This is a genomic window from Aquimarina callyspongiae, from assembly GCF_034322225.1.
Classification (GTDB): domain Bacteria; phylum Bacteroidota; class Bacteroidia; order Flavobacteriales; family Flavobacteriaceae; genus Aquimarina.
Window position 1 is genome coordinate 403701 of record NZ_JAXLPA010000004.1, and the last position, 57671, is coordinate 461371.

A 57671-nucleotide genomic window follows, 5' to 3' on the forward strand; every position below is an offset into this window, starting at 1 on the left:
TAGAAATTTTTGTATATCATCAAACCCATCATTAATTGCTAATTGATCACATTCTTCAATTCCAAGTACTCTACCATCTATTTTTATTACTGGCTCTATACAATGTTGTTCACATAGTTCTTCATCGGAATAGACTATTTCAATTTGTTGAACGGAAATACATTTTATAGTTGGTGCAAATTGAAATCTGTCCTTTGTTCTATTATTAATTACTGGATGTATAAGTTTACCTGGTTGCCACCGATTTTTTGAATCTTGACGGATAGTGTGTAATTTAGGTGATATCTCTTCAATTTCAGCAGGAGTTGTATACGTATATATATCCTCACGATAGTCCGATTTTAAAGCAAAATCATTCATTTCTTTACTCTGATATTTCCACATACAGTTTGTGATTTTATCAACAAAACAAGTTTTTAACCCTGCTAAACTTCTCATTTTCTTACTCCAATGTGTACTGAATGCTAGCGTCATATTAATCTATATTTTTTTGGTTTTAAATCCGCTTTTAGATATAAAGGGTGCTTAGGGGTTCCATTCTTTGATAATTCCAGATAATGAAGTTTTGATAACTCCTTAAAATATTCTGGAGGTCGCTCATTATTACCCCAGGCACAAACCACAACTTGACATTTATCAAGCATTGAAACTATATGAACTACATTATTTTTACCATAAGTATTCATTACCTTTTTTAGTTTTCTTGGATCAGTAGATCGATAAGGGTGAATATTACCAACATATATCCCACCAAATCCCCAAGAAATTGCAAAATTAATGCAACGTCTTATAGTTGGATCATCCCGTTCCGCATCAGCTAATGAAGGGTTAAGCATTATAAACATTACCTTTGGTTTACTTTCATCCCAAATACGCCACAACCTATATCTATATTTCCCGCACTCTGAAATTATTGCGCCTTTTTTCATTTTATTTCTTCTTTTACCGAGTGATTTTCTAAAACTTTATCCACTATGCTAAATAGCATTAGTTGATTATCTGGAGCTGGTGGCGGTGGTGCTTTAGGATTATCTGAATCGTCTGGATCACCATCGTTATCCCAATCCCATTTTACCCGAGCAGTGCATTTTGGTTCATCATCAATATATACCCATTCTTTTGGGTATTCTTTATCATTTATATGAAATACCAATGCATTACAAAGTATTTGACATTGTTTATGGTGACACGGATCAGGATGGCAGTTAATACAATTCATACAATATTTTTCCGTGAATATCATTCCTTCAGTTCCGTTACTTGGTTGATATGGTCTATTCATAGTTAATTATTTAAATTCGTTTTTATTGTCTCCAATCAATAAAGGGTAAAGGGCAGTGCCGTCCTGTAGATTCTGGTTCATTATCTAGTATTTGAGGGCATTTATTGTGACAACATTCACCATCCCTACCAGCCATACATTGTGTAAGTTTTTTCTGTTTATCACCTATTTCTTTTACAGCCATTACAACAGGATCGTTAGGATTATCATCCACATACTTTTTAGCTGCATATCTTAATAAATCGTTTAACTCTTTTTCGCTTTTAAAACGTTTCTGATACTTATCTTTTAGAAATATTACTTCAGGTATTGAACCGTTAACCAATACCTTGATATCTCTTAAGAGTCTTTTATTTTCCTCTACTACCTTCTGATATGTTGACCTGTTAACTTTACTCATTAGTTAATTCTTTATCTTGCCAATCTTCCAAACAGTTAGCACATATTCTTAATGTCTTTTCCTGGGCATTTAAACCGTGAGAACAATTTGGACAATATTCGTAGTTTACCATAATTGTATTAATTACTATAAATTAATGTTCGTTGTTTAGTTGTATTGTTTGTCTTATACAATCTAAGCAAGGTTTTACCATATCCGTGCATAGCTGTTTCGTTCCACTCTTCAATTAGTAACTTAACTTCTGCAATAAAATCTTCATTACTTCCTAAGTTATTGTTACCATAACTTTCTAGGATTATTTTGCCTTTTTCTAAAATAACATCTCCTTCTAGGATGTATGTCACTCTGTATTCTTTATTATTACTCATAATTGCATTATTTAGTTATTGGTTTCTAGTGATTCAACCTATCTATTTCAGCTGCAATTAAAGCTCCTGCAATTATTAATCTCTCTTTATATGGTTTATCAAGCATATTGTGCCACGATTGTAAACCCCATCCTGTTGGGGGTCTATAACGACAATCTAAAAGGAAATTGTCTATTTCTGTCCAAACTAAACAACATCCAGCATAAGACAATTGATAATCAGTATTGAATTTCTTATCATCCTCAATTGTTCTATTATGAATTTCTATTTGTTCCTTTCTCTCTTTTGTAATTAATTCTATTCCTGTTGTTTTCATAACTATATAGTGTTTTGTTTAGTGGTTAATCCCTGATTGTTCAATTCTCCAATTCAAATACTTAATTTGGTCATCTGGATCATCTCCTACAACTTCTCCAGCTTCTTGACATAATACTGTTGCAAAATGTTTAGCCATATCTGATAAGTATTTATACATTTCTAAATCTGATACACTACCAGTATCAATACTAACCTTAGATTCAGGAATCTTTGCATCAGGTTTTATGGTTACCACTGCTTTCCTTTGTACTTTTGGTTGTGGTTTTAAAAACTTATCTCTTTGCTGCTCTCTCTTTTTTCTATTTCCTTTTTCCATCATTTTAGTTTTTAAATGCGTAATTAAGAAGTCTGCAAGTTCTATTCAGATCACTATCTATATATGCCATCCCTCCACGTTTTTTTACTAAGTCTACAACGGCTTTCAACGACTTCAATTGGTGCTTTTTAATCCGTTTGGCATAACATGAAGTAAAGTCTTCTTTGATTTATTATGAACGCTGTCAATAACTTCAGCAATGGAAAACACTCCTTGCATTTCACTCGTTATAACATACAAATGAACATCACATCTGTTTTCTTTTTCGTCAATTTCTATCTCTTGGCATTCAGGTGTCCAATCATCTACAACTGGATTAAATGTTGGTATTTGAACAATTTTTTCTATTTCATCTCTCCATTTAGTCCCTGCACATGTTCCTCCTAAAAAAATTCTACTATTCATCTCTATAAATTTGTTTAATTTTACCTACTCTGTTTTAAGGTTTTTGGCTTCCCCTTTTTATTTATACTAGCTCTATATCTTCTTTAAATAGTTCGTGTATATATTGTACATGCATTTCAATTGAGTCGTCATTCTCTAGGCAATGAAATAGTAAATGAATCAACCCTCTATCACCTAAAGTATCCCTGTATTCGAACTGTTCTTTATTCTTTACCCAAAGGATAAAACAACATAGATGACCTATCTCTCCAAGCTTCTGACGATCCTTTAAACATTCCTTAAATTCATCCAAAGGCATACGTGCATACTCGTTATACTTTCTTTTACAAAAATTGTAATCAAACGTATGCTTAAAAGAGTTTAGCTTTCGATCCTGTATTTCGTAGGGAATACCATCCATATTAATCGCAAATCGTTGTTACTGTATTAGGAATTAAAGACCACGCCCATAATACGTGAGGGTTATTGAATGCAACAGCTATTGAAGCTACAACTGCAAATCCCGTTGCTGCAATTATGGCTCTAGTCATTGTCTTGTCTTTTTCTAAGTAGTTTTTCTTTTTCATTGGTTTTTAGTTTTAAGAGTTACTATTTTATTGTGGTTTTACTTCTTCTGAAATAACAGGTATATCTTCTATCTTACACTTGTGGGCGTTCTTAGCATTTTTACTTCCAAATACTTGTTGACATTTTGAACAGGTTCTCGTTTGCTCCTCCTCAAGTAGATGCGCTTTTCTTTGTTCTAATTCGCTCTCCTGTTGCTTTAATTCGTTAAGTCTTTGTTCCGTATCGCTAATACCTTCCTCCAAATCGCTAAGAGTTAGTTTACATCCCTCTTTTTCTTTGTGGTATAGTTCCTTCCATTTGTTGACTGTAGCGAATTCGAGCGTGGGGATTAGAAGACTTAGAAAAATGAATTCAACATAAAAGGTTACAGGTTTCCAGACGAATTCTACATTCCTAGGATCTGCACTTTCAAATACATTTAGGATTAAAGCCGTTAGGATAATGTTTGCTATATAGAATACCCAAGCGTTGAAAGTTTTATTCTTCTCACTCTTATGGAAACTCATTAGTGATACAATTACTCCCGTAGCTATTCCAAAAAATATTGCTGCTACTGCCCTTGCTTCTGGAATCTCTATGGTGAACTTCTGAAAGTAATACCAGCTGGATTTTGCTATGATTGATATGACAACTGCTATAACAGTGACACTTACTATTCTTAGGTGTACAAACCAGTCTTCTAGAGTGAGTGTTTTTTTCATAATCTATAATTATTCTTGTGTTTTTCTAATAAACATTCAAATGCATAAGCTGCTTGTTGACTAACTACTCCGTTACCATATTGGCGAAGAAGTTCTGTTCTAAAGTTGTACCCATTAATTGTGCAACCCAAGCCGGGTTTAGTCGTTCTTGGCTCCTCCCATTGAAACTGTGATTGCCCTTGTCTAGCTGGCCATTGATCGCCATTCGTGATAAACTCTCCTGTTTGGTATTCTTTGCTGCTTTTTCTGTTTCGCTTGCTTGAGGAGTTGGATAGTTCATTACTATTGTTGCAAGGCTCATCGAATTTCTGTTCTCTGGATGATGATCCTGATATAACCCGTCCATCGCAGCAACTGGAGTTGCCCAATTCTTGACTTGATCTTTTAGGTCTCCCCTCCAATTCCCAATTTTCTCTGGATCCCTGTTTCCTGTTTTCATTCTTAGTTTTCTTCCGTCTCCATTCGAACCCACCGTTTGTGGAGTCATCCAATGCGAGTATGAAGAGCCTTTTTCTTTCATGTGGCGCACCAACCTCTGACGCAGTAAACAATCCCGCTTCAACGTTGTAACCCATTGATCGTAGGCTGTCAAGAACATAGGGGAAAGACCCGGATAAGTGTCCTGAGACATTTTCGAAGAAACACCAAAGAGGTCTAGAGGCATTGATGCATTTCTCAATATATGGGTAAATAAATCGAGAGTCGTTCCAGAGTTGTCTTTTTCCTGCATAACTTTCTCCTTGACAGGGATAACCTCCAATGATGCCGTGTATTCTGTTACGAAATGGTTTTGCATCGAAGGTTTTAATATCCGTGTAAATAGGTGCCGGATCCACCAAACCCGCTTCCATCGACGCAACCAAGTTGAAGTCTTGAAATGCTTCGATCTCCACGTAAGCGACTGACTTAATTGGGATAACTGAATTGACTCCTCTTTCAAGTCCTCCATATCCGTAGCAAAAAGATAATATTCGCTGTTCTTCGTTAATAGGTTTTTTGGTACAATCCACATTTGCTATTTTTTTATAATGATATTTTCAATTGAGGATCAGTATAGTTAGTAACCAATACCTCAATTCTTCTATTTTTAATATTTACACGTTCTTTAAGTGGAATAACATTCATTTTATAATCACTGGCGAAATCCATTACCTTTTCGTGATTGAATTCAGACATAGCGCATTTTATCCCGCATTCCGACATCAATCGAAAACAATCTTCTGTATCTTTTACCTTCCAATTAGGTACATTGTAATAGTGTTCTGTGTCGAGATACACTGGATCTAGATATACGAATGCTCTTTCTTTAGGCATCACAGTTTTTGAGAAGGATATTTTATCCAGTACATTTCTAAAATCCAGATTGGTAATTTTGGCATTCTGTAGTTTCTGGAATGTTGGTTCTATACTATTTATTAAATTATATTTCGTGTTATCTAATCCTAACCTTATAGTATCTCCTTTACCTAAGTACGTAAAGTTGGAGAGTAATAAGAATCGTAGTGCCTTCTTCATTGGATCAGTTTCCGAATTACTCTTCCAATATTTTATTAAGCTTTGGGAAATCGGCATTATTTTTATTTCATCAATTAACTCTGCCTTATTATTTAATAGAACCTTATATAAGTTGGTAACATCATCATCAAAATCATTAAGGATTGCATATTGACTTGGTGGTGTATAAAAAAAAGAGCCTCCAGCACCAAAAAATAATTCGATACGCATCTTATGTTTTGGAAAATACTCCCAAAGGTTATTCGCTAGTTTTCTTTTATTTCCAAGTCTTGTCAAAATCATACTTAATAATTATTGATTAGTTATCCCCTTTTGATATCCCTGTATACTCCACCCTTTAGCCTTAAATACTTTTATCTTTTCCTTGTATTGACCTACTGTCATTTCCTTGCGTAGGACTACTTCTATGACTTCGTAGTCTGGTAATTGATGGAGTTTGTTTTTCATTTATTAGATTGTTTATTTTTAAGCCCTTCTCTAATGGAATTTTTAGTTTGTCTTTCTGGTTCAATGACTGGAGGATTAATTCTATACTCTAATTCCTTTTCCACCATCTCATAAATATCCTGGTCATAATCTTCGTTGGAAACATCAAAAGAGAGGAAGTAGTTTTTCAAATCTTCATTATTCATTTTTTTAGTTTCCAAGAACATTTGATTTAAATAATCCGTGCGATTTGTGACAACCTTGGCTTTTTCATATTTCACTTTTGTTCTAGTTCCAATGCCGTTACTTTTGTGATTGTGGATTACTTCCTCCTCTCCTATCCCTTTAAACATTTCTTTTGCTATCCCAGGATCTATCTTATCCTTAGTCAGAGATATTTTTTCGTGTGCATCTCCAGAATACATAGCTGCGGTTTCACATCTTAGATCAAAATACTGTCGTAACCACTCCATTATTTTTTCCTGTGAAAGATTCTCGTAATATGGACCGTAAACACCTTCTTTGATATTTCTGAAAAACAATGTGAGATCAGTAACTTTTAGACTATATGTTTCAAATATTCTCTCAGCGGTAAAATCCATCTGAGCATCACCCATTTTGGTTTTGACATTTGAGTTATCATTTAGGTTTATAAGCCACATTGAGATATATCCTATCACCCATTCTTTACCGTAATCTCTTTTAAAATCAGCTAAAGATTTACTTGGTAATTGTAAAACATCTTTGATAGTACGAAGCTTATGAGAATACTTTTCACAATTGCTCGGGCTGTATAATACCAAGTCTTTCTGCCGTTTTTCTTCGATAGTCATCACTTGGCCCTTGCCCTGATTGATTATTTTGTTTTGCATCTTTTCTTGAATTATTTAATCTTTCCCTTTCTAGTTTTCTAACCCAATCTTCACGGTCCCATTCGGTTTGGTAACTTAACCAGTTATGTATTTTCTCTCCTGTTAGTTCTTTGTACTCGGCGTAAGCCTTAGTTTGTATTTTGAAGTTTTCTATTTGTGGACGGATTCTATCGGATTTTAAAAATCCATTGACTTTCATTTTTTGAGCTTCGGTAGTCTGTAAGAAATAATCAGAAATCGAATCAGTAAATTCTTCTTCAAAAATTTCGGACGAAAAACTATTTTCAATTTCATCTTCAATTACATTTTCTTTTTCTATTTCCTTTTCATCTTCTTTTTCTAAAGGCTTTTTTTGGGTTTGATTTGGGTTTTGTTTGGGTTTTGAGTTATTTCCTTTTTTAGCTGGCCTCCCTCCTTTTTTGCCATTATCAGATTGCTTCTTAAGGAAACTAGATTTTTTCTGTCTTTCCTCTTCAAGCCTAGTATTTATAAGGTATTCTCCTTTATCCTCAAACTTCTCTTTTAATTCTTCAGAGAGGTTATCCCAATCTAAACCCACCAAAAACCCAAGCCTTTTTTTGGGTATTTTACCATCTGTCCATTGTTTACACAACATCTTAATATAAATGCCTATTTCTTCATTGGTGAGATACATTACACCAGTAAGAAAATCCTGAGCATATAATGAAAATGAAGGAGCTTTATTCATATGACTAACTGTATATCGCTAAAGGATTGCTGTTTCTTTAGTATGCTTTCCTGAATGTATTTTCTTTCATTTGGTCTTAACCATCTTTCAGAAAACACTTTGTTATGTTTAATTTTAAACTTGACTTCTATACCATTCTCCCTGAATAGAAAAAATGTCATAGGTTCAATAAATGAAGGAGCTATATGTATTCCTTCATAGATCATTAATCAAACTTAAATTTGATCCCTTCTATCTCTCCTAATGCCTCACAATAATCAATCAATGATCTTATTTCTGACATTGTAGTCTGGTTGTTTTTAATAGTGTTTCTGCTTACTTCTTTGCCGTTTAGGAAGAGAACACGATTATTAAGTTCTAGTTTGTTAGACATCTCTATGTGATTTAAATTCAGTAACATTTAGTTTGAGTTTGTTGTTAGGATTAAGTGGGTGTTTAATATTGTTATGAGAATTCTGGTGATCTAATTCGCAGAGTGTAGCAATCCATTCTAAGTACTCTAACTCATTCCCTATTATACTTTTTCCATCTATGGAATATGCTATATGATGAGTTTCGAGTTTAGTTTTACAACCACAAATAATACATTGGAAATTATCTCTAATCCTTACTTTCCTTTTGACTTTTTCCCAATATTTATTCTTTTGTAGTGATTTTCTATAGTTAGAAGGACGCCCCCGTTTACGCCTTAGTCTACTCATTCACAACTTTCAATTTCTCTATAAAGAATTCTTCGTTTTTATCACTGCTACTAATTAAATCTTCCATCTCATAACTAGGAATATCCCTAATTGCTGCTAGCTTAATTTCTTTATCTATATAAGTGTAATAGAATCTTTTACCGTTATAAACTACCTCCCACGTAAATGCAGGATCCAATTCTATTTCGGTGGTTCTATCATTTACTTCATTAGCTAACTGTTGAATCTTATTTAAACTGGAGTTAACCATTTCTTTGGCGTCCTTTTCATTTTGCTTGGCTCTCTCCAGTTCTTCTATTTTCTTGAAATGCTCAGCTTTTATTGAAGGAAGGTTGTTTTCTAACTCATCAGAATATTGATCTCTCAAACCCTCTATTTCACATTGATCCATAAATCTTTCTGTAGTGATCTTACTTTGTACAGTTAGTAAGTTCTCTGACATAAAAACTCTGGCCTCTTTATCCGTTTTAAACTTTCCAAGTGAACTTGGTACCTGACTGGTTTCGACAGTGAATTCTACTTCATCTGGACGATAAGTGTTTTCTACTTTGTGCATCTTAATTGTTTTTTAAGTTTTGGATTTATAAACTCTTTGAATTGGGTCAATCCCTTTTTCACCCAATAGTCATATTTTTCTTTCTTCCTTTTTGAAGCATTGCATTCTTGTTTCTGATAATCCGGTTGAAATTTGAAATAAGAATATGTCCCATTGGAAGTTTTCTTCTCTCCCTTCTCTTCTATCAACCCCAAATCCAATAAGTCACTTATTCTTGCGGATGCGGTTTGATGAGCTAGACATAATTTTTTCTTTATTTCAGGAAGTGTTGTAAATGGATGCGTTTTAATATGATCCAATACTCTTGAGATATCAGTTTCTAATCGTCCTGATTGAATTTGATTTAGTAAAGTTTTAATTCTTGCTTTCATATCTAAAATTTTGTGAATTGAAGATTTAACTGATCGTATTCTTGATGACAGGATCTACATCTTATTACAATGATTCCAGGATCCCAGCATAATTCTGTTTTACCACTTTCTTTGGCCTTTTTAACTGATATATCGTGACTGCAGTCAAGACGGGTACCGTTCCCATTACTCCCACATTGTTCACAAAAGTTATATCCATAGTCTAAGAACTGCATCTCCAACGCCGTGGCTTTCGCCTCCCTTATCTTTCGATCTATAGTTTTTTGTGTCACTCTGGTCCCGTCACTGCAGCTATATGTATTTGCCATTAATATTTTGATTTAAAAAACTCGCGAGTTTCTGAAACATACACTCCCCCCCATTCCTCGCGAGTTACCCAACCTCACAACTACCATTGTTTATTTTATTTAAGGAGAGAGGTGAATTAAAAAACTAAAAAAATCAACCTGCCAACTGTAATTATGGAACCTCTCTCCTTTTATTTTCTATGCTGTATTTTGGAATTTTAAAATTCCTTCACCTAATTGTTCTATTAAGCTATTCATATAATCCCTTGCTAACTTTGCCATAGTTTTTAGTTGTTGGTTTCTTTTTGTACAGTAGTTATGACTAAAAACCTTTATTCGTATTTCTTCTGGAATCTCTTTGAATACTCCAATGAACCATTCGAGTCTTACACTTTCACTTTGTTCGCAAAACTCTTCAAGTCCTTTTTCTGTAAATATTAAATTGCAAACGGTTTCTACAACCAAATCAATACTATCGTTACGTACATTGCCTTCTGAATTGAAAATATTGTACTTCCAATCCATCCGCCTTAGCTCATCACTGATCAGTTTATAAGGAGTATCAACAAGACAATAAATTAATTCCGACTCTTTAAAATCCCATAAGTCCATGTATACATCTAATTGCCAACCATAAATCTTACTAGGAATTTCCCTTTCTCTTATGGGAAAGGTTTCATACTCCCAACTAGATTTTATATCTCTGATCTTCTCTTCAGCATTATCGCATTCACCAGAGAAGTATTCATTTTCTTTACGCTCTTGATTTTTAAGAAACAATTGACCTGTAACCTCAGAATAAAGAGTAATAGATTTTTCTTCCACTTGAATCCCTTTATCAAGGTATTTTGCAGTAATATCTTTTTTCCTTCCTGTTATTTCTTGAAATACAAGTTTCTCTAGATAGGTTTTAGCACCATCCGTTAGAAAAGGTTTCCTGTTTTTTCTTTTAGAGTAATCACCTAGTTTTTCGATTTGCTTAAGAGTTAAAGCTTTCCCTTCCCCTTTATGCCTCAGAAGTAATACATTATACTCTTCTTCCTGGTTAGTTGTTAACGGTTTTGGAATACCAGACATAATATGTCCTATACTATGTGCTCTAAATTTGTAATCATTGAAATTAGTTACTACCGGCCAACTAGATTTTTCAATTCTTTTATATCCCTCTTTGAACTTCTTAATTCTTAAACCCTCTTCTAAGTTATTAGCTTCTTCCAGTGAAAGATCTTCAGGTTTAGTCTTAAAGAGTTCTTTATCAGAAACACCTGCCGAATGTAAATCCGGCAAAGTGTTTTTTAAACCCTCCATACCCATAACCTACAGTATTATAGGTTTCACACTCCATCTATCAGACTTAAAAGAGTTTGTTTTGTTTTTCGATTTTCCTACATACGTAACTCTTACTGGTGTCTGATTAAATATCAATTCTCCACTGTTAATTGCGTCTTCAATAGTGCCTACTAATCGCTTTGAGCCATTTCGGATAGTATTAAAATCACCAGAAGAATCTTGTGCAAGCATTATAATGCACGGCAAGTTTATTTCTTCTCCAGTTTCCTCGCTGATGTATGTTTCTTCCTTGATCTCAACAATAATCCCAACCTTATATTCCCCTTGCTCCTCCGGTGTCCAGTAATCTGACGAAAGCTCTCTTGGTGATAATTTTGCATCATGCAAGTTTGGTAATTGATCTAGATTTGTTAATGCAGTTTGTGAATTTTCCATAATTTTGAATTGAATTAAATATTAAACTTAGGTTTAGTGATCCACTGTTGGCGCAGTGGGTTATTTTTATCTTAAAAACAGAGTTTTATTTCGTTTTCTCCATCTCTTAATTTTCTGATAATCTTTTTCCTGTAGGTAGCTGAATACTATTAATGTCATAATAGCTCCTGTTAGAAAAAATATTATACACATTAGCCAATAAGCTTCTGGATTTGTAAGTATTGTTTTCATAGTTATTTAGGTTTTAAATTTTATGTTATTGAACTGTATAAAAACACTCCAGCAATTACACAGAATAGGATTAAAAGAGATACTCCAAATGCGCATAACCCATATAGAATTCCAACTCTATATCTATTTGCTATTCTTATTATAATTTGCTGTAATGTTTTCATCATCTTATTCTGTCAAGTCTCTCTAATTCTCTATCCAAGCTTTCAGTAATGAACTTTCCATTAACTGAAGATTTTCTAATCTTACATTTTGGATCCTTAAGCATTTTGTATAAAGTAGTTTTACTACATCCTAGAATCTCAAGAGCTTCCTTTAAATTAGATATCTTCTTTCTTTTACTTTCTCTCATATTAGAAGCCATTTTGTAAACTAAATCCTGAAACATAGACTTATCAACTACTACTACCTCTTGTCCATCTAAATTTATGCTTGGTGTTTTCATTATTCTACTTTATCTGATTCAGTATTAACCAATTCTTGTTGCTCCTTGATTTGTTTTCTAATAGTGTTCTGTAAAAGTTCAACTACTCTTTCCTGATGTTTAACTGGAACTGAGAAAAATCTAGAAAACCAATGGTTAGCAAGTGTTCTAGGGTCTTTATTGAATTCTGCAGCACATAACTCTATAAAGGCGCTCTTATCCTCAATCCTAGCGTATAACTTTTTTATGTTTTCAATCATCCCTTTATTCTTTGATTACTTTTATGCTGTTTTAAGTAATTCCATTTCCTCTTTAAGAAGTTTTATTCCCCACTTTTTAAAAGCATCTTTTAATATCAATCTTCTCTTTTCTTCGAAATTCTTCTGATTGTAATTCACAACTATATTTGAATCATAATAGAAATTGTGCTTACCAAATGGTCTTACATATAAATCAAGTACCATTGAATCATTTAATATTTCCCATTCAATTCTGTATTGAACATCGTCATTAAGCATTCCTGAAAAATTATTAACTAGCATTTCCATATTAAGAGAAGATTAAATTATTAGCGTGTTGTTTGTCTTGAAAAGAAAAACCACTATCTGCATTTGCCAATTCATTTGTAGCATACTCATAAAGACAATTAGCTACGTTCTCTATAGTGGTTTGATCTGTTATTTGTATTTCACCGTAGTAAATGGTGATGTCCTGATATTCGGTGTCTAATTCCAGTCTTTCACATAAAATATGAAACCCTCCATGATTAAGTTCTGCGAATACATATCTACTATCCTCATAGATAATTATATCAGCATCTTTTAAAAGATCTGCTACTACATCTTGTGTTAAACTTGTTGGGCAGTTTGTGGTTACTTTTTGTAGCGTTTTCATATATTTGTGCGTAAATGTTGTTGTATTACACCACAAATATACAACACTTTCGCATATAAATTCAACTTATTTGCATATTTTTATGTTAAAGTGTTATAAATCCCAGTTTTTAAATGGACACAAGTGAAAGAATAAAGAACATAATATCTGCCTTAAACCTCAATAACAATAGCTTTTCAAAGAAACTTGGTATAGCTAACACTACTGTAGAAGGTTATGTTAAGGGAAGAAAAAATTCTAATGGTGAAATAATACTTTCTCAACCAAACTACGATGTAATAAAAAAAATGGTTGAAATATTCAACATAAACGCATACTATATATTAGGACTTAGTGATGATATGTTTTCAAATCAACAAGGAGGAACTACAGTAAATTTTAATAGTTTATCGGAAGTCTCAGTTTTTGTTGCAGAAAATATAGAAGAATTAAAGAATGTTCCTGTTTTTAAAAACCTTTTGGACATTGAAGCTTTAAGATTAGTATTAAAAGCTAAAGAAGGAGATAATATTAATGTCTCTGAACTATATAAGTTAATGAAGTAATTTATTTATTCTAACAATGATCTAATCTATACAAATAACCTTTTTGTGCAAAAGTCATTGAATCAAAAAACTTTTTACTATCTACCTTTACATTTTCATTACCAATTTCGTTTATTAATTTTTGTTTTTCTTGTTCTTGATGTTCTATAAGGATATCAAGATCATCTGAGAAATCCTCTAAATACTCTTCTGGAAAATATTTAGATTTCTTAACCTTCGAAATTTCCTTATCTCTATTCATGTTCGACGGCTTTTTTAGTCAATTCAGTTCTAAAAATTCTGAATTCAGTTTCCTTTTCTGGATTAACTAAATCACCTTGAGGTAAATCTCGATATAACGCTTTATAGAATAACTTGATTATTAATCCAACTTTTTCTTCTATTGTTTTGAAGCTATTAATCAAAAAATAAGCACTGAAGAAGAAAACACCTGGCAAAATGTAAAGCGCTATATTATAATACAATCTAGGAAAATCACCAGGTCTAGTTGGATCTTGTGTATGATTCAAGTTGCTCCAACTAACCCAATACCCCCAAGTAGCAATAAAGGCAAATGATATAAAAAGATAAAAATATCTCTTCCAAGTTCCTTTCACATTTTTAACTACAATAAAAAGGAAGAATAAAGATGATACAAAACCAAAAATCGGTAATCCTATTCCTAATAAATAGTTTTTATAGGACGTATATCCTAAAACAGAGTCTTCTTTCTTGATCTCATTTTTGATACTATGATAATTTTGCAATTCACATTTCGATATTTCAGTAGTGCTTATGTAAGATGCAATATATTGTTCCTTAGTAATCTTGTTGTTTTGTAACTTAAGTAAAAGAGATTCATAAGAAGTATCTCTTTTACTTATAATTTTTTTATAATCTTTTTTTATTTGAGTATACTTTTTTGAACTTGATGGTTCATACTCATGTAAAAAAGTTACGGCAATAGAAGAAACTACCACCGTAGAAATAACTATTATGGTTAGAATATCAAGGATTACCTTCTTCTTCCTGTTCTTCCACAGGGTCTCCAACTTCTCCTTGGCCAGTTGCCAGAGTCTCAGATTCGAATGTTTCTTCATTTACATTGTTATTTTCACAACTTGTAAATCCTAAAACTAACATTCCTAACACCAATGCATTCATTACTAACTTTTTCATCTCTATCTGTTTTTATTGATTACTGTATGTAGTAAATTTAGGCACTACAAGCCGTATCAACACTAACATCTAGATGAAATTAGCAACTGAGTATGTGTTAGGGGTAGAATTAAGAATTACACTAGTACATGGATAATTCTTACAAACGCAATTTACTAAAATTTCCCACATGCATGTATGCGGTAAAACCACACTTTTTCATCAAACTTGGGCTGAATTTTAAGTGTTTACGTTGATTTTCACAGGGAATTATACTAGTAAGTGTCGGTAAATGTAATTATGTTACCTCTAGAAAATGTTAAATTTTATTTTATACAATCCAATTGATCAATAAAAAAAGTGGACCATCCAATATCCTTGGCATCGTGATAATGTTTTGTACCGCTAAATCTAATAGTTTTAATTGCTGATTTCTTTAATTCGGAGATTTTTGAATTAGTTAAGGTAGATGTAAGTTCGAAATTAGAACAATCTAAACTGACTTTGTGATAAAAAGTAATTATTTTACCATTTTCTAATTTGAATTTCACATATGATTGATTGTTTTTATATGGACTAACACACCCTAAATCTATGTCACAAGCTATTGTAATAAATTTATCTTTTCCATTTCTCATTAGGCCAATAATTAAATCTCTTCTAGTACTTGTACCTAGATCTAAATCATAATATTTCGTAGCTATTAATCTTTTCCCTGTAAATTCGTCAGTTTTATTGGTTCTGTAACTACATTCTTTTTTTCTTTTTTCTATTTCCTCTCTTAATCTAATAATTTCCTCTGCTAGCTCTTTTTGTAATTCCTTTTCTTTTTTGGCCTTTGCTATAGAATCTGTAATCCTCAATTTCTCTTTTTCAATTTCTTCTTTTAACCTTCTTTCTTCCTCAATTACCTTATACTGCTCCATATCTAAAAAATAATCTTTGAAATCGCAAATGTGATTATTCGAGCATATATGTTTTTCGTTAGTTCCGCTAAGCCTAACCTGATCTTCATAGATTTTACCACCATTTACATTTTGATATAATAGTACAATAGGATAATCTGCGTTCATTATATCAATTTGGACTACTTTGTATAAGCTGTTTATTGGTGCTCCACTTTCTGGTTCTTTGGTAAGATAAAAGGTTTGGTCTAGAAAATAAGTTTTACTCAAAACCACATCTTCATAAAAAACAAAATCTTCAACATTCTTATGAATGTATGATTCAGATTGTTTAAGCTCTTCGTAAGTTTCATTAGTATTATATTCATATAACTCACCTCCTTTTTCAAAAACTATAAAGACAATCTTTTTTTTGTCTTTTTTGTGTTTGGATAGTTTTTCTTCATATCGTCTAAAAACAAATATTTCTCCCTTATATAAATTTAGATCAACTTTCTTTCCTTTTCCTTTCTTATGATACTTAAAAAATCCTTGATTTATTAAATAGCCATTTGGTTCTACCATAAATCTCATCCCATCAGTAAATTCAGTAATCTTATAATATTTGAATTCGAATTTTTCTTCTGGGTCAGTAATATTAGGGAATGCAAGATATCCAATGAAAACAAATAGAATGAAAAAAAAGTTTTTCATAGCTAAGATGGTTTTAAGTTAGGATACAAAGAAAATAAAAAAAGAGGATATTTCCCCTTACATTATCGATTCTGATAAAATACGACAAGTTATTAAACAAGAATAAATAAAAAAATGATCCGTAAATCTATTGTTACGGATCATTTATAAAATTTTATTAATAAATTATATTGTGTTAAGCTGCTTTTAATGTCGAATAAGTAATAGCCGCTTCATTATCTTTTACAAAATTGAGTTCTTCTTTTAACTCCTTTAGTCCATTAATTCGATCATTTATAAATCTCCTAAAAACACATTTTACTACAAACCATAAAAATTCAGGTTTCAAATAACTAAGGACTATGATATTATCACTAAATTCATCATATTCCATAAATATTTGTTGGAATCCTTCCGGCATTGATTTAATTGTATCTTCGAACCATTTAACATGATTATCCAATGTATTATTCTTTTCTGATAGTACTTTACTCACTAGCAAAACATGAACATCTAAAAAACCAGGATTAACCGCAGTAGTTTTTAATAACATCATTAGTTTATCGTGATCTTTAGTGAATTTAATATTCTCCTTCACAAAAAACATCTCCATCTCTTCATATTTACTTTTGAGATTACAAATGTTTTTAAATCTAAGATAACGAATATGTCTATATTGAAGAAACAATGCCAAAGCTAGCATTGAAATTATTAATAATAAAATATTCATAGCATTTTTATTTGAAGTACTTCTTTAGTTTTCGGAAAAAGCCTTTATCCACTTCTTCAACTTTAAGTCTAGTTAATCGTTGATAAACTAGCTTTTTGAGGTCATAAATTTGTTGATCCTTTTCTTTAAATCTAATATTAATTTGCTGATTATATTTTCTATCACTAAAAAACGCTTTTAGTTGCCAGCCAATAAATATACCTATTACAACACATCCAATAACTAGCCCGTATTCAGCTATTATATTATCGAACAACTCACTCAATTTGTCTTTCAAATCATTACTCATAGTCAATTTAAAAACCATCAGAAATTTGAGTATACAACAACAAATTGGATCAATAATATGCATGTAATTTAATTAATAAGACGGAAAATAGCAACTTTTGTTACATTTTATCGATCTATTTGGCATAATATCGGGTACTTTTTAACTCTTTTCCGATTTAATTAACAAAATATTTCCCGCAAATTATGAAAATTGTGTTAATACACAAATTTGGTTAAGATATTTAAGAAATTTAACATTAACTAGGACACTAATAATTAATAAATAAGACAACGTTATTCATTAATTATACACAAAATGTTTGGAAAATGTTTGAAAATTAAAGAAGAATTACACATAAACAACTGATTATCAGCCGAAACATTCTCGCCCCCCAGACCAGCACTTTAACCGGACTAAGCTACTACCCGTTATTTTTCAAAGTTATTTTAAAAGAAAAAATCCCTTAGAATCTACATATATTCAGGCCGCAAATATAAATATTTAGGTTTAAATAAATATCAAAAATCTAAAAAGTTAAAACTGATGTTCAATCCTATAAAAGAGAACTATATCTAGATCTTTTCTGGTAAAAAAACTTGACAAATTGTTGAGTATAACATCCTGGAAAGTAGCTTTACCTCCACCTCTCAAATTTAAAAAATGTTCTTTCGTCTATTATAAAAAGTATCCATTTCAAAACCCCTAATTTTCTTAATATCTTTTTCATGATTTGTGTTTTATGGTTTTATAATACTTAGTAAACCACTTTTAACTCTCCTGTTGGAGTTCTGTATACATAACCCGGTAAAACACCTCCTAAAATAGCAGATTGATTATCAACATATACCTCATTATTTTTATCAGCTCGATCAAATAATATAATATCCTGCTCTCTTTTTGTAAAAGTCATATTCACAAAAATTGGATTTATAAAAGTGACTACTCCCAAACTTTCAGGAAATCGTGCTGTGTTTGTTAAATCAAAAGGTTTTGGTATAGTTCCTCTGGTTTCGAAATAACAATTTTTAAAAAGTGTGGTCCCAAAATGTGCAAGATTCATCCATCGATGTACTTTAGAATTGAAAGAATAATCAACTTCTATAATAAACTTACAATTCTCAAAAACGAAGTTTACATTTCTATCATCGGTTGTCAGGATATGACTATTGGTATTTGTCCAGTTAAACATTTCTTCTTCAATAATGATTGTTGTATTTTTTATCGTTATTGTTTCTGCTATTATTGGATCTGGGATCTGATCGTATTGGTTTAAATCAAATTCGACCCATCCTTTTACCATACCTAATTCTATCTCGTAGGAGTTTGGCAACCCATGCCTAAACTCTATAGAGGTTTCAAATAATCCGGCTTCATAATTAGTTAATGGAAAATACGCTCCTCCAGAACTATAATCTCTACTATTTACGGTGGGCCTTGCTCCTTTAAAAATATTATTATCCCATTCTCCACCATAATCATTCTTTGCATTTTGGCGAAGAAATAGTAAATCATTTCCGTTTGCACCTAATTCGATTACTACCGTATTTGGGTCTACCAAATTGGACCAATCAGAGATGTTATTAAATTCAAAAATATTATTCTTAAAAGTAGCTTTATTATCCTGGTCGGTAAACCAAGTATCAGTTATCGAAACATTATAATAGAATATATTATCTTCAAAAAGTGTTGGATAACCAATACGATCTCCGGATGCATTTCCTATACCTCTTACTTTTACATTCAAAAAATAATTATCCTTTACTATGTTATTATTAGCAGTATAGTTTATAATACCTCCTTTTAATCTATTGAGTATAAATTTGTCCTGTCTATCAACCGAATTACTTTTACCATAGATCTCATTACCTTCTATCAATACATTACGACCATCATCTGAGCTAATTGCCGTATGTATATCTACTGTGGGAGCTTCTGGCAATAATTTAGTATTAGGGAGTAAGTAATTTTTATAAATGTGTACATTTTCTGTTCCCACTAATGATATATCCCCCCAATTATTTCTGAATCTACTGTTCCTAATAGTAAGATTTCTACAGCCGCGACGTCTATCTTCTGCATTTATACCATAACCTGGCCCAGCTTTTAAACCTCCTATATTATTAAAATAAACTCCGTCAATGGTTGTATGATCTGGGGGGTTACTAAATCCATCACGACCACAATTATATACCTGTCCTCCAGAAACTATCAATCCTTCTGCATTTAAAGAAGGCCGTAATTGTAGTTCTATATTATTAATATCAGTTGGTGCTTCAATTTCTAACTCTACATAATTCCAATTCTCTTCGATCTCTACCTTTTCATAAAAATGTAATACATCAGAAATAGCAATCGGTGTACTATCTACATCATTTTTATAATAGAATGCTCGATAATATGGCTTTGATAGTCCTCCCCAACCTGAAAAACTACCGGATGTTAACTTAAACCAAGCTTTATCTCCTAATTCTTTTGTGTTTTCAAATTGAGAGGTGTTGAGCGGTAGCTTTGTTAGCGTATAAATCTTACTAGCATCTCCAGTATTTTTGGTACCATCTTCATTAATTGCTCCAACTGCCACTGTAGAATCAGTAGAGTTATCTATAAAATTAGCTCCATCGATTTGATTCATAAATTGTAGATCTGCCGTAGATATCATACCGTCTCCATAGTAGTAAGAAATATCAGGATTTTCTACTCTTCCATCAATAGCTAGTGTACCAAAATTAATACCGTGATTGTGTTCAATTTTCCCTATACCTTCAGTAGGATGTATATCATAATCTCCTTTAAGTCTTGGATTTACGATTTGATAATTCTTGGTTTTATAGATTGTTAATGTATATGTTCTATCCAGATCGTGAGGAATTAGCTGAAACGTTCCTCCTAAAAACTCTAAAGTAATATCATTGGTACCATTACCTAGTCTCCAGCCTGATGGTGGAGCACTTGATATATTGGATTGTTTTACAGCACTATGATAGAACGTCCTATTTGGCACATATAAAGTACCTGAGTTTTGATTTCTAAGATATAGTGCATTGTTAATAGCATTCCAATCGTCATAACAATAAACGGTATTTCCATTAGTTACTGAAGCTAAGGCATTAGTATGTATTCTCACCGTTGTGACGTTTATAACATCTGTTATGGTAGCATTGAGAACAGATCCTGGTACCGGGATAGTGCTTGCTCCTACAATGTGAATAGATTTACCGAGATCGCTAGATTGAAAGTTAGCCGTAGCCGATGTAAAAATGTTACTTCCTGCATTAATACTGCCATCTCTAATGGTTTTACCTTGACCTCTTGCTCCGATATTAGTAATGTATACAATATTAGGAGTACTCCAGCTGCCTAATATTTTACCCGTAGAGAAATCTAAAAACAATTTATCTCCGTTAAACTCGATTCCTGAATTAGATCCAATAAGGTTGAATCCTCCTGATGTTATTTTGCCTCCATCATCTTTTAGAATCATTCCATCTGCCAGGACTGTATTTTCTGTAAGAATGATTTCATTTTGTATTAGAATCGTCATTCCGGCATTGGCTGGATTGGATAAATCTGAGACCGTAGAAGCAATAAATCTATTATACTCAAAAGATTTTCTTTCTTTACCTATTGATCTTTGGTCATTATTCCGACCCTTCTCATTTGTGATCTCTACATAATTATCAGATCGTTTTAATTCTTCATCAAAAAAATCAGATGTTTTTTCAAAATCATCCGATTCTGTCTGAATAAAAGTGCTGTTTGCTTTTTGTGCATTTACTAATACACAAAAAATCATTCCAATTAATAGTAATGTTTTTTCCATTTCGACTCCTTTTTATTGACCATACAATTAATCAATGATCAAAACCTATAATCACATGATTAGTTGTTCGTCTGATTATTAATCAACATAAATTTGGTTTGGCGTAGGAATCAGAACTTAAAAAAGAATAATCGATACTTATAGCCATATCTCTATGACTAACAGTGTAAGAGTTCTGAATCAATAACTACCATATTTGTAGCCCTTTTAGAATACTTATATATCATTTAAACCATTACTAATTACTATTGAAGAATTACTCAAGGTAAAATTTCATGTGATATATAGAAGAGTAGCATAAAATGTATTCCCAGTCAATTCGTTAACTGTTAACGATTAATAATTTGAAGTGTCATCAGATATTCTATTAAGGGTTATCTGTAATATACTCACCTTAACAAAATCATTATATAATAAACTAAGAATCGAATGTAATGGTTAAAGTTTTCCCTCTCTTATCCATCACATTAAGTGGAAATCGCATTTACACTAAGTTACTAAATTTTGGTCTACATCCGTATACGGAAAAACCTCAAAATTTATTGTAAAAAGCACTCAAAATGAAGACAGTATACTATAGATAGTACAAGTAAACATTTGCTTTTCTTATTTTTAAGCTGAAGGATTATTACGTTCAAGAATTTTAATCATTTTAAAAGATTTAAGTAAATGAAATAATCCTGGTAGAATTACGGCTCCTCCAATAATAAGTGAAATTCCTAAAACTTTAATAACACTATCCGGAGCTATATTCTCTAATAAACTAATGCTTTTGGTTTCTGTAATAATAATATCAGGAAAATGAGATATCAGTGCTGCTAATAAAATTAAAAATACTTGTAACCCTGCAAAAGAACGACTCAAGATTCTTCTTCCTTTTTTTATAGCAAACCAAAGAGGAATTAACAATAATCCAGAAAGTAACATCGCACTTATTGAATATACATTTTTAATAAAATCTTTTACAAAAACATATTCGTTTATATAGCCGTAAACAAATGTTATTAATCCAACAACAAATACCACAATAGTAGCTATTCCCGCTTTTCTTATATAAATATTTTCTCGTTCTTCTGATTCTCCTATCAACAAAACAGAAGATAAAAACGCACACAAGGCTGCAAAAAACAAACCTATTAAAATGCTGAAAATATTAAACCAGGGGTTTATAAAGGCTTCATAGAATGATAGGGTGGTGACATCTTCAACTATTTGAATTTCACCACAGATTAAAGCGCCAAATACCATTCCTAAAAAAATGGGTGTCACCAAGCTGGAGATTTTAAACAAGGTATCATATAATTTCTGTGAATTATCAATCACCGCATCATAATGTCTAAAAACAAAAGCAACTCCTCTTAAGGTAACTCCTAATAACACAATGGTAAGAGGAATGTGTAGGTTAACGACCATTACATTATAATAAGCTGGAAAGGCTATCCATAAAATTACGATTAAGATAATGATCCAAATATGATTGGCTTCCCAGATGGGTCCCATTACCCGATAAATTGTTTTTTTCGTAATTTTTTGATTTTCTTCTGATGAAAATAGTTCTACAATACCTGCGCCATAATCTGCTCCTCCTAAAACAACATATAAATACAGTGAAAACATCAGAAAGAATAATACAACGTATAACATATTTAATGGTTTGAACGGTTAAGAACTCTTATCTGTCGTAACATTAGCCAGGTAACGGCAATAGATAAAGTCAAGTAAACAACAACATACATATAAAAACTAAATACAATTCCTGGCATTGGCGTAACTGCATCTTTGGTTCGCATAATCTTATGTATAATCCAGGGCTGCCTACCAACCTCGGTAACAATCCACCCTGCCTCCAGGGCGATAAACCCCATAGGAGCCAGAATAACAAAAAGTATCCAATACTTATTATTAGAGAACCATTTCTTTCTTCTAAGAGATATAAAATATAGTATTCCTGCAAGCATCAATATTCCTCCTATACCAACCATTACCTGAAAAGCATAATGAACCATTGGTACATTAGGTCGTTCATCCTCAGGAAAATCATTTAATCCTTTGACTTCTGCATCAAAATCTCCAAAAGCCAGAAAAGATAACATACCCGGAATGGCTATTTTATAATTAACTTCTTGCGTCTCTGCATCCACAATACCACCAATATATAAAGGAGCTCCTTTTTCGGTATTATAATGTGCCTCCATAGCTGCTAGTTTGACCGGTTGCCTCTCTGCTATATCTTTTGCAGAAATATCTCCACTTATCGGTTGTAAAATAGCGGCAACTGCACCAAAGGTAATGGCAATTTTAAATGCTTTTTTATGAAGTTCTACTCTTCGTTTACGATATACCTGATATGCATGAATTCCTGCTACTGCAAAACCAGTTGCGGTAAACGCCGCCAATGTCATATGCAAAGCTTGCGTAAACCAAGCTGGATTGAGCATCGCCGCTACAGGATCTATGTTCAAAAATTGTCCGTCTATATAGTCAAAACCACTTGGTGAATTCATCCATCCGTTTGCCGCCACTACCAGGATCCCAGACGCTACTCCAGAAAAACCAATGATAATACCAGTTATCCAATGAAACTTCTCTGGTAACTTATTCCAGCCATATAGATAAAATCCCAATGCGATTGCTTCAACAAAAAATGCAGCTCCTTCTAGAGAAAAAGGCATTCCGATTATCGGCCCTGCATGTTTCATGAATTCTGGCCATAATAACCCTAACTCAAAAGATAGCGCTGTACCAGAAACAGCACCCGTAACAAAGAATATTGCAACTCCTTTTTGCCAAGCTTTAGTAAGCGTAAGATACACTTGATCACGAGTCTTTAACCATTTATAATGAGATACTACCATAAAGAAGGGCATTACCATACCAATACATGCAAAAACAATATGAAATATAAGGGTAAATGCCATCTGGAGTCTTGCTGCATCAAGATTTTCCATAGATAAAATTTAGAGAAGAAATTAGGTTTCCAATTATGACTATAAAGATACGACGTAAAGGTGGTTCTACGAAAAGAAAATAAGATTGTTTTACCAGTGATAGGTTAAACTTTTATCAATGAATATTTAATGCCTTAGGGTAAACCCTAGTTTATAAATTCTATGGTTGACACCAATAAATAAAAAACGGATCCACAGTAATTTAGCATCAAACAATTAGAACCTAACAAACATCTTTTTAGCACCTCAACATATTGAAAGTCTAAAAGAGAAAATAAAACGGCGCCAAAACAAGGTTTCTAATAACAGATGATACCCTATTGTCTGTATAAAAATTAGTAGGGTCAATTATTCTTAAAACTAAAAAATGAAAAAATTTAGAAATCAATGGATCATAGCATCTTTAATCACAGGAGCATTCTTTATAATCTCCTGTGAAAAATCAGACACAAAAACAGAAATATTTGAAATCCAAGAAGAAGAGGGGTTTAAAAGCTCAACTGGAAATCAGGATCAAGTTCTGAATATCGGAGAGGAGGAAATTCAACAACCTTTACTCCATATGAGTTTTGGTAAAGAAATCAGTGAGGAAGAAGCAGAGCTTCATTGGAACAATGCAGTAAAAGAGTATATGAGAAAGAATCCCATCCAAAACAGAGATTATAGTACCAATTGGGGATATACAATCAGAACGTATACTGGTACTCAAATTTATAATAATACTAATGGTCTTGCTCAGGCATCAGTTAGTTTTTATACTAGCGCCGGAACACATCATACAGGTTATGTCGATCTAGATAATCCTGGTAATGATCGACAACGAGGTCAGTATGATTATTATCTTTTTAGAACATCTATAATAGGTCAGGCAGTATCTTGGGTTGAAGTTAATAATGCGCATCTTCGATTAGAAGGAACAAATGGATGGTTTGTAAAGGAATTTAACGTATATGTATTACGTTATGATCAAACGGTTCCTGCATCTGGATCGTCTTATATAATTACTGCTCCCAATATCTGGTTAGATAATGAAAATCCCAATGGTTGGGACTACTATAATACACTAAATATTGGTATTGGAAGATTAACTTTTTAATGGTTTTAAAAGAGAAAAAGAGGGCAACATAAATTTAACGCCCTCTTTTTTAAATCTTTATAAACTAAACACTCCTCAATTAACACCCAAAAAGATTCGTATCTTTAATAAGGATTCTACGTTTGAATTCATTTTTTGTTTTAATCGTTCTAGTAATGAAATCCAGGATTATACATATTTATTGCTTTATATCTTTCTGTTTCTCTACTATCTCTGCTCAGCATATTAAAACTCAAGACATCTCTACTCAAAAAAAGAAATTAGAATATCAGTTAAACACATTCTTGAATCAATCAGATTATGAAAAGGCACTAGAAATTGCTGATAGTATGAAGTTATACGGGACCCAAAACAATGACAACTTATTTATAGCTCATTCTTACGATATCAAGTCCACTATTTATATGTTTAAACAGGACATTATCAACTCAAAAATAAATTTAAAAAAAGGAATACAAATTTTTGAAAAGTATAATCATTACAGTAATCTAATCGAATTAAATGCTGCCTTAGCCTATATGTTAAGAGAAGAGGGTAAACTAGATTCCTGCTTATATATTCTTAACAAAACTCAAAAAAAATATGTATCAGATACCGTGACAAAACAAAGTCTACAATATTTTTATAGTGCCAAAGAAGTTTCACACTTCATATCAGGAAGAATTGATTCTTCACTTTACTATATATTTAAAAGAATAGAGGTTATTGAGAAGGATAACAGTTACAGATTAGGTACTGCTTATCTAACATTAGCAAAGAACTTTTACAAAGTAGATGATTTATCAAAAGCATTAACATACATAAACAAATCTCTTGATCATCTACATACAGAACAATCGAAACCTGATATTGCTACTTGCAAAGCATACATTATCAAAGGCAATATTCTATTAAAACTTAAACAATATAAAGATGTAGAAGCTATTGTAAAAAAAGCATCCAAGCTGTTAAAAAACAGAAAAATGCCTGATTATACTCTACAAATAAAAACCCTTCTTTTAAAACTCTACCAGAAGACAAACCAAATTGACAAACGACCTAAATTAATAGGTCTTGATTTAGAAGACAATAAAATAACCTCTAATAGTTTATTTAATTTTCACCTTACTAATTTAGAATATTCGTTATCAGAAAAAAAGTTGAGCGAAACATTAGACTTGATAAAAAAGTTGGAAGAATTGATAAAAAAAGTAAGTGACCTAAACTTAAAACAGTCTTTTTATCAACTATCTTCTATTTATTGGGCAGAAATAAAAAGTTTTAAAAAGAGCTACGAAGCACAAAGCCAATACCTCAGGATAAAAGAAAAAATAAACACTAGACAACAAACGTATAGAGCGTATGATTTGGATCAAAAATATCAGTTAGCTAAAAAGAATGAAGAAATAGCACAGCAAAATTTCAAAATTCAAGAGCAGGAAAATCGATTACTAAAAAGAGAAAAACATCAAACCTATCTTACTGCATCTATCATATCTTCTATACTAGGTTTTGTTTCTTTATTCTTTATATATAAACAATACCAAAGAATAAAAAAAAATGAAATACTGGCGTTAGAACATAAACAGGAAATCATAAAGCTTGAGTCATTAATTCAAGGCGAAGAAAAAGAACGAAAAAGATTAGCTCAAGATCTTCATGATGGAATCAATGGTGATTTGTCTACTATTAAATTTAAAATGACATCGATAAATACTGAACTGCTAAGCAAAAAAGAAAAAAACATTCAGCTTGATGCTATTGAAATGCTCGATAATGCCGTGGATCAAGTACGCCAAATTTCACATAACCTCGCTCCTACTTCATTACAAAATTTTGATTTGGTACAAGTACTACAACAGCTTTGCACTAAAATAAGTAGTTCAAGCGGCATAAATATTAATTTTCAATATTATGGAGATCCATTAATTCTTGATCAGGAAAAAGAAAATAATATTTATCGAATAGTTCAGGAACTAATAAACAACATAGTAAAGCATGCTAAAGCCACAGAAGCACTTATCCAAATAAATAACTATCAAAATAAACTCCTTATTACTATTGAGGATAACGGGATTGGATTCGATAAAAATTCAACTATTGATGGAATGGGGTTACAGAGTATAAAATCAAGGGTTAATTTTTTAAATGCCGGCCTGGACATCTATTCGGATTCTGAAGGAACTTCTTTTACTATAGAAGTTGACTTAATTAAAAATAAAAAAAAATGATAACTGTTTCTATTTTAGACGATCATACTATGGTGTTAAAAGGGCTTGAAACTATGCTCGAAGATTCACTTCTTATTAAAATAATTGCAACATACAGTAAAGGAAAAGAATTGCTAGAAGACCTTAATAATACTGCCCCAAATGTGCTGCTTTTGGATATCAATCTACCTGATAGTAATGGAATCGAATTATGTAGGACTATTTCCAAAAAATATCCTGATGTTTCTATTCTAGGTTTATCTAATTACAATGAAACTGGTTTTATAAAGAATATGATGCGCAATGGTGCCAAAGGATATTTACTAAAAAACACCTCTAAAGATGAACTTATCGAAGCTATTAAAGCTGTTCATAATGGAGAAACGTATTTACCTTCTGTTCTGAAAAACAAATTATTGAATGAAAGTATAGGTATACAATCCAGTTATTTTATTCCTAAGTTAACAAGAAGAGAAAAAGAAGTACTTCAATTAATTTCTAAAGAACATACGACTGAAGAAATCTCAAAAAAACTATTCATTACTATTAAAACCGTAGAAGCACATCGAAGCAATCTGATTCAAAAATTAGGTGTAAGAAATACTGCAGGATTAATTAGAGTAGCCTTTGAAAAAGGATTACTGTTATAACTTTATATTAGAAATAATCCCTCTTAGAAATATCAATAGATTACAGACCTAATATGAGGTTTTCTTATTCTGCAATCCTCTTGTTTGTTCTTTTCCTAAAATTATTTTAACAAGTTAAACTCTTATCTTATAAGAAGTGAGGATCCATTAAATATAACTTCATCATCTCTATATTTTTATTAAGAACTTTACCTTTTCTTTTATCAATAAGACCGTACATATTTATTCTTATCACATTCTTTTTAAGGTAAAGCTCTTAATAATCAAAATACCCATTGTCTCGTTTGTTAACCATTTTCTATCCGAAATAATTCTTCAGTTTGTTGTTAATAAAATCACGAATACGTCAAAAAATTTAAGCAAATTGACCATAACGGGAATAATCTACAAGGCATCAGGAAAAAAATACATTTCCTATTTATTAATTTCATGAGATCTTTACACCATCAAATTACAAGAGAATATCTCGTAGTAAATAATTACAAATAAAATCATTTAAAATTTAAAACAACAATGGAAAATACAACATTAAATTCTGTCGAAACAGCAATCGAAAACAATCTTAAACATATTCATGAATTATTAGCTAAAGGAGAATTTATTGAAGCTATGGAAACATATCTTCATGAAGAAGTAGAATTAAGAGAAGCAAATGACGCTCCTAAAAAAGGAAAAGCTTTTAATGTAAAGTTTGAGCAAGATTTTATTGACAATCAATTATCTGAATTTGTACGATATGATGTAAATAACTATGCGGTTAAAGGAAACAATTCTTTTTATGATGCTGTTATGGAGTTAAAATTAAAAGATGGTAGTACTATGCTTTCAGAACAAACTGTTGTTACTGAATGGAGAGACGGAAAAATATATAGAGAAAGATATTACCACGCTTAATACTCAGCTTTACGCTTTTATTAACACCAACCATCATAATCCCCTACCCCTTCACTTGTTCATGGAAGTGAAGGGGTTCCTTATTTCATCAAAAAACACAAAGCTTTTTGTTTATAAAAAACTGACTAACAACCTCCTACAATAATTTATTTAAAAAAACACAGCTTGCACATCACTTTCTCCTTCTTTTGTTCTAATTAATTAAATGAATTGTATATATTTGCACCCTCAAAACAAAAATATACACCTCGGGGTGTAGCGTAGCCCGGTTATCGCGCCGCGTTTGGGACGCGGAGGTCGCAGGTTCGAATCCTGCCACCCCGACAACAAAAAACCTCTGTTTTCAATTGATTACAGAGGTTTTTGTTATTGTTATTAGTTCTGAATTTACTGATAAGTATTAATTAATTTCAATATTAGTACTATTCTTAAGCTTACCTGTAACTAACCATCCACCAAAATCTTCTGAAACAGCCATTAGTAAAGTGTTTTTCCCTTTTTTAAGATTTAGATACACCGCATCAAAGAGTCCAACTGTACCTAGATAACGATAATCCCTTGACCGCCATTTATTAGTACCCCAGTACAATGGTTTTCCATTTAATATAACAACAACACGATCACTATACCCAAACTCAAAAAGTTTTAATTGATCTATATCGGATTTAATTTCAACTTTGGCAAAGACAGTGTTTCCCTTTTCATTGTTATATCGTTGTATTAACCTGGAAATATTGGCCGCTGTACCTTCTTCTGTTTTAATTCTACCCTTCCACGTTATAGAGTTAATAACAGAATCAATTTTATTAGGATCTTTTAAAAGGCTTTCATCAAACTTATCAGAAATCTGCCATTCGGGTATTAAACCTTCAATTGGTTTTCTTTCATTTGGTTTAAAGTTTTTTAATTCAGTTTTGTCTTTATCAATTTTAATATTTGCAATGTGCATACCTGTAAATCTGCCTCCTCTAAAAATTATATCGCCTTCTTTTGATTCGAGGAATAAGTTCCAGGATAAATTAGGTTCTTTTGAATTATCCAAAAACACCTGCGCTTTATTGTCATTCACAACAAGCTTTACATGAGTCCAATCATCAAACTTATAATCATAAGCAAATGAATATTTAGTTCCAAAATACAGTTGCCACGGAGTTATTCCCTTTGTCGCAGGTGCTGCCTGATTAGCATCGGGTTTACCAGAAAGATGAGGCCTCATAAACCATTGCTCACCATCATTTTCATTTACTCTGAAAAATATCCCTGGGAAAGCCTGTTCTTCCTTAAGAAAAACATCAAATTCTATGGTTCCATTTAAAAACTTAGTATCCTTAAGAGTAATGGATCCCGCCTGGAGGTAAATTGCTTCTTTACCTTTGTAATTTTCAATCACATGAGCTCTTGCTGTGATTTTCAAATTTATAGTATCTATTGGTATGGCTTTTTGTGCTTGACCTGCAGCGATGACAATTAATATTAATAACAGTGATATTTTTATATTCTTCATACACATTTCATTAGTTAATGTTTAAATACGTTGGAGTCTAGTTCTTGTTTTATTAATCAATTCATTATTAAAAAGCACGATAACTCCGGACAGAATAGATTCTTGATTTTCAAAAATCTATATATCTTGATTTATATCATGAACAAAGCCGTTCAAGTTGATTCATTGTTGTTCAAATCAAAACTTTTATTGATTTTTGTTTTGTTATGAATAAACATCCTGAATATAAATTGATTCAAAAATGTCTTCGATTAATAGAAGATCAGTTACAATGGGGAGATTCCAGATTTTGGCATAATGATGTTTTTATTGAACTAAGTGATAAAATTCAGCAACATACACATGTATTACTAAGCCCAACTACTTTAAAACGAGTTTGGGGGAAAGTTAATTATGATAGTGCACCAAGTATTAGTACTTTAAATACACTGGCTCAGTTTGCGGGTTTTTTAAATTGGAGAGATTTTAAAAATAAAGGAAACATTAAACAGCCATCCTGGATCGAACGTAAGATATCGCCAAACCTGGGTATTATTACTATATCTGCTGCTGTTATGACTATATTGTTTCTGTCGTTTTATTCAATGACCAATAAAACTAATAGCGTAAAACCTGATTATTCTCAAATTCAATTTAGCAGTAAATCTATTACCAATGGATTACCAAACTCTGTTATTTTTAACTTTAACCTGGAAGGAGTAACTTCAGATAGTCTCTTGATTCAACAATTTTGGGATGCAACAAAAACCATAAAAATCCATAAGGATCAAAAACAAGCTACTGGTCAATATTATTATCCTGGGTACTTTAGAGCCAAACTTTTAATAGATGGTAAGATCATCAAAGAACATGATCTTTTTATTAAAACTGATAATTGGTTGGGTACTATAGATTATGCTCCAATACCTAAGTATATTGAAAACACAAAATTTAAAGGGACCAAATTATCTTTTTCTAATACTATTATCAACGAAATTAAACTAAGTGATCAACCAATAATTTCGTCTTTTCATTATATAAATGAACTACCACCTATTTCAGGAGACAATTTTCTTCTTGAAACCGTCTTTAAAAATACCTATAGGGATAAGTGGGCAGTTTGTCAAAAATCATCTATTGTTATTGTTGGTACAAAAAGTGCCTATATTATTCCTTTTTCTATTCCTGGTTGTATTTCAGAAATTGGTATGATGCTAAGTGAAGTATATCTGGACGGAAAAAAAAATGACCTATCTGCATTGGGATTAGATCTATCTGAACTTAGAAACATAAAAGTTATAACAGAAAACAAACTAGTAAGGATATTTATTGACGATAATCAGGTATTCTCACAAAAATATACTGAATCCATTGGAGATGTTGTAGGCATACGCTTTCGTTTTTTAGGAGCAGGAGAAGTGACCAATCTAAGATTAGAAAGTAATAACGGTATCACTGCTTTTGACAACAGTTTTATACCTTCAAACTAATAAGAAATTGCTTGTTACCTACTTTTAAACCTATAATCATTTATCTAAATACAATTCTTCATCTACACCGTTGAATCTAAAACTATCAATCGTTCAATTTGTTCATAATTCATTTTGATTAAAAAACATTGTTTTTTCATAAACTGAAAGCCTTCTCTAACATAAGGGTAACGCAAAACTTACCGGATAAAAGGTAACATTTCGTCCAGATTCAGCACATGATTATAGAATTAGTAATCAACAAAGTCGAATCTATGAGATCAAAACCCCTTCTCTTTCAATCTTCACATTTCTATATATACCTATGTATACTCTTTCATACCAAACCATTAGAGTATGATCAATTATTATTATCCTTTTTTGATAATGAGATATGATTAGAGCAAAAAAAATTAACATCCCCTTTCTTATCATAACAATTTCTACTTTCTTAGGAATTTTGACCGGCTATTATTGGTTTCAAAATATACAATCCAAACTTATCATTCTCAGTATTTCCATAATAGTATTAGTGTTTGCCTTGCTCCGATCTGGTAGAATATTTAGTAAATCTTATTTTTTCACATTTACAACCATCATCGTTTTTATTCTTTTTGGAACGACATTGGTTGATCTTCATAATCCAAAAAACAAAGAGCAGCATTATACTCATTTTATCACTTCAAAAAACGATATAAACCCTAACGTAGGAATTAAATTTCATATCCATAAAAGATTAAAACCCACTTCTTATTATGAAAAGTATATAGTTTCAGTTACACTTCTTAACAATACTGATTGTCAAGGCAAAGTTTTATTACAACTTCCAAAAGACAGTACTAATATCATTTTAAATATTGGAAATACTTATACAGCTTATGCCAAGTTAAAACCCATTTCAAAACCTATTAATCCTGATCAATTTGACTATGCTAAATACCTTGAAAACAATTACCTATTTCATCAAATCACTCTTTCTTACAATCAATTAATTGATAATCACACTCAAGTACAATCCGTATTTTATTATAGTGACCAAATCAGAAAACATATTAATAGTAAACTTTCTCAATATTCTTTTAATAAAAAACAATTATCGATAATTAACGCTTTACTTTTAGGTCAACGACAGGGTATTAATCCTGAGACTTTTCGAGAATATCGAGATGCTGGAGCCATTCATATACTTGCTATTTCTGGATTACACATAGGGATTCTTTTAGGCCTTTTTAATATTGTTTTTAAGCCTTTAGAAAAATTAGGTCGAGTTGGTAAAACCATTAAACTGGTGTTAGTCATTTCACTACTTTGGATTTTTGCAGTTATTGCAGGGCTGTCGCCATCAGTCCTTAGAGCAGTAACCATGTTTTCTTTTCTATCTATAGGGATACAAATTCGATCCCGAACCAGTATTTATGATTCTCTTTTTATCTCTATGTTTATATTATTGTGTTTTGATCCATTATTGTTGTTTTCTGTTGGGTTTCAATTAAGTTATACTGCAGTATTTGCTATACTTTGGATACAACCATTGTTAGCTAACCTTTATCAACCCAAGTTTTACATCTCTAAAAAGTTATGGGAAACTTTTACAGTAACTATCGCTGCGCAATTAGGACTATTGCCATTAACTTTATTTTATTTTCATCAGTTTCCTCTTTTATTTTTTATTTCAAATCTCATTATAATTCCTTTTCTGGGTTTGATTTTAGGATGTGGTATTCTAATTATTTTATTGGCTTTGACAGGGCTTCTATCCGAGTTTATCGCTAACTGGTTTGGACATTGTATTAATTTTATGAATGATTTTATCAGCTTGGTAGCTCAACAGGAGTTTTTTTTAATTACAAATATTACATTCTCCTGGAGAATGCTCATTCTTCTTTATCTAGTTATTATTACATCCATCAGAGTATTTTACAATAGTACATTCAGTAAGATATACCTGTGCTGTATTAGTATTATCTTATTATTTTCAGTTTTGATTTATGAAAAACATCAGAATATCAATAACGAAGAGTTGATTGTATTTCATCATCATAAAAAAACTGTAATTGGAGTATTAAAAAATCAAAAGTTTACAATCTATAGTAGTGACAGTATCCCTGAAAAAACTAAAACTTTCTTATTCTCAAATTATCTAATCAAAAAACAAGCTAAGGTAGACTCTTTTGTTCCTTTAAAGAATAGTTACAAATATAAAAACAAAACAATTTTGGTCATTGATAGCTTTGGTATTCATCCAATTACAAAAGTAAAACCTGATATTGTTCTTTTATCCGGTTCTCCTAAAATCCATCTAACAAGAATTATTGATAGTTTGAAACCAAAACAAATCATTGCCGATGCGAGCAATTACAAAAGTTATATCGATCGATGGGAAAACAGCTGTAAAAAAGAAAATATTCTTTTTTATCGTACAGATAAAAAAGGTGCTTTTATATTGAATTAATAAAAACATTATTATTATTCAAATGACCCTATCTATGAGTTTTTAATCTTTTTATACACCAAACGTGATCATAAAATTAGTTTCCAGAAAAAATATGAACTCATTTAATATAATTTTATGCTAAAATCATCAATACAATCACGATTATTATAAAACTTTTATAGCGAGTTTCCGATATTTGAACAAAAATAAACTTTGAAAAACATATTCTTCTTTCTCGTTATATTGAGTAACTATGTTGTATCTGCTCAATATAAAATCACCGGTACAGTAATAGATAACAACAGTAATAATCCCATCAAAAATGTTCAAATATTAGATGTGAATTCTAACAAAAAAGTTAATACTGATGCAAGCGGTAAATTTGAAATCTTAGCGACTGGAGATTTAAAAATCTTTAAAGATGGTTATGATCAAAAAATAATTACAATTACCAAAGATCAGGATATTACTATTATTCTTATTTCTACAATAACAGACTTAGATGAAGTTATAATTAATAGTCTATCTATTCCTGCCACTTACAAATATAGTACAGAAGCTATTTCAATAGTTAGTACAGAAGATATCCAACGAGGAAATCCTATAGAGTTACATCCTATTTTAAATCGTGTACCTGGCGTTTTCATGCAAAATGCAACGTTAAATACTAATAGAATTACAATTAGAGGTATTGGAGCTAGAAATTTATTCGGAACTGCAAATATACGAGCTTATTATGGTGATATTCCATTAACTGATGGCAATGGAGAATCTTCTATAGAAGATCTTGAATTAGGAGCTTTATCAGGAATAGAAATTCATAAAGGACCTAGTTCTAGCAGTTATGGTGTAGGTTTAGGAGGCACTATATTGTTAAAACCCGATTTTTCAACATCTACAGAGAGTAAAGCAATGCTGTCTTCTACTTTTGGGAGTTATGGATTACGAAGAATTTTGGCCAAAGCCACTGTAGGGAGCAAAAAATCAAAGTTAAATATTCTTTATAGTAATAATCATTCTGATGGTTATCGCGATAATAATGAATATGACAGAAACACAATAACACTGACTTCAACTCACAACTTAGGAGATCAGGATAACATTACATTTCTTGGTAGCTATATAAATCTTAAAGCAGGTATCCCTAGTTCATTAGATCAAGAAGATTATGATAACACCCCAAGGCAAGCAGCCTTTACCTGGGGTAGATCGCAAGCTTTTGAAGATGTCGACTATGCTATTCTTGGATTAACCTGGAAACATCAATACAACAGTAGTTTATCTCACAACACCAGTATTTTCGGTTCATTTAGAGATAATCATGAACCCAGGCCATTTAACATACTAAAAGAAAACTCAAGTAACTACGGTATACGAAGCAGAGTTTTAGGTTCTCATAACCTTAAACTAGGTAAAATCGATTGGAACTTGGGAGGTGAGTTTTTTTATGATAATTATTCCGGTAGAACTTTTGAAAATTTATACGAAGATTTTCCTATAGGTACAGGAAGTGTTCAAGGAAATCAACTTTCGGATTTAGAAGAAAAAAGGTATTACTACAATCTTTTTGCAGAAACCAATTATGAGCTTAGTAAAAAACTAAGATTCAATCTTGGATTACATCTCAATCAAACCTTCTTTAATATTGATGATCAGTTTTTATTAGATGGAGAAGATAGTTCAGGTGAATTTGATTTTACCCCCATACTTTCCCCAAAAATAGGAGTTAACTATCAAGTGAATGCTAATTTCACCCTTTTCGGAAACATTGCACATGGTTTCTCCACTCCTACTACTTCTGAAACCTTATTACCTGATGGAATTTTTAATCCCGATATCAAACCTGAAAAAGGATGGAATTATGAAATAGGAACACGTTATAAACTATTTAATAATAAATTATATGGCTCTTTATCCATTTACACACTTAGAGTAGATGATTTATTAGTATCAAGAAGAACAGCTGATGATAACTTTTTTGCTATAAATGCAGGAAAAACCAGCCATAATGGTATTGAAACAACACTAAATTATGATATCCTTCAACTAGATAATTTATTACTTACCTTTTTTGCAAACGCCTCCATAAATGACTATACATTTAATGAGTTTATTGATCTCGATAACGACTTCTCAGATAATGATCTTACAGGAGTTCCTTCAGAAGTGATTAATCTTGGTATAGACTTAATAACAGAAAAAGGTTTTTACGGAAATCTTAATTTCCAATCCGTAGGAAGCATTCCTGTAAATGATGCTAATACTGTTTTTAGTGATAGTTATACTCTATTACACGGTAAATTAGGGTATAAAAACACTTTAGGTAATCGATTAGAATATAACCTGTTTTTTGGAGCTAATAATATTTTGGATACCAAATACGTATCACAGCTTCAAATCAATGCTAGAGGTTTTGGTGGTAACGCTCCCAGGTATTTTTATCCAGGGTTGCCATTTAACATATATAGTGGGATTAACATAAATTATAGATTTTAAAGCATAATTCTTTGTATTTTTCTCCTGTAAATTTATAATTCATGAAGAAATTCTTATCGCTCAAGTTTTTATTTCTAATCACTATTATATCCTGTGCTCAGGAAAAGGAAAATGATATCCTTTTAGAAGAAGATCCTAAAAATTATACTACAGAAATTGTAGTTCCTGATTTACAAATCCCTTGGGGTATGGCCTGGTTACCAGATGGAAGCATGCTCATTACAGAAAAAAGTGGAGAGTTGATTCATTTTAAAAATGGAAGTAAAACCAGTATCAATAATGTTCCTGAAGTATATAATCGTAATCAAGGCGGATTATTAGATATAGAACTACATCCAGATTATGAAAAAAATGGATGGATATATATTACGTATTCCTCCAGAGAAGGAACAGAAAAAGGAGGAAATACTGCGTTAATAAGAGCTAAACTAAAAGATAATCAATTAATTGATATTGAAAAGTTATATAAAGGAACGCCAAACACTACTCGTGGGCATCACTTTGGTTCTCGAATAGAGTTTGATAAAGAAGGGTATTTGTATTTCTGTATTGGAGATCGTGGTAATCGTGATGTTAACCCTCAGGATATAACCAAAGATGGAGGAAAGATTTATCGTTTAAACGATGACGGAAGTATTCCTGAAGACAATCCTTTTGCAAATAAAAAAGGTGCTAAAAAAGCTATATTCTCCTATGGTCACCGTAACCCTCAAGGAATGGCAATAAACCCCATAAACGGATCCATATGGGTTCATGAGCATGGTCCCAGAGGTGGAGATGAGATTAATCCTATAAAAAAAGGAGTGAACTACGGATGGCCGATAATTACCTATGGTATCAATTATAGTGGTACGTCTATTACAGATATCACTGCCAAAGAAGGAATGCAGCAACCTCTCTATTATTGGGTACCTTCTATTGCTCCTAGTGGTATGGACTTTGTTACCAGTGATAAATATCCCGAATGGAAAAATGATTTATTAGTAGGTTCTTTAAAATTTCAATACCTGGAATTATTAGAAATCACAAATAACAAAGTATCTAGAAGACAAAAATTATTAGACGGTATAGGACGTGTACGCAATGTAAGACAAGGGCCTGATGGTTTTGTATATGTGGCTGTAGAAAATAAAGGCATCCTAAAAGTAATTCCTAAATAAAATGAAGAAGTATCTAAAACGTTTTTTTGTACTAGAAAGTATTGTTTTTATTATGAGTATTTCGCTAATCGCTCAATACAATACATCTGATACTCAAAATTATAATAATATAGAAATATTACAAGACGCAACCCTTAAAGAAAGTATTACCAGAGGTTCTGAAGTATACACTGACTTTTGCATGCAATGCCATCTTCCTGATGGAAAAGGCACCCCCAAAATATTTCCACCACTTGCTGGATCAGATTGGTTAGTTGATAAGCGCAAAGAAAGTATCCATTCTATAAAATATGGGTTAAGTGGCCCTATAAAAGTAAACGGTACTGAATACAACAGTGCAATGACTTCATTAGGACTTGAAGATGAAGAAATAGCCGATGTTATGAATTATATTATGAATAGCTGGGGAAATACTCAAAAAAAGATGGTGACCGTCGATGAAGTTGCCGCTATTAAAAAATAATTCTTTGTGCTTCCACAAGTTCAATAATATCATATCCAGAAAAAGTTTTCTAATAAGGCATGAAGAGGATTGTTTCTATTTTTTGACTCTTATTTTATTATAGATCATACCAATAATACTATCTATTACGTTAGAATTGTAAAATAGTTCTTAAATTAGACGTAGTTGATCTATTGAATATTTGTCAAATGTCGAATGCATGAAACCCTTGGTATTCTTATTAGTACTGTTATCATGTCTATGCCATGCGCAAGAGGAAGAAAGTTCTCCGAATACGTATAGGTTCAGATATAAATCAGAAGTATACAAAGGAACCAGAATGCATATTACTGATCAATTAAGAACTTTAAAAAACAATTCCTGGTTCATCAATATTCCAGAAGAAAAACAAATAGTACTTACTAGCTTATTTAAAAAGGTTAAAAATCAACCAATACCACGTTTATATAAAAAAAATGCCATAATATTTCTGGATGCTTTATATAGCTATGAAGATTTCTTACATATCTATGATCAAATACTTTATGAAGTTATGATAAGCCTCAAAAAAGATATGCGCCGTTTAGACCTTAAATTTGAAAAAGAATTTATTAAAGCCAAGATTATATTAGACAGAGTAAAAAAAGAAGAATTAGACGACCAGAAAGAAATAAATCGACTCTCTGTTGAACTTCGCAACAAACAAATCAAATTACTAAGTCACCGATGGATGAAGAAAAAATTTGAAAAATATAGAGGTATCGATGCAGTTAAAAAACCTGACGAATTAGTTAAAGAATTTAAAAAAAGGGAAGCTACCAATGTTTTCAGAATGATTGAAGAAAATAATATCCCCAAAATCAATCCTTATCTTGAAAATCAGATCATTGAATTTTTTAATAAAAAATCACTTCCAGAAATACATCCTGATAAACTTGAACTCGATTATATTGATAAAATATAATAAACTACATTGCATTACTGTAAATACACGTAAACAATGAGTTTCAAAAAAACTCTATAATTCACTATAAATAATACCATTATTAAAATTGAGTACAGAAAGCTATAAAATTATTGGTTTAATGTCTGGAACCTCTCTTGATGGGTTGGATATTGCCTACTGCCATTTTAGGAAGACACAAGATAAATGGATATTTACTATTCCGTATGCTGATAGTATTGATTACGAACAAGCGTTTAAAAAAGAATTAAAAAACACGGTGTCCTTACCTGCCTCTCAACTCCTATCTTTTAATAATATGTATGGAAAATGGTTAGGAGACCAAACAAAAGAATTTATTGTAAAAAACAATATCGAAGTAGATTTTATATCCAGCCATGGGCATACTATTTTTCATCAACCAGAAATAGGATTAACATACCAAATAGGATCAGGACAACACTTAGCTAATGCTTCTGGCCATAAAGTGATTTGTGATTTTAGAACTAATGATGTTGCACTTGGAGGCCAAGGAGCTCCGTTAGTACCAATTGGGGATCAACTACTATTTGGCAGTTATGATTTTTGCTTAAATCTTGGAGGTATTAGTAATATCTCGTTTGAAAGTAACAAGAAAAGAGTAGCATATGATATTTCGCCAGTAAACATGCTTCTCAATTTAATTTGTTCTTTTATTAATAAAGAATATGACGATAAAGGTCAAATAGCGAGATCAGGGAAAATAAATAATTCTCTCCTCAATAAATTAAATTCTTTAGCATATTATCAATTACCACATCCCAAATCTTTAGGTTTTGAATGGTTTACAGAAAATATAATTCCGATTATAAAAAACACTAATGATTCTGTTGAGAACCTTTTGTACACTTCTGTGCATCATATAGCTACTCAAATTGCAAATACAATCATTGGTACTCAACAAAAGAATATTACAATACTTATAACAGGTGGTGGTGCAAAAAATGAATTTCTAATAGAAATTATAAAAAATAAGTTACAGGATATAGCTACTATTGTGGTTCCTGATATAGATACCATTGATTATAAAGAGGCTTTAATTTTTGCTTTTATGGGAGTCTTAAAAGAACGAAACGAAATAAACTGCCTTAAATCGGTTACAGGAGCAAGAAAAAATTCATCTTCTGGGGTTATATTTTTTCCATCTTAAAAATTATAAATCATATAATTAGAATTGATTTATTTCAAAATCGTTGATAAAAACAAAAAAACTAAATCCTACACCTTCTTCAAACTCAAAAACAATAATTAAATTTGCCAAAAAAGTATAATACATGTTAATTATCGGTATTGCCGGAGGTACAGGGTGCGGAAAAACTACAGTGGTTAATCAAATTGTAAACGAATTACCCGAAAATGAAGTATGTGTCATTTCACAAGATTCATACTATAAAGATACTAGTCATCTTACATATGATGAACGAGTAAAAATAAACTTCGACCATCCTCAATCTATTGATTTTGAATTACTAGGACAACATTTAACAGATCTAAGAAATGACAAAACTATAAATCAACCTGTATATTCTTTTGTAGAACATAACCGAACTGGGGAAACTATAAAAACTAAACCTAGTAAAGTGATCATTGTTGAAGGGATTCTGATACTTACTAATCCTGCTATCCGGGATATGTTTGATATTAAAATTTATGTACATACTGATAGTGATGAACGCTTAATAAGACGTTTAAAACGTGATATAGCAGAACGTGGACGAGATATGGAAGAAGTCTTAGATCGATATCAAAATACACTAAAACCAATGCACCAGCAATTTATCGATCCCACAAAGGAGTTTGCAGATTTGATTATTCCAAACAACAATTATAATAATGTTGCTGTTGATATTGTACGCACCATCATTAAAGAGCGCTTGAATTAACTTTTTGTACCTTTACAACCAATATTATTCTCACATAGATTGAAACTGCGAAGCTATTTTCAGAAACTAAAAAACAAACCGGCGCTGATTCCGATATTTGCCATATTTTTAAATAAATATGTACTTATCATATTAGTATTTGTAATATGGATGTTATTTCTGGATACTAACTCTTGGCTCATTCATAGAGAACTGGATCAAGAAATTCAAGAACTAAAAAATAACAAAGAATACTATATTAAAGAGATCGTAAAAGATCAAAAAGATATAAAAGTATTAAAGGATAGTAACGAACTCGAAAAATTTGCGAGAGAGGAATATTTCATGAAGCGTGATAATGAAGAGATTTATATCATCGAATACGAAGATAGCATTCCTAAAACTAAAAAAGATGACTAAACCCTTATTTGATAATTTTGATGAAGTTTCTACTAAACAATGGAAACAGAAAATTCAATTTGACCTAAAAGGAGCTGATTATAATGAAGCTTTAATATTTAAGTCTTTAGAAGGTATTGACATAAAACCTTTTTATAATCAAGACGATCTTACAAACATAGATATCACTCAATTACATCCTACTTCTTGGAAAAATGCTCACCGTGTATTGGTTAATGAAGCCGGTGAAGGAAATAAAAAAGCGCTGGACCTTATCAAAAAAGGAGTAGAAAGTATTTATTTTGTTATTACTAATCAAAATATTTCTTTACCCACTCTATTTCAAAATTTACCAAAGGAGATTCCTCTTTTTGTTCAAACAGAATTTCTATCTTCTGCTTACAATAAAGAATTAAATACTATTGCTAAGAACGATGATTTAAAAATTTGGGTTTTAACAGATATTATAGGTAATTTATCTCAAACAGGTAATTGGTTTAAAAACCTGAAAGAAGATCATACTAATTTAGAATTACTTACCAATGAGAGTTCTCATTTAAAAAGCATCATAAGTATCGATTGTGGTTTATATCAAAATGCAGGAGCCACTATGGTACAACAATTAGCATATGGTATAGCGCATATAAATGAATATTTAAATCATTTTGATACAAAAGAGGTAAACCCTTTTAAAAATTCTCCGGTAGTATTCAAAGTAGCAATTGGAGGTAATTATTTTTTCGAAATTGCAAAACTTAGGGCATTACGATTATTATGGAATACTCTTGCAGCAGAATATGGTATTCAGAAAAATTGTCATATTCTCGCATTTCCATCTTATCGCAATAAAACCATTCTGGATTATAATGTAAATATGCTTCGTACAACTACTGAATGTATGAGTGCAATTCTAGGTGGTGCAGATACTATATATAATGTACCCTATGATGCTATTTATAATCTTGATAATGATTTCGGTACAAGGATTTCTCTTAACCAATTATTAATTCTCAAAAACGAAAGTTATTTTGGTTTAGTTAGTAATCCCGCATCAGGAGCCTACTATATAGAAAGCTTAACCGATCAGTTAGCCGAAAAAGCATTATCACTATTTAAAAACATAGAAGAAGGCGGTGGTTTCCTACATCAGCTCAAATCTGGCATCATTCAGAAAAAAATAAAAGAAAGCGCCGATAAAGAACAAGAGCTTTTTGATGCAGAGAAAATCGTTCTTACAGGATCTAACAAATATCAAAATACTGAAGAAGTAATTCCTAGGTTTGAAAAACCTCCTTTTCCCGAGAAAAAGGCCAGAAAAACAATATTAGCACCTATCATAACAAGAAGATTACCGCAACAAATCGAGCAAAAAACCGTAAAAAATTTAACATAATCCACTTTTTTTTTGTAACTTACTGAAAGTAAAGCACTTTAAATAACTAATATATTTAATCTAAATGCCCCAAAAGATTAAACATACGTTTCTATTAGCTTGCATGATTTTATGTACTTCAGTAGTAAGCTATTCACAGGTTAACAATCCTCAGTTTGATTGCCTGAGCATTGACAATGCAGGTCTGTTAAGAAAGTCATTTGCTTCTTTTGAAAAAGATCTTTTTACTCATTACAACTTTGAAAACGATACAGTTAAAACGTATAGAACATTTTTAAATGAAGTGTATACATTATCAATCAACTTACGTAAACTACCTTCAGACAATTCAATTCAATTAGCAAGAATATTCAAAAAAAGAGCCACTGACAGAAATTCTCTTTGGGTTTTATTAAGTCAATATGGTGAAGAAATGGTTGCTTCTGATGGTACAAATATTCAGAAAACGACTCAAGATGGTGAAGAAGAAATTTTGACTTTCAACTATAGAGGAGGGTTTATTCAATGTCTTAAAAATAATAGTGATAGTGAACTGTTTATTGACATTATAAACACCTTAGAATTAGACGGAAACGTGAGTCCATCTCTTATTGCTCAGAGGTTACATGACCTCCCTGATGGGGAATTTAACACTCCTCAAGTCAAGAATTTTATCGCATTTGATATATTTTACTCAATTTTACTTGTAATAGAGAAGGCTTTTAAATAAAACTGTTTCTCTCCTCAAAACCTCTATAAAACCCTATAAACACTACAAAAACAGAAATTAGCAGTAATCACAAATGTTAACAAAATCATAATAAAAATAATTATTTTGTTAAAAAAAAACGGAAAACACAATAATAATTAAATTGTAATTCATAAATTTATTGCTACAATCCTTGAATAAATACTAACATTACTAAATCTTAATCAATGCCCCATAAGATTAGGTCTGGAGTTATAAGTACGTTGTTTGTATTTTTATTAACACACGTGTTATACGCTCAGTCGGACCATATTTGTCTAAGTGTAGATAAAACCGGTATTATAAAAAAAGCCTACGATTCTTTCGAAAAGGATTTGTTTAACTATTACAAATTCGGTAATGATTCTATAAAAACTTATAGAACCTTTCTGGCAGAAGTAGCAAGTCTATCTGTAAACCTCAGAAAGCTTCCATCAGATAATTCAATTCAACTGACTAGAGAATTTAAAAAAATCGCTAATGATAAAAAATCCCTATGGGTGCGTCTAAGCGAATATGAAAATCAAGAAGCCGGAAGAAAACCATATCCTTCAACATATTCTAAAAAGAATGAAGAAGAAATTTTAATATTTAATTATCGAGGTGGTTTTATTCAGTGTTTAAAAAACACCAGCGAAAGTGATGATTTTAAAGAAATCATTAGTGCCTTAGAAAGTGATGGTAATATTAGTACCTCTTTAACTGCACAAAAACTTTATTACATTACTGATAAAGAATTTAAAACGATTGAGATCAAAAAGTTTATAGCCTTTGACATTTACTTTTCTATATTAATGGTGATTGAAAAAGCATTTGGATAAAAATTTTAAATAATTCTCATCAAAAAGAGGACTAGAATCTATTTTTTTCAATAAAAATCATTTTTAAAACCTTAATTTTACAGTCTTGTTAATTTTTTATTCTGAAAAAAAAATAGGGCCTTAAGTAATGAGTAGAAAAGATATAAAGAATATCCAACTATCTAAAAAAACGATATCTAATAGCAAATCCGAAGTTTCTGTATTAAATACTTCAGAAGGTATCGATATAAAATCATCCTATACTCAATTTGATAATAGTGATTTACAACATCTGAATTTTTCTTCAGGAATCCCTCCATATCTAAGAGGTCCATACTCAACTATGTATGTTCGCAGACCTTGGACAATACGACAATATGCTGGATTCTCTACTGCAGAAGAAAGTAATGCTTTTTATCGTCGTAATCTTGCGGCTGGGCAAAAAGGATTATCCGTTGCCTTTGATCTTGCAACTCATAGAGGGTATGATAGTGATCACGAACGTGTTTTTGGTGATGTAGGTATGGCTGGAGTAGCCATTGATACTGTCGAAGATATGAAAGTTCTTTTTGATCAAATACCTCTCGACAAAATGTCCGTTTCTATGACAATGAATGGAGCCGTTTTACCAATTATGGCATTTTACATTGTTGCTGCAGAAGAACAAGGTGTTGAGAAAAACTCACTTTCAGGAACCATCCAAAATGATATTCTTAAAGAATTTATGGTTCGTAACACCTACATCTATCCTCCTACTCCTTCTATGCGTATCATTAGTGATATTTTCAAATATTGTTCTAAGAATATGCCAAGATTTAATCCTATTAGTATCTCGGGATATCATATGCAAGAAGCAGGTGCTACTTGTGATATAGAATTGGCATATACACTTGCCGATGGATTAGAATATATCAGAAAAGGAATCGAAGCAGGAATGGATATTGATGCTTTTGCTCCTCGCCTATCTTTCTTTTGGGCGATAGGTATGAATCATTTTATGGAAATTGCAAAAATGCGTGCAGCTCGAATGCTATGGGCAAAACTCATTGAACAATTTAATCCAAAAAATCCTAAATCATTAATGCTTCGTACACATTGTCAAACCAGTGGATGGAGCCTTACAGCACAAGACCCTTTTAACAATGTTGCCCGTACTTGTATAGAAGCTAGTGCAGCAGCATTTGGAGGAACTCAAAGCTTACATACAAATGCTTTAGACGAAGCTATTGCACTCCCAACAGATTTCTCAGCTAGAATTGCAAGAAATACTCAAATCTATTTACAGGAAGAAACTCAAATCACTAAAACGGTAGATCCATGGGCAGGAAGTTATTATGTTGAAAACTTAACAAATGATATTGCAGAAAAAGCCTGGAAGCTTATCGAAGAAGTAGAAGAATTAGGTGGAATGACCAAAGCGATCGAAGCCGGAATCCCAAAAATGAGGATTGAAGAAGCTGCAGCTCGTAAACAAGCCAGGATAGATAGCGAACAAGACGTCATTATAGGAGTTAATAAGTATAAGCTTGAAGAAGAAGAAGCTATTAGTACATTAAAAGTAGATAATCAAGCGGTACGAACTCAACAAATTGAAGGCCTTAACAAAGTAAAAGCCTCTAGAGACGAACAAAAAGTACAAGAAGCTTTAACGAATTTAGCCAAAGGAGCAGTAGATACTAATCAAAATTTATTAGCTTTAGCAGTAGAAGCTGCCAGGTTAAGAGCTACTCTTGGTGAAATTAGTGATGCCCTGGAAAAAGAATTCGGAAGATATAAAGCAGAAATCAAATCATTTACCGGCGTGTATGCTAAAGAAATAAAAAATGATGAGTCTTTTAATAAAGCAAGAGAATTAGCCAATCAGTATGCAGATCTAGAAGGTCGAAGGCCTAGAATTATGATTGCTAAAATGGGGCAAGACGGTCATGATCGTGGAGCAAAAGTAGTTGCTACCAGTTATGCAGATGTAGGTTTTGATGTCGATATAGGACCTTTATTTCAAACTCCAATTGAAGCTGCCAAACAAGCTGTAGAAAATGATGTTCATATAGTTGGAGTATCTTCACTTGCAGGTGGTCATAAAACGTTGGTCCCTCAAATAGTAGAAGAATTAAAAAAATACGGAAGAGAAGATATTATGGTTATTGTAGGCGGAGTCATCCCGCCCGATGATTATGATTTTCTTTTTGACGCAGGTGCTGTAGCTATTTTTGGACCAGGAACCAAAATTAGTGATGCCGCCATAACCATTTTAGAAATATTGATTTCTACATTTGAATAGAAAATAAAAAACTATGCATGCATAGTTTTTTACAGTAATAGTTGTAACTTTCCCCAAACATTGATAATACCATAAAATTATGAATCATACAGGTAAAATGCTTCGAGATGGAGCACTAGAAGGAAAAAACATCGTAGTTACTGGTGGAGGTAGCGGTTTAGGAAAAGCAATGACTAAATATTTTCTTGAACTAGGTGCTAAAGTTGCAATAACATCTCGTAATCTTGAAAAATTACAAAATACTGCCAAAGAACTTGAAGAAGAAACAGGAGGAACCTGTTTGCCTTTACAGTGCGATGTACGCCACTATGATCAAGTAGAAACAATGAAAAACCAAGCCATTGAGGCATTTGGAACTATTGATGTATTATTAAATAATGCTGCAGGAAACTTTATTTCACCTACAGAACGTTTATCTGCTAATGCCTTTGACACAATCATAGATATAGTTCTTAAAGGAACTAAAAATTGTACGCTTTCCTTTGGAAAACACTGGATAGACACAAAACATCAAAATACCGTAGTACTTAATATTGTTACTACATATGCCTGGACAGGTTCTGCATACGTAGTACCTAGTGCAACCGCCAAAGCTGGTGTTCTTGCTATGACTAGATCTCTGGCTGTTGAATGGGCAAAATATGGTATGCGTTTTAATGCTATTGCTCCGGGTCCTTTTCCTACTAAAGGAGCTTGGGATAGATTGATGCCAGGAGATTTAAAAGAAAAACTTGATATCACTAAACAAGTGCCTCTAGGACGTGTTGGTGAACATCAAGAACTTGCAAACCTAGCTGCATACTTAGTTTCAGACTTTTCTGCGTATATGAATGGTGAAGTGGTAACGATAGATGGTGGAGAATGGCTTAAAGGTGCTGGAGAATTTAATATGTTAGAGCAAGTTCCTGAACAAATGTGGGATATGCTTGAAGCCACAATTCGCTCTAAAAACAAGAAATAAATTTATCTTATAAAACAAATCATACAAACTGAATATCAATTAATTGATATTCAGTTTTTTTATTAAACAAAACGAATTACATTTCAGAAAAAGCTTGGTTTCTCTGAAATTCGACATCTCGAAAAAACACTTTCAACTAAAAAAATAGTTGAAAGTTATAAGTTTTAACTATTTTTGAGATGATTAAAAACACATAATAACTCATATAACACTATCCGTCAATGAAAAGGAAAACAATTTTCAAAACATTTATTGGGGCTTTTCTATGTACTATTCCACTAGTATCATACGCTCAAAAAGCTCCAGACAAAAAACTTGAGACTTCAACAAGTATAAACGAAGGTCAGATTCCTGTTGATCCTAATGTAAAAGTTGGAAAACTCGATAACGGACTAACCTACTATATTCGTAATAATGGTAAACCAGAAGACAAAGTAGAATTAAGACTTGTCGTTAATGCAGGATCTATTCTTGAAGACGAAAATCAACTTGGTCTGGCTCATTTTATGGAGCATATGAATTTTAATGGTACTAAAAACTTCAAAAAGAACGATCTGATTGATTATCTTCAAAGTATTGGAGTCAAATTTGGAGCCGACCTTAATGCGTATACCAGTTTTGATCAAACAGTATATATCCTTCCTATCCCAAGTGATGATCCTGAAAAATTAGAAAAAGGATTTCAAATTATAGAAGATTGGGCTCACAACGCAGAACTTACTGAAGACGCTATTGACGGAGAAAGAGGTGTTGTTTTAGAAGAGTATCGTCTTGGACAAGGAGCAGAACAGCGTATGCTTCAGAAATACTTACCTTTAATTGCCTATAACTCTAAGTATTCTGAACGATTACCTATCGGAACCAAAAAAAGCCTCGAAAACTTCAAATATGAGGATGTAAGAAGTTATTATCGTGATTGGTATCGTCCAGATCTAATGTCTGTAGTTGCAGTAGGAGATCTAGATGTTGCTACCTTAGAAAAGAAAATAAAGGATCATTTTAGCGGCTTAAAAATGCCTGAAAATCCTAAAAAAAGAGAAAGCTTTGACACTCCTAACCATACAGAAACTTTAGTTGCTGTTGTATCAGATAAAGAAGCCTCTAATTCAATTGTGAGGTTAATTTATAAGGATAGAGAGATGTCAAAACCTATGGCAACAGTTGCTGATTATAGAGATCAATTGATAGAAGGATTATTTAGTCAAATGATGAACAATAGACTCGGTGAGTTAACAAACAAACCCAATCCTCCATTTGTATTTGCTTTTAGTAGCCACGGAGGAACTTTTGCTCGTAATAGAAAAGCATATCAATCCTTCGCAATGACACCAGAAACAGGACAACTTAATGCGCTAAAAATTATCCTTCAAGAGAATAAAAGAGTGCAACTTTATGGATTCAAGTCTGGAGAATTAGATCGTGCAAAAAAAGATATTCTTGCGCGCTGGGATAAACAATATAAAGATCGCGATAAAAGAGAATCTAATAGGATTATTGGGGAATATATAAGTAACTACCTAACCCAAGAACCTATTCCTGGCATTGAATGGGAATACAAGTACACTACTTCTCAATTACCTAATATCACTTTAGAAGAAGTAAATGGCCTTATCAAAGATTTCTTACACGATGACAATCGTGCTGTAGTAATGACTGGTCCAGAAAAAGAAGGATTAAAACAAGTTTCAAAAGAAGAAATACTTGCATTATTAAAAGAAGTAGAAAGTGCTGAAATTGAAGATTATAAAGACGAAAAAGTTCGTGAAAATTTAATCGAGAAAATGCCAGTAGCAGGTAAAATCATTAATGAAACACCTAATGAAAAACTTGGGGTTACGGTTTTAGAATTGAATAATGGTGCCAAAGTAACTTATAAGAAAACAGATTTTAAAAATGATGAAATCCTTTTTACCGCTTTTAGTTACGGAGGAAGCTCTTTATATACAAATGAAGATTATTTACAAACTGTTTTTGCAAACGGAAGCTTGCCTCAAACTGGATTAGGAGGTCTTTCTCTTAATGATATGGACAAGGTCATGTCAGGTAAAATTGTTAGAGTTAGACCATATATTGCTGGAATTTCAGAAGGATTTAATGGTTCTACGACCCCTAAAGATTTAGAAACTTTGTTCCAACAGGTTTACTTATATTTTACGGATCTAAATAAAGATGAAGAAGCTTTTAGATCTGATCTTGAAAAGCAAAAAGGCTTTCTTACCAACTACTTATCAAATCCACAAAACTATTTTAGAAACGAATTTGGAAAATTCCAGAATGAAGGAAACCCGAGATATTCAGGATTTCCAACTCCAGAAAAACTAGATGCTGCTAATTATGAATTAGCTTATGCAAAATACAAAGAAAGATTTGCAGGAGCCGGAGGATTTAATTTTTATTTCGTTGGTAATATCGACGAAGCTAAATTAAAAGAATACGCAAAAAAATATATCGCCAGTTTACCTGATACCGGAAAAGGTGAAACATACAAAGTATCAGATTTCAGACCTCTATCTGGATCCCATGAAAAAACAGTTTATAAAGGAAAGGATCCTAAAAGCACTGTTAGCATTATATGGAGAGGTGAAACAGAGTATAGCAAGGCTGAAGATTTAGCATTTGAAGGTTTAGGAGAAATCTTAACTATCAAATTAATCGAAAAACTTCGTGAAGAAGAAGGTGGTGTATATGGAGTTGGTGCCAGAGGGAACATTAATAAGCTATCATACAGTGGTTATCGTTTTAGTATTGGATTTCCTTGTGGACCAGAAAATGTAAAAAAGTTAACAGACGCTGCAATCGCAGAAGTAAAAAAGATTATTACTGAAGGTCCAACTGATAAAGATTTAGCAAAAATAAAAGAATCAAGGCTTTTGGATTATAAAGAAAAAAGCAAGCAAAACAGGTTCTGGCTTAACAACTTAAGAGAAGCAGATTTCAATGGTGAATCCATGGAAAATTCTGAAAGTTATACAGAAATGGTTAATAACTTATCAAAAGATGATATTCAAAAAGTAGCTAAGAAATATTTAGATCAAGGATACATATTAGGTGTTCTTATGCCAGAAAAAGAATAATACAAAAATCGCTTTCAGGGTATATATAAAAGGCTATCAGGATTGATAGCCTTTTTTTATGAACCAATGTTAATATTTTTCATTTTTATAATGTATAATTAATTGTATTTTTATCGCTGTAAACCAAATCTCCCCATATGGGTAAAATAATAGCAATTGCCAATCAAAAAGGTGGTGTAGGCAAAACCACTACCTCTGTAAATTTAGCAGCTTCTCTAGGAGTTTTAGAGAAAAAAGTACTTTTAATCGATGCCGATCCCCAGGCTAATGCAACCTCCGGACTTGGTTTGGATGTAGAAAGCATTGAAAAAGGTACCTATCAGATCCTGGAGCACACGATAAAACCAGAGGAAGCAATTATAGAAACTAACTCTCCAAATGTAGATATTATACCTGCACATATAGATTTGGTTGCTATAGAAATTGAATTGGTTGATAAAGATCAACGCGAGTATATGTTAAAAAACGCTATCGAAGGGCTCAAATCTCAATACGATTATGTGTTAATCGATTGTGCTCCTTCTCTTGGGTTACTAACCCTTAACGCGTTAACGGCATCAGATTCTGTAATCATCCCAATTCAATGTGAATATTTTGCCTTAGAAGGATTAGGTAAATTATTGAATACTATCAAAAGTGTTCAAAAAATTCATAATCAACAATTGGACATAGAAGGACTTCTTCTTACCATGTATGATTCTAGATTGCGATTATCTAATCAGGTTGTAGAAGAAGTGCAAAAGCATTTTAATGAAATGGTTTTTAAAACAATCATTCAGCGTAATATACGTTTAAGTGAAGCACCTAGTTATGGAGAAAGTATAATTAACTACGATGCTGCTAGTAAAGGAGCTAGTAATTACTTAAGTTTGGCGCACGAAATTATAAAGAAAAATAGTTAAGGATTCATGGCGAAGGCAACAAAAAAACAAGCATTAGGTAGAGGGTTATCTGCATTATTAAAAGATCCCGAAAATGATATTAAATCTGCAGAAGATAAAAATGCAGATAAAGTAGTTGGTAATATCATAGAATTAGAGTTGAAAAGTATTGATGTTAATCCATTTCAGCCTCGTACTAGTTTTAATGATGAAACCTTAAGAGAATTAGCTACTTCTATAAAAGAAATCGGAGTTATACAACCTATAACTGTTCGAAAATTAGATTTTGACAAATACCAATTAGTAAGTGGTGAGCGTCGTTATCGTGCAGCTAAAATTGCTGGTTTAGAAACCGTTCCTGCGTATATAAGAATTGCTAATGACAACGAGTCATTAACAATGGCCTTAGTAGAAAATATACAGCGCCAGGATTTAGATCCTATAGAAATTGCATTGTCTTATCAACGTCTTATCGATGAGATTAGCCTTACTCAAGAACAATTAAGTGATCGAGTAGGTAAAAAACGATCTACCATAGCAAATTATCTAAGATTATTAAAATTAGATCCTATTGTTCAAACAGGAATAAGAGATGGATTTATTTCAATGGGACATGGTCGTGCGCTGATCAATGTACAGGATCAGCAGCAGCAATTAGATATTTATGAAAAAATAATAGGTGATTCTTTATCCGTTCGTAACACTGAGAGTTTAGTTAGGTCTTTAAACAACAAAGAAGAAGAGGTAGAAACCAAAACAGTTAAAGAAAAATCAACAAAACAAGTACCAAGACATATTGCCAAAGGAATCAAAGATTTCTCTGAATATTTTGGTGCAAAAATTGATGTTAAGGTTTCTGACCGCGGAAGCGGAAAGCTAATCATACCGTTTTCTTCTGAAGAAGATTTTAAACGATTAAAGAAACTTATTAGCAGTGAAGATTAAATCCTTTTATATTATTGTTTTTTTCTCATTTTTTTATACTCAACATATAATCTCACAAGATAATGAAGAGTTAAAAGTAGCTACAGAAAAAGTAGCTGTAAAAAAGAAAAAAGAAAAAAAGCTAAGACCTTATGAACCATTAGCTCCTGCCAGAGCAGCGTTTTATTCGGCTGTACTTCCTGGACTTGGTCAAGCATACACAGGTAAATACTGGAAAATACCTATCGTATATGGTGCAATAGGAACAGGGCTTTATTTTTACATTGATAACAATAATAAATACAACAGATTTAGAGATATCTATAAAGCTAGATTAGCGGGTACAGATCCAAACGATCTGGAATTTCCTAATTTAACAGATGATCAATTGATAGATTTGCAAAGACGTTTTAGAAGAGATCAGGAATTATCTTTGCTAATTACGGTAGGTCTATATGTTTTAAACATAGTAGATGCTAATGTAACAGCTCATTTACAGCAATATAACGTTACAGATGATTTATCATTAAGGCCAAAAATAGATTTTGACGAATTTAATATCAAACCTAACTATGGCTTATCATTAAGCTATAGCTTTTAATTACTTATTTAAAAAACTTTAATACTAAATACAACTAACCACACATTATATGAATATCGCTCTGCTAGGATATGGCAAAATGGGTAAAACCATAGAAAAAATTGCAATAGAACGAGGACATACCATTGTACTTAAAGTTGATAAAGATGACAAAGATTACGATGTTTCTGTTGCTGATGTGGCGATTGACTTTAGTATTCCGTCAGCAGCTGTAAATAATATAACCAATTGTTTTAATGCTGGGGTTCCTGTCATTTCTGGGACTACCGGATGGCTTCAATATTATGAAGGGATTGTAGCGCTTTGTGATAAAAAGCAAGGTGGTTTTATCTATGCTTCTAATTATAGTTTAGGTGTTAATCTTTTCTTTGAGTTGAACAAAAAACTGGCGAATATGATGAACCCAGTTGAAGGATATTCTGTAACTATGGAAGAAATTCATCATACCCAAAAATTAGATGCTCCAAGTGGTACCGCAATCACTCTTGCAGAAGGAATTATAGAAAACTCTGACAAAAAAGCCTGGCAATTAGATAATGGAGATGACAATACGATTCCTATTCATGCTAAAAGAATAGAAAATATTCCTGGTACGCATACGGTTACATACACATCAGGAGTCGATGATATCGAGATAAAACACACCGCACATAATAGAAGTGGTTTTGCTCTGGGAGCCGTTGTAGCTGCTGAATGGTTACACGGTAAAAAAGGTGTATTTACCATGAAAGATGTTTTAGGGTTATAAAAAATGTAACACTTTCTTAGGAAAGATGACTTATACTTAAAAATATATTAAGAATGACACTTACTGAATGGTTTATTTTTTTTCTGATACTACAAGCAATACATTTCCTTGGAACCTGGAAATTATACGTTAAAGCTGGTAGAAAAGCTTGGGAAGCTCTTATTCCTGTATACAATGCTGTAGTTTTAATGAAAATTATCAATCGCCCTTGGTGGTGGGTAATTTTACTATTCATTCCGGTAATTAATGTAATTATGTTGCCTGTGATTTGGGTAGAAACTATAAGAAGTTTTGGCCGAAACTCCAGGAATGATACCATTCTTGTAATTGTAACATTAGGTTTTTACATCTTTTATATTAACTATATGACTGATGTTACTCACATAAAAGAACGAAGCCTTAAACCCAGAACATCCACTGGAGAATGGGTTAGCTCTATAGTTTTTGCTGTAGTAGCTGCAACCATTGTACATACGTACTTTATGCAACCATATACGATCCCTACAGGATCTCTTGAACGAACTTTATTGGTAGGAGATTTTCTTTTTGTAAGTAAATTTCATTACGGAGCTCGTACGCCAATGACTGCTGTTTCTTTTCCTATGGTTCATGATACGATACCGGTTATTAGGAAGAAATCATACACCAGTACTCCTCAATATCCATATTTCAGGTTACCAGGATTTCAAAAAATCAAAAGAAATGATATTGTAGTATTTAGCTGGCCAGTAGATACCGTAAATGCTTTCCAACAGTATGGAGACGGTAAATATCATTATAAACCTATTGACAAAAAATCCAATTACGTAAAACGTTGTGTTGGAGTTCCAGGAGATTCACTTTCAGTAATTGATGGATATGTGCATATTAACGGTAAGAAAAATGAGCTCCCTGATCGAGCGCAATTGCAATTTTCTTATTTAGGTAATACTAAGGGGAAAAATTTCAATCTAGAATATCTATATGGTCAATATAAGATAAAACCCAATGAGTTTGGATATAATGAACGACAGTTTAGTTCTGCAGGTATGACGGATGACGCTGCCAAAAGATTCAAAAATCACCCTAATGTATCTAGCATTGAACGAATTATCACCCCTAAAGGTGTAAAAGGACCTGGTATTTTCCCAAATAATGGAAAGGTAAATTGGAATGTCGATAATTTTGGAGCTATTTATATTCCTGAAGAAGGAAAGACCGTTAAAATGGATTTAGAAAGTTTTGCTTTATATCGTAGAATCATAGAAGTCTATGAAGGTTCTGAAATGGGAATCGATAATGAATTAACTGCAAACGGAACACAAGTACTTCTAAACGGAAAACCTATCGACAGCTATACTTTTAAACAAGATTATTATTGGATGATGGGTGACAATCGCCATAATAGTGAGGATAGTCGTGCATGGGGATATGTTCCCGCCAATCATATCGTAGGAAAGCCAGTATTTGTATGGTTTAGTTGGGATACCAATGCTAAGGGTATTTTTAATAAGATTAGATGGGATCGATTATTTACGACCGTAGGAGGAAACGGAAAGCCTGTATCTTATTTTTACTATTTCTTAATCTTAGTAGTTGGTTGGATTGGTTATGGCCAATATAAAAAGAGAAAGAAAAGCTAATTAGAAATGCTTAACTAACTCATATTGCCTAGAATAATTATTTAAAATGACAACTACCCTACTCCATCCTATGTATTTTGGGTCGATAGTACAATACAGTGCTATCGCAAAGTCTGATAGTATTGTTTTTGAGAATGAAGATAACTATCAGAAACAGACCTATCGTAATCGTTCTTATATATATGGTGCTAACGGTAAGCTTTTACTCACCATTCCTATTAAACATGTAAAAACAGAGGATCGTCAACTATATAAAGACGTACGAATAGAAAATGATTTTGAATGGCAATCCTTACATTGGAAATCACTGGAAGCAGCATATAGAACCTCTCCTTTTTTTGAATATTATGAGGATGAATTGATTCATTTATTCGAAAAACGTCGAGAATTTTTATTGGATTTCAATTATGAGTGTATGCAAGTCATTTTTGATTGTTTGCAGCTTGATTGTTCATACTCAAAAACAAACACGTACCTCAAAGAAACCGAAGATTCAAATGATCTGAGAGGATTAGTAAATGCAAAAAAAGAAAAAAATCTGAAGTTAGAATCTTATATCCAGGTATTTTCAGAGAAACACGGATTCATTCCTAATCTATGTATTTTGGATTTATTATTTAATGAAGGCACCAATGCTTTGACGTATCTTGAGAATCAGCCAATTTTCTGATGCCTCCTTCATTAAATAAGGATATTGTAATATTTAAAATTGTTTTCTCTTTCCTATTTCAAAATATTTTTTTGTTTATAAGTATTTAAATATCTTCGGACCTTATAACAAAATTAAAAACCTAATTATCTTTACCTATGAATACCAAACTCTGGCTACAGGAAAAAATAGCTGAAGAAACTGATCTATCTATTGAAGATGTATCTTGCGATGCAGAATTTATTGATTTCAACATGGATTCTCTTTCTACTTTAACCTTAGCTTTTGATCTTGAATCATTACTAGATATAGGGGAAATAGACCCAACACTATTTTCAGAATATAATACGATCAACAAGTTAGTTTCATGGATAGAGAATCAAAAATAATATGGAATCCATATACTAAAGGTTATTTTGAAAACCCGTATCTGCATTTAAAAGAATGCAGAGAACAAAATCCTATACATAAAGGTGTTCACAACGAGTGGATTTTTTTTCGTCATGAAGATATCAGTACAATACTTAGATCCAATGATTTAGAAACATCAGAACTCAGTGATTATTTCAAAGAAAAAGAACCATATATTTTTAAGAATTCTGATGCGTGTCCTTATTTATCCAAAGGAACTAAAAAGTGGACAATGTATCTAAATGGTGAACAGCATAAAGATATGAGAGCTGTAATGGGCCGATCTTTTAAAGAATTTGACCTGAGTGTTATCATAAAAGAATCCATTGATATTTTACATCAAAAATATAAACACTCGAGGGAACTAGATTTAGTAAGTTACTGTTCTTACTTTATCTTTCTGGTCACAGAAAAGCTTTTTGGACTCACAAATTATGAGAGTTTCGAAAAAGTTAAAAAATACTCAAATATGCTTGCTAAAAGCCAAGACATATATGTTCCAAAGCAAGTATACCAAGAAATAAACTCATGGTTTTTATGGGGACAAAATATCTTCTCAGATTCAACATATAAAGACAATATTATATCCAATGGAAAACAATTGGGGATAGAATACTCTGAAGAAGATATATATTCAATTTTGTCTGTATCCGTTATGGCGGCATTTGAAACCTCAAAAGACAACTTGACTATGGCTTTATTTGAAATCCTAAAAGAATCTAATTTAATCAATTTCGTACTGCAAAATGACACCAAAAGATTAAACCTTTTAATAGAGGAATTGTTTAGATTTTCTTCTCCATTACAATATACCATAAGAGTTAACAAAGAACCATTAGAATACAACGGAATATGTATTCCAGCTAACTCTAAACTATACCTTTGTTTAGCTAGTGCTAATCGTGATCCAGAAACATTTGTAAACCCTGACCAAATAATCCCAGATA

66 protein-coding genes and 1 tRNA gene (2 of these 67 cut by a window edge) are annotated in these 57671 nt (G+C 31.9%); 29 read left to right on the forward strand and 38 right to left on the reverse strand.

What is annotated here, in order from left to right; all coding sequences use genetic code 11:
* The 28 genes from U0D62_RS18305 to U0D62_RS18440 form a co-directional block, all read right to left on the reverse strand.
* Nucleotides 1–474, reverse strand: partial view of a hypothetical protein gene (locus tag U0D62_RS18305; protein WP_322288778.1) — the 5' portion only. The gene continues 60 nt to the left of window position 1, outside the view; 474 of the gene's 534 nt are visible here — the first part of the coding sequence; its start codon is at nt 472–474; its stop codon lies off the left edge, out of view.
* The gene (locus U0D62_RS18310) at nt 471–929 is read right to left on the reverse strand and encodes a DUF1643 domain-containing protein (protein WP_322288779.1); all 459 of its coding nucleotides are present in this window, start codon (nt 927–929) and stop codon (nt 471–473) included. The genes U0D62_RS18305 and U0D62_RS18310 overlap by 4 nt, the downstream gene beginning before the upstream one ends.
* Entirely contained in the window at nt 926–1282 is a 357-nt protein-coding gene (locus tag U0D62_RS18315) for a hypothetical protein (protein WP_322288780.1), read from the reverse strand. Before U0D62_RS18315 ends, U0D62_RS18310 begins: the two co-directional genes overlap by 4 nt.
* A 22-nt stretch (nt 1283–1304) precedes the next feature.
* Nucleotides 1305–1682 carry a hypothetical protein gene (locus tag U0D62_RS18320; RefSeq protein ID WP_322288781.1) on the reverse strand — a complete coding sequence of 126 codons (378 nt, stop codon included), beginning with the start codon at nt 1680–1682 and terminating at the stop codon, nt 1305–1307.
* A gap of 119 nt (nt 1683–1801) precedes the next feature.
* Nucleotides 1802–2050, reverse strand: a complete 249-nt coding sequence (locus U0D62_RS18325) for a hypothetical protein (RefSeq protein ID WP_322288782.1) — start codon at nt 2048–2050, stop codon at nt 1802–1804.
* Nucleotides 2051–2075: 25 nt separating this feature from the next.
* On the reverse strand, nt 2076–2366 hold the full coding sequence (locus U0D62_RS18330) for a hypothetical protein (RefSeq protein ID WP_322288783.1): 291 nt from the start codon (nt 2364–2366) through the stop codon (nt 2076–2078).
* Nucleotides 2367–2384: 18 nt separating this feature from the next.
* Entirely contained in the window at nt 2385–2684 is a 300-nt protein-coding gene (locus tag U0D62_RS18335) for a hypothetical protein (RefSeq protein WP_322288784.1), read from the reverse strand.
* 114 nt (nt 2685–2798) lie between these two features.
* Nucleotides 2799–3089, reverse strand: coding sequence for a nucleoside 2-deoxyribosyltransferase domain-containing protein (locus U0D62_RS18340; RefSeq protein ID WP_322288785.1), 291 nt, complete (start codon nt 3087–3089; stop codon nt 2799–2801).
* Nucleotides 3090–3150: 61 nt separating this feature from the next.
* Nucleotides 3151–3489, reverse strand: coding sequence for a hypothetical protein (locus U0D62_RS18345; RefSeq protein WP_322288786.1), 339 nt, complete (start codon nt 3487–3489; stop codon nt 3151–3153).
* A 1-nt stretch (nt 3490) separates the two neighbouring features.
* Nucleotides 3491–3655, reverse strand: coding sequence for a hypothetical protein (locus tag U0D62_RS18350; RefSeq protein ID WP_322288787.1), 165 nt, complete (start codon nt 3653–3655; stop codon nt 3491–3493).
* Nucleotides 3656–3682: 27 nt separating this feature from the next.
* Nucleotides 3683–4357, reverse strand: coding sequence for a hypothetical protein (locus U0D62_RS18355; RefSeq protein WP_322288788.1), 675 nt, complete (start codon nt 4355–4357; stop codon nt 3683–3685).
* Nucleotides 4354–5367, reverse strand: coding sequence for a DNA cytosine methyltransferase (locus U0D62_RS18360; RefSeq protein WP_416135547.1), 1014 nt, complete (start codon nt 5365–5367; stop codon nt 4354–4356). The genes U0D62_RS18355 and U0D62_RS18360 overlap by 4 nt, the downstream gene beginning before the upstream one ends.
* Before the next feature lie 13 nt (nt 5368–5380).
* Entirely contained in the window at nt 5381–6154 is a 774-nt protein-coding gene (locus U0D62_RS18365) for a DNA adenine methylase (RefSeq protein WP_322288790.1), read from the reverse strand.
* Between the two features lie 9 nt (nt 6155–6163).
* Nucleotides 6164–6319: a hypothetical protein gene (locus tag U0D62_RS18370; RefSeq protein WP_322288791.1), complete on the reverse strand. Its 156-nt coding sequence runs from the start codon at nt 6317–6319 to the stop codon at nt 6164–6166.
* On the reverse strand, nt 6316–7131 hold the full coding sequence (locus U0D62_RS18375; RefSeq protein ID WP_322288792.1) for a hypothetical protein: 816 nt from the start codon (nt 7129–7131) through the stop codon (nt 6316–6318). Before U0D62_RS18375 ends, U0D62_RS18370 begins: the two co-directional genes overlap by 4 nt.
* Nucleotides 7073–7879 carry a hypothetical protein gene (locus U0D62_RS18380; RefSeq protein WP_322288793.1) on the reverse strand — a complete coding sequence of 269 codons (807 nt, stop codon included), beginning with the start codon at nt 7877–7879 and terminating at the stop codon, nt 7073–7075. The genes U0D62_RS18375 and U0D62_RS18380 overlap by 59 nt, the downstream gene beginning before the upstream one ends.
* A 205-nt stretch (nt 7880–8084) precedes the next feature.
* Nucleotides 8085–8252, reverse strand: coding sequence for a hypothetical protein (locus tag U0D62_RS18385; protein WP_322288794.1), 168 nt, complete (start codon nt 8250–8252; stop codon nt 8085–8087).
* Nucleotides 8245–8580 carry an HNH endonuclease gene (locus U0D62_RS18390; RefSeq protein WP_322288795.1) on the reverse strand — a complete coding sequence of 112 codons (336 nt, stop codon included), beginning with the start codon at nt 8578–8580 and terminating at the stop codon, nt 8245–8247. The genes U0D62_RS18385 and U0D62_RS18390 overlap by 8 nt, the downstream gene beginning before the upstream one ends.
* Nucleotides 8573–9136 (reverse strand): hypothetical protein, encoded by a 564-nt coding sequence (locus U0D62_RS18395; protein WP_322288796.1) that lies wholly within the window; start codon nt 9134–9136, stop codon nt 8573–8575. The genes U0D62_RS18390 and U0D62_RS18395 overlap by 8 nt, the downstream gene beginning before the upstream one ends.
* The gene (locus tag U0D62_RS18400) at nt 9124–9507 is read right to left on the reverse strand and encodes a MarR family transcriptional regulator (RefSeq protein ID WP_322288797.1); all 384 of its coding nucleotides are present in this window, start codon (nt 9505–9507) and stop codon (nt 9124–9126) included. Before U0D62_RS18400 ends, U0D62_RS18395 begins: the two co-directional genes overlap by 13 nt.
* 2 nt (nt 9508–9509) lie before the next feature.
* Nucleotides 9510–9722, reverse strand: coding sequence for a hypothetical protein (locus U0D62_RS18405; RefSeq protein ID WP_322288798.1), 213 nt, complete (start codon nt 9720–9722; stop codon nt 9510–9512).
* A 270-nt stretch (nt 9723–9992) separates the two neighbouring features.
* Entirely contained in the window at nt 9993–11102 is a 1110-nt protein-coding gene (locus U0D62_RS18410; protein ID WP_322288799.1) for a hypothetical protein, read from the reverse strand.
* A 9-nt stretch (nt 11103–11111) separates the two neighbouring features.
* On the reverse strand, nt 11112–11519 hold the full coding sequence (locus U0D62_RS18415; protein ID WP_322288800.1) for a hypothetical protein: 408 nt from the start codon (nt 11517–11519) through the stop codon (nt 11112–11114).
* A gap of 66 nt (nt 11520–11585) precedes the next feature.
* Nucleotides 11586–11750: a hypothetical protein gene (locus U0D62_RS18420; protein ID WP_322288801.1), complete on the reverse strand. Its 165-nt coding sequence runs from the start codon at nt 11748–11750 to the stop codon at nt 11586–11588.
* A 163-nt stretch (nt 11751–11913) separates the two neighbouring features.
* The gene (locus tag U0D62_RS18425) at nt 11914–12195 is read right to left on the reverse strand and encodes a hypothetical protein (RefSeq protein WP_322288802.1); all 282 of its coding nucleotides are present in this window, start codon (nt 12193–12195) and stop codon (nt 11914–11916) included.
* Nucleotides 12195–12434, reverse strand: coding sequence for a hypothetical protein (locus U0D62_RS18430; protein ID WP_322288803.1), 240 nt, complete (start codon nt 12432–12434; stop codon nt 12195–12197). The genes U0D62_RS18425 and U0D62_RS18430 overlap by 1 nt, the downstream gene beginning before the upstream one ends.
* A gap of 21 nt (nt 12435–12455) precedes the next feature.
* Nucleotides 12456–12722, reverse strand: a complete 267-nt coding sequence (locus tag U0D62_RS18435; protein ID WP_322288804.1) for a hypothetical protein — start codon at nt 12720–12722, stop codon at nt 12456–12458.
* Nucleotide 12723: 1 nt separating this feature from the next.
* Nucleotides 12724–13068, reverse strand: a complete 345-nt coding sequence (locus U0D62_RS18440; RefSeq protein WP_322288805.1) for a hypothetical protein — start codon at nt 13066–13068, stop codon at nt 12724–12726.
* A 113-nt stretch (nt 13069–13181) separates the two neighbouring features.
* On the opposite strand from U0D62_RS18440, the gene U0D62_RS18445 reads away from it, so the two are divergent.
* Nucleotides 13182–13613: a helix-turn-helix transcriptional regulator gene (locus U0D62_RS18445; protein ID WP_322288806.1), complete on the forward strand. Its 432-nt coding sequence runs from the start codon at nt 13182–13184 to the stop codon at nt 13611–13613.
* A 10-nt stretch (nt 13614–13623) separates the two neighbouring features.
* Here U0D62_RS18445 and U0D62_RS18450 read toward each other — a convergent pair whose 3' ends face one another.
* The 9 genes from U0D62_RS18450 to U0D62_RS18490 all read right to left on the reverse strand — a co-directional run bounded on the left by U0D62_RS18450 (nt 13624) and on the right by U0D62_RS18490 (nt 24096).
* Nucleotides 13624–13854: a hypothetical protein gene (locus U0D62_RS18450; protein WP_322288807.1), complete on the reverse strand. Its 231-nt coding sequence runs from the start codon at nt 13852–13854 to the stop codon at nt 13624–13626.
* On the reverse strand, nt 13847–14644 hold the full coding sequence (locus U0D62_RS18455; RefSeq protein ID WP_322288808.1) for a hypothetical protein: 798 nt from the start codon (nt 14642–14644) through the stop codon (nt 13847–13849). Before U0D62_RS18455 ends, U0D62_RS18450 begins: the two co-directional genes overlap by 8 nt.
* The gene (locus tag U0D62_RS18460) at nt 14601–14771 is read right to left on the reverse strand and encodes a hypothetical protein (RefSeq protein ID WP_322288809.1); all 171 of its coding nucleotides are present in this window, start codon (nt 14769–14771) and stop codon (nt 14601–14603) included. Before U0D62_RS18460 ends, U0D62_RS18455 begins: the two co-directional genes overlap by 44 nt.
* A gap of 305 nt (nt 14772–15076) precedes the next feature.
* Nucleotides 15077–16348, reverse strand: a complete 1272-nt coding sequence (locus U0D62_RS18465; RefSeq protein WP_322288810.1) for a hypothetical protein — start codon at nt 16346–16348, stop codon at nt 15077–15079.
* Nucleotides 16349–16523: 175 nt separating this feature from the next.
* Nucleotides 16524–17057, reverse strand: a complete 534-nt coding sequence (locus tag U0D62_RS18470; protein ID WP_322288811.1) for a hypothetical protein — start codon at nt 17055–17057, stop codon at nt 16524–16526.
* Nucleotides 17058–17064: 7 nt separating this feature from the next.
* Nucleotides 17065–17346, reverse strand: a complete 282-nt coding sequence (locus U0D62_RS18475) for a hypothetical protein (RefSeq protein WP_322288812.1) — start codon at nt 17344–17346, stop codon at nt 17065–17067.
* Nucleotides 17347–18082: 736 nt separating this feature from the next.
* Entirely contained in the window at nt 18083–21148 is a 3066-nt protein-coding gene (locus U0D62_RS18480) for a right-handed parallel beta-helix repeat-containing protein (RefSeq protein WP_322288813.1), read from the reverse strand.
* Nucleotides 21149–21760: 612 nt separating this feature from the next.
* Nucleotides 21761–22792 carry a cytochrome d ubiquinol oxidase subunit II gene (locus U0D62_RS18485; RefSeq protein ID WP_322288814.1) on the reverse strand — a complete coding sequence of 344 codons (1032 nt, stop codon included), beginning with the start codon at nt 22790–22792 and terminating at the stop codon, nt 21761–21763.
* Between the two features lie 2 nt (nt 22793–22794).
* Entirely contained in the window at nt 22795–24096 is a 1302-nt protein-coding gene (locus tag U0D62_RS18490; RefSeq protein ID WP_322288815.1) for a cytochrome ubiquinol oxidase subunit I, read from the reverse strand.
* A gap of 367 nt (nt 24097–24463) precedes the next feature.
* Here U0D62_RS18490 and U0D62_RS18495 point away from each other — a divergent pair, with 367 nt between their 5' ends.
* The 5 genes from U0D62_RS18495 to U0D62_RS18515 all read left to right on the forward strand — a co-directional run bounded on the left by U0D62_RS18495 (nt 24464) and on the right by U0D62_RS18515 (nt 29249).
* Nucleotides 24464–25192: a hypothetical protein gene (locus U0D62_RS18495; protein ID WP_322288816.1), complete on the forward strand. Its 729-nt coding sequence runs from the start codon at nt 24464–24466 to the stop codon at nt 25190–25192.
* A 155-nt stretch (nt 25193–25347) separates the two neighbouring features.
* Complete coding sequence (locus U0D62_RS18500; protein ID WP_322288817.1) at nt 25348–27402, forward strand: sensor histidine kinase; 2055 nt, start codon at nt 25348–25350, stop codon at nt 27400–27402.
* Nucleotides 27399–28031, forward strand: a complete 633-nt coding sequence (locus U0D62_RS18505) for a response regulator transcription factor (RefSeq protein ID WP_322288818.1) — start codon at nt 27399–27401, stop codon at nt 28029–28031. The genes U0D62_RS18500 and U0D62_RS18505 overlap by 4 nt, the downstream gene beginning before the upstream one ends.
* Before the next feature lie 513 nt (nt 28032–28544).
* On the forward strand, nt 28545–28925 hold the full coding sequence (locus U0D62_RS18510; protein ID WP_322288819.1) for a hypothetical protein: 381 nt from the start codon (nt 28545–28547) through the stop codon (nt 28923–28925).
* Between the two features lie 249 nt (nt 28926–29174).
* Nucleotides 29175–29249 (forward strand) — tRNA-Pro (locus U0D62_RS18515).
* A 76-nt stretch (nt 29250–29325) separates the two neighbouring features.
* Here U0D62_RS18515 and U0D62_RS18520 read toward each other — a convergent pair.
* The gene (locus tag U0D62_RS18520) at nt 29326–30429 is read right to left on the reverse strand and encodes a hypothetical protein (protein WP_322288820.1); all 1104 of its coding nucleotides are present in this window, start codon (nt 30427–30429) and stop codon (nt 29326–29328) included.
* Nucleotides 30430–30635: 206 nt separating this feature from the next.
* Here U0D62_RS18520 and U0D62_RS18525 point away from each other — a divergent pair, with 206 nt between their 5' ends.
* From U0D62_RS18525 to U0D62_RS18635, 23 genes are all read left to right on the forward strand, one after another.
* Nucleotides 30636–31898: a hypothetical protein gene (locus U0D62_RS18525; protein WP_322288821.1), complete on the forward strand. Its 1263-nt coding sequence runs from the start codon at nt 30636–30638 to the stop codon at nt 31896–31898.
* A gap of 373 nt (nt 31899–32271) precedes the next feature.
* Nucleotides 32272–34329, forward strand: a complete 2058-nt coding sequence (locus U0D62_RS18530; RefSeq protein ID WP_322288822.1) for a ComEC/Rec2 family competence protein — start codon at nt 32272–32274, stop codon at nt 34327–34329.
* Between the two features lie 195 nt (nt 34330–34524).
* The gene (locus tag U0D62_RS18535; protein WP_322288823.1) at nt 34525–36807 is read left to right on the forward strand and encodes a TonB-dependent receptor domain-containing protein; all 2283 of its coding nucleotides are present in this window, start codon (nt 34525–34527) and stop codon (nt 36805–36807) included.
* Between the two features lie 41 nt (nt 36808–36848).
* Nucleotides 36849–37967 (forward strand): PQQ-dependent sugar dehydrogenase, encoded by a 1119-nt coding sequence (locus tag U0D62_RS18540; RefSeq protein ID WP_322288824.1) that lies wholly within the window; start codon nt 36849–36851, stop codon nt 37965–37967.
* Nucleotide 37968: 1 nt separating this feature from the next.
* Nucleotides 37969–38430, forward strand: a complete 462-nt coding sequence (locus tag U0D62_RS18545) for a c-type cytochrome (protein ID WP_322288825.1) — start codon at nt 37969–37971, stop codon at nt 38428–38430.
* A gap of 199 nt (nt 38431–38629) precedes the next feature.
* Nucleotides 38630–39373, forward strand: a complete 744-nt coding sequence (locus tag U0D62_RS18550; RefSeq protein ID WP_322288826.1) for a hypothetical protein — start codon at nt 38630–38632, stop codon at nt 39371–39373.
* An 88-nt stretch (nt 39374–39461) separates the two neighbouring features.
* Nucleotides 39462–40541, forward strand: a complete 1080-nt coding sequence (locus U0D62_RS18555) for an anhydro-N-acetylmuramic acid kinase (RefSeq protein ID WP_322288827.1) — start codon at nt 39462–39464, stop codon at nt 40539–40541.
* Between the two features lie 124 nt (nt 40542–40665).
* The gene (gene udk, locus U0D62_RS18560) at nt 40666–41274 is read left to right on the forward strand and encodes a uridine kinase (RefSeq protein WP_322288828.1); all 609 of its coding nucleotides are present in this window, start codon (nt 40666–40668) and stop codon (nt 41272–41274) included.
* 45 nt (nt 41275–41319) lie between these two features.
* The gene (locus U0D62_RS18565) at nt 41320–41673 is read left to right on the forward strand and encodes an FtsB family cell division protein (RefSeq protein WP_416135554.1); all 354 of its coding nucleotides are present in this window, start codon (nt 41320–41322) and stop codon (nt 41671–41673) included.
* Complete coding sequence (locus U0D62_RS18570) at nt 41666–43045, forward strand: methylmalonyl-CoA mutase subunit beta (protein WP_322288829.1); 1380 nt, start codon at nt 41666–41668, stop codon at nt 43043–43045. The genes U0D62_RS18565 and U0D62_RS18570 overlap by 8 nt, the downstream gene beginning before the upstream one ends.
* Nucleotides 43046–43109: 64 nt before the next feature.
* Nucleotides 43110–43754 (forward strand): hypothetical protein, encoded by a 645-nt coding sequence (locus U0D62_RS18575; RefSeq protein ID WP_322288830.1) that lies wholly within the window; start codon nt 43110–43112, stop codon nt 43752–43754.
* Nucleotides 43755–43960: 206 nt separating this feature from the next.
* Nucleotides 43961–44593 (forward strand): hypothetical protein, encoded by a 633-nt coding sequence (locus U0D62_RS18580; RefSeq protein WP_322288831.1) that lies wholly within the window; start codon nt 43961–43963, stop codon nt 44591–44593.
* A gap of 127 nt (nt 44594–44720) precedes the next feature.
* Nucleotides 44721–46853: a methylmalonyl-CoA mutase gene (gene scpA, locus U0D62_RS18585; RefSeq protein ID WP_322288832.1), complete on the forward strand. Its 2133-nt coding sequence runs from the start codon at nt 44721–44723 to the stop codon at nt 46851–46853.
* Between the two features lie 79 nt (nt 46854–46932).
* Nucleotides 46933–47814 (forward strand): SDR family oxidoreductase, encoded by an 882-nt coding sequence (locus U0D62_RS18590; protein WP_322288833.1) that lies wholly within the window; start codon nt 46933–46935, stop codon nt 47812–47814.
* Between the two features lie 221 nt (nt 47815–48035).
* A complete protein-coding gene (locus U0D62_RS18595) occupies nt 48036–50888 on the forward strand; it encodes a M16 family metallopeptidase (RefSeq protein WP_322288834.1) in 2853 nt (950 codons plus the stop codon).
* 137 nt (nt 50889–51025) lie between these two features.
* Nucleotides 51026–51790, forward strand: a complete 765-nt coding sequence (locus tag U0D62_RS18600) for a ParA family protein (protein ID WP_322288835.1) — start codon at nt 51026–51028, stop codon at nt 51788–51790.
* Nucleotides 51791–51796: 6 nt separating this feature from the next.
* Nucleotides 51797–52714 (forward strand): ParB/RepB/Spo0J family partition protein, encoded by a 918-nt coding sequence (locus U0D62_RS18605; RefSeq protein WP_322288836.1) that lies wholly within the window; start codon nt 51797–51799, stop codon nt 52712–52714.
* The gene (locus tag U0D62_RS18610) at nt 52704–53294 is read left to right on the forward strand and encodes a DUF5683 domain-containing protein (protein ID WP_322288837.1); all 591 of its coding nucleotides are present in this window, start codon (nt 52704–52706) and stop codon (nt 53292–53294) included. Before U0D62_RS18605 ends, U0D62_RS18610 begins: the two co-directional genes overlap by 11 nt.
* A 49-nt stretch (nt 53295–53343) precedes the next feature.
* Complete coding sequence (gene dapB, locus U0D62_RS18615) at nt 53344–54042, forward strand: 4-hydroxy-tetrahydrodipicolinate reductase (RefSeq protein ID WP_322288838.1); 699 nt, start codon at nt 53344–53346, stop codon at nt 54040–54042.
* Between the two features lie 53 nt (nt 54043–54095).
* The gene (lepB, locus tag U0D62_RS18620; RefSeq protein WP_322288839.1) at nt 54096–55664 is read left to right on the forward strand and encodes a signal peptidase I; all 1569 of its coding nucleotides are present in this window, start codon (nt 54096–54098) and stop codon (nt 55662–55664) included.
* Between the two features lie 46 nt (nt 55665–55710).
* Nucleotides 55711–56334, forward strand: coding sequence for a WbqC family protein (locus U0D62_RS18625; RefSeq protein ID WP_322288840.1), 624 nt, complete (start codon nt 55711–55713; stop codon nt 56332–56334).
* A gap of 137 nt (nt 56335–56471) precedes the next feature.
* Nucleotides 56472–56702 carry an acyl carrier protein gene (locus tag U0D62_RS18630; RefSeq protein WP_322288841.1) on the forward strand — a complete coding sequence of 77 codons (231 nt, stop codon included), beginning with the start codon at nt 56472–56474 and terminating at the stop codon, nt 56700–56702.
* Nucleotides 56681–57671, forward strand: the 5' portion of a protein-coding gene (locus U0D62_RS18635; RefSeq protein ID WP_322288842.1) for a cytochrome P450. The gene runs 215 nt beyond the window's last position; 991 of the gene's 1206 nt are visible here — the first part of the coding sequence; it begins with the start codon at nt 56681–56683; the stop codon falls past the right edge of the window. The genes U0D62_RS18630 and U0D62_RS18635 overlap by 22 nt, the downstream gene beginning before the upstream one ends.

Bases quoted from the DNA above. Each gene is read 5' to 3' on its own strand.
- U0D62_RS18485 (WP_322288814.1), bottom strand. From the start codon at position 22,792: ATGTTATACGTTGTATTATTCTTTCTGATGTTTTCACTGTATTTATAT.
- U0D62_RS18435 (WP_322288804.1), bottom strand. From the start codon at position 12,722: ATGGAAATGCTAGTTAATAATTTTTCAGGAATGCTTAATGACGATGTT.
- U0D62_RS18520 (WP_322288820.1), bottom strand. From the start codon at position 30,429: ATGAAGAATATAAAAATATCACTGTTATTAATATTAATTGTCATCGCT.
- U0D62_RS18460 (WP_322288809.1), bottom strand. From the start codon at position 14,771: ATGAAAAAGTTAGTAATGAATGCATTGGTGTTAGGAATGTTAGTTTTA.
- scpA (WP_322288832.1), top strand. From the start codon at position 44,721: ATGAGTAGAAAAGATATAAAGAATATCCAACTATCTAAAAAAACGATA.
- U0D62_RS18355 (WP_322288788.1), bottom strand. From the start codon at position 4,357: ATGAAAAAAACACTCACTCTAGAAGACTGGTTTGTACACCTAAGAATA.
- U0D62_RS18395 (WP_322288796.1), bottom strand. From the start codon at position 9,136: ATGCACAAAGTAGAAAACACTTATCGTCCAGATGAAGTAGAATTCACT.
- U0D62_RS18545 (WP_322288825.1), top strand. From the start codon at position 37,969: ATGAAGAAGTATCTAAAACGTTTTTTTGTACTAGAAAGTATTGTTTTT.
- U0D62_RS18350 (WP_322288787.1), bottom strand. From the start codon at position 3,655: ATGAAAAAGAAAAACTACTTAGAAAAAGACAAGACAATGACTAGAGCC.
- U0D62_RS18500 (WP_322288817.1), top strand. From the start codon at position 25,348: ATGAAATCCAGGATTATACATATTTATTGCTTTATATCTTTCTGTTTC.
- U0D62_RS18415 (WP_322288800.1), bottom strand. From the start codon at position 11,519: ATGGAAAATTCACAAACTGCATTAACAAATCTAGATCAATTACCAAAC.
- U0D62_RS18315 (WP_322288780.1), bottom strand. From the start codon at position 1,282: ATGAATAGACCATATCAACCAAGTAACGGAACTGAAGGAATGATATTC.
- U0D62_RS18590 (WP_322288833.1), top strand. From the start codon at position 46,933: ATGAATCATACAGGTAAAATGCTTCGAGATGGAGCACTAGAAGGAAAA.
- U0D62_RS18475 (WP_322288812.1), bottom strand. From the start codon at position 17,346: ATGAGTAATGATTTGAAAGACAAATTGAGTGAGTTGTTCGATAATATA.
- U0D62_RS18510 (WP_322288819.1), top strand. From the start codon at position 28,545: ATGGAAAATACAACATTAAATTCTGTCGAAACAGCAATCGAAAACAAT.
- U0D62_RS18470 (WP_322288811.1), bottom strand. From the start codon at position 17,057: ATGAATATTTTATTATTAATAATTTCAATGCTAGCTTTGGCATTGTTT.
- U0D62_RS18495 (WP_322288816.1), top strand. From the start codon at position 24,464: ATGAAAAAATTTAGAAATCAATGGATCATAGCATCTTTAATCACAGGA.
- U0D62_RS18505 (WP_322288818.1), top strand. From the start codon at position 27,399: ATGATAACTGTTTCTATTTTAGACGATCATACTATGGTGTTAAAAGGG.
- U0D62_RS18420 (WP_322288801.1), bottom strand. From the start codon at position 11,750: ATGAAAACAATACTTACAAATCCAGAAGCTTATTGGCTAATGTGTATA.
- U0D62_RS18450 (WP_322288807.1), bottom strand. From the start codon at position 13,854: ATGAATAGAGATAAGGAAATTTCGAAGGTTAAGAAATCTAAATATTTT.
- U0D62_RS18575 (WP_322288830.1), top strand. From the start codon at position 43,110: ATGCCCCAAAAGATTAAACATACGTTTCTATTAGCTTGCATGATTTTA.
- U0D62_RS18550 (WP_322288826.1), top strand. From the start codon at position 38,630: ATGAAACCCTTGGTATTCTTATTAGTACTGTTATCATGTCTATGCCAT.
- U0D62_RS18375 (WP_322288792.1), bottom strand. From the start codon at position 7,131: ATGACTATCGAAGAAAAACGGCAGAAAGACTTGGTATTATACAGCCCG.
- U0D62_RS18530 (WP_322288822.1), top strand. From the start codon at position 32,272: ATGATTAGAGCAAAAAAAATTAACATCCCCTTTCTTATCATAACAATT.
- U0D62_RS18410 (WP_322288799.1), bottom strand. From the start codon at position 11,102: ATGGAGGGTTTAAAAAACACTTTGCCGGATTTACATTCGGCAGGTGTT.
- U0D62_RS18310 (WP_322288779.1), bottom strand. From the start codon at position 929: ATGAAAAAAGGCGCAATAATTTCAGAGTGCGGGAAATATAGATATAGG.
- U0D62_RS18320 (WP_322288781.1), bottom strand. From the start codon at position 1,682: ATGAGTAAAGTTAACAGGTCAACATATCAGAAGGTAGTAGAGGAAAAT.
- U0D62_RS18630 (WP_322288841.1), top strand. From the start codon at position 56,472: ATGAATACCAAACTCTGGCTACAGGAAAAAATAGCTGAAGAAACTGAT.
- U0D62_RS18605 (WP_322288836.1), top strand. From the start codon at position 51,797: ATGGCGAAGGCAACAAAAAAACAAGCATTAGGTAGAGGGTTATCTGCA.
- U0D62_RS18430 (WP_322288803.1), bottom strand. From the start codon at position 12,434: ATGATTGAAAACATAAAAAAGTTATACGCTAGGATTGAGGATAAGAGC.
- U0D62_RS18330 (WP_322288783.1), bottom strand. From the start codon at position 2,366: ATGAAAACAACAGGAATAGAATTAATTACAAAAGAGAGAAAGGAACAA.
- U0D62_RS18365 (WP_322288790.1), bottom strand. From the start codon at position 6,154: ATGATTTTGACAAGACTTGGAAATAAAAGAAAACTAGCGAATAACCTT.
- U0D62_RS18570 (WP_322288829.1), top strand. From the start codon at position 41,666: ATGACTAAACCCTTATTTGATAATTTTGATGAAGTTTCTACTAAACAA.
- lepB (WP_322288839.1), top strand. From the start codon at position 54,096: ATGACACTTACTGAATGGTTTATTTTTTTTCTGATACTACAAGCAATA.
- U0D62_RS18345 (WP_322288786.1), bottom strand. From the start codon at position 3,489: ATGGATGGTATTCCCTACGAAATACAGGATCGAAAGCTAAACTCTTTT.
- U0D62_RS18390 (WP_322288795.1), bottom strand. From the start codon at position 8,580: ATGAGTAGACTAAGGCGTAAACGGGGGCGTCCTTCTAACTATAGAAAA.
- U0D62_RS18540 (WP_322288824.1), top strand. From the start codon at position 36,849: ATGAAGAAATTCTTATCGCTCAAGTTTTTATTTCTAATCACTATTATA.
- U0D62_RS18465 (WP_322288810.1), bottom strand. From the start codon at position 16,348: ATGAAAAACTTTTTTTTCATTCTATTTGTTTTCATTGGATATCTTGCA.
- U0D62_RS18445 (WP_322288806.1), top strand. From the start codon at position 13,182: ATGGACACAAGTGAAAGAATAAAGAACATAATATCTGCCTTAAACCTC.
- U0D62_RS18425 (WP_322288802.1), bottom strand. From the start codon at position 12,195: ATGAAAACACCAAGCATAAATTTAGATGGACAAGAGGTAGTAGTAGTT.
- U0D62_RS18440 (WP_322288805.1), bottom strand. From the start codon at position 13,068: ATGAAAACGCTACAAAAAGTAACCACAAACTGCCCAACAAGTTTAACA.
- U0D62_RS18600 (WP_322288835.1), top strand. From the start codon at position 51,026: ATGGGTAAAATAATAGCAATTGCCAATCAAAAAGGTGGTGTAGGCAAA.
- U0D62_RS18480 (WP_322288813.1), bottom strand. From the start codon at position 21,148: ATGGAAAAAACATTACTATTAATTGGAATGATTTTTTGTGTATTAGTA.
- dapB (WP_322288838.1), top strand. From the start codon at position 53,344: ATGAATATCGCTCTGCTAGGATATGGCAAAATGGGTAAAACCATAGAA.
- U0D62_RS18405 (WP_322288798.1), bottom strand. From the start codon at position 9,722: ATGCAGTTCTTAGACTATGGATATAACTTTTGTGAACAATGTGGGAGT.
- U0D62_RS18525 (WP_322288821.1), top strand. From the start codon at position 30,636: ATGAATAAACATCCTGAATATAAATTGATTCAAAAATGTCTTCGATTA.
- U0D62_RS18490 (WP_322288815.1), bottom strand. From the start codon at position 24,096: ATGGAAAATCTTGATGCAGCAAGACTCCAGATGGCATTTACCCTTATA.
- U0D62_RS18595 (WP_322288834.1), top strand. From the start codon at position 48,036: ATGAAAAGGAAAACAATTTTCAAAACATTTATTGGGGCTTTTCTATGT.
- U0D62_RS18625 (WP_322288840.1), top strand. From the start codon at position 55,711: ATGACAACTACCCTACTCCATCCTATGTATTTTGGGTCGATAGTACAA.
- U0D62_RS18325 (WP_322288782.1), bottom strand. From the start codon at position 2,050: ATGAGTAATAATAAAGAATACAGAGTGACATACATCCTAGAAGGAGAT.
- U0D62_RS18385 (WP_322288794.1), bottom strand. From the start codon at position 8,252: ATGTCTAACAAACTAGAACTTAATAATCGTGTTCTCTTCCTAAACGGC.
- U0D62_RS18580 (WP_322288831.1), top strand. From the start codon at position 43,961: ATGCCCCATAAGATTAGGTCTGGAGTTATAAGTACGTTGTTTGTATTT.
- U0D62_RS18370 (WP_322288791.1), bottom strand. From the start codon at position 6,319: ATGAAAAACAAACTCCATCAATTACCAGACTACGAAGTCATAGAAGTA.
- U0D62_RS18400 (WP_322288797.1), bottom strand. From the start codon at position 9,507: ATGAAAGCAAGAATTAAAACTTTACTAAATCAAATTCAATCAGGACGA.
- U0D62_RS18380 (WP_322288793.1), bottom strand. From the start codon at position 7,879: ATGAATAAAGCTCCTTCATTTTCATTATATGCTCAGGATTTTCTTACT.
- U0D62_RS18340 (WP_322288785.1), bottom strand. From the start codon at position 3,089: ATGAATAGTAGAATTTTTTTAGGAGGAACATGTGCAGGGACTAAATGG.
- udk (WP_322288828.1), top strand. From the start codon at position 40,666: ATGTTAATTATCGGTATTGCCGGAGGTACAGGGTGCGGAAAAACTACA.
- U0D62_RS18335 (WP_322288784.1), bottom strand. From the start codon at position 2,684: ATGGAAAAAGGAAATAGAAAAAAGAGAGAGCAGCAAAGAGATAAGTTT.